The sequence below is a fragment of the Rhizobium sp. WYCCWR10014 genome, assembly GCF_001657485.1.
In the GTDB taxonomy this organism is placed as follows: domain Bacteria; phylum Pseudomonadota; class Alphaproteobacteria; order Rhizobiales; family Rhizobiaceae; genus Rhizobium.
The window spans coordinates 342,435-400,105 of record NZ_LXFU01000051.1 but is presented as its reverse complement, the minus strand read 5'-3'; the positions used below and the strand labels follow the sequence as shown (position 1 = coordinate 400,105).

Below are 57,671 nucleotides of genomic sequence, written 5' to 3'. Positions count from 1 at the left end.
GATGCAGGTCCCGTTCGCCTTCGCAAACAGTGCGTTCCATGCGCTGTCGCTGGAAGCGCTGGCGAACTGGGTAAGGGCCAGTAACGTTGTCGTCGCGATCAATGTGGTCTTCAGCATATCAAACTCCTCATTTCATGCAGAATCACGCCTCGGCGTGGCGGGTGTTGATCGCGAAAAAGGATGGCAGGATCACGACGGCGGCAGGTGGAACTGCGTCGGCGCCTGCGAGTTCCTTCTCCAGAAGGAGAACCAACATGACAACGAACTCAATCCCCAGTTCCGCCAAGCTTCCTCCTAAGTCGCTGAACGAGGACACACAGGACGACGAGCTTCCAGAGACCTCCGTCGACGAACAGCGCGCCCCGCCCGTGAACATGGGCAGCAGCAGGGAAGCGGGTGACGGCGTTGCCGACGCCGCTCCGGAGACAGGTCGGTCGGATGCGAAGACGCGCATCCCCGCGCCGCAGACGGCAAACCGCGAGTGACGGCGATGTCGAAGGTCAGCACCGGCCTAAACGACCGCCCGAAGGACCCACGATAGCGCAGAGCGGCCCCCGGCCTATCGATGAACGTTCCAGACCAAGCCGCAAGAGACATGCAAAATGAAAGAAGGCTGACTGTCAGAGCCCAGTCAGCTGTCGTCAGATATAGCCGGCCCCCCAAGCTTCGGAACTGGATTTTCGGCTCGACAGGGCGGCAATTGTTTTTTCAATCGCGCGCAACCATCTAATAGGCATGACTTACGGGAAAATGTCCCCCGCCCTCAGCAGCCTGTTTACCGAAAACCAACCATACCGGGTTGCTTTCCGAACAGAAAGCCGATTGCTTAGGAAAATCTACTTCTTCTTCCGCTAGCGGTTAGGAGAATGGAAGGGGGAACAGGCAAACCCGTGGAATTCTGCTGCTTCGCATCGGGCTAAACTATGACTACGATGGCGATGCGGGAAGGCCGGTTTGAAGAACGATGACGACAGAACTGTTTCAGGTAAAATTTTGGGGCGTCCGCGGCAGTATTCCCGTGTCAGGCCCCGAGTTCGATCGCTACGGCGGTAACACTTCCTGCATCGAAATTCGCTGCGGAAAACATCGGATGATCTTCGACGCGGGTTCGGGCCTGCGCGAGGCCGGGCTGTCGATGCTCGCCGACGGCGTCAGCGACGTCGACCTGTTCTTCAGCCACTGCCATTACGACCACATCATCGGCCTGCCCTTCTTCAAGGCGATCTATTATCCCTCGATCAACGTCAACATCTGGTCCGGCCATCTCGATGGCAAGATGAGCACGCGGGAAATGGTCGAGCAGTTCATCAGCCCGCCCTGGTTTCCCGTCAAGACCGACATCTGTCAGGCGACGATGAACTTCCGCGATTTCCACGCCGGTCAGGTGCTGACCCCGCACGCGGGGATCGAGATCAAGACCTTCATGCTGAACCATCCAGGCGGCGCCATCGGTTACCGCATCGAATGGCAGGGCCGTTCGGTCGCTCTCGTCTATGACATCGAGCATAATCCCGGGAGCTATGATCCGGTCTCGCTGGAGATGATGCGGGACGCCGATCTCGTCGTCTACGACTGCACCTACAATGAAGACGAGATGCAGCGTTTCAAGGGCTTCGGCCATTCGACCTGGCAGCATGGCACCGAGCTTGCGAAAATGGCGGGCAGCAAGCGCTTCGCGCTCTTCCACCACGCCCCCTCCCGCACGGACGAGCAGCTGGCGGAGATGGAAACACAGGCGCAGGCCGCCTTCCCCGAATCCTTTGCCGCCCGCGACAATCAGATCGTGGTGATCTAGCAGGCCGCCGAAGGCGGCCTTCATCTTGCCGGTCCGAACCTCTTTGACGGAGAGCCCATCCGTCGAACCGGCATGCGCGACGTCATGACGGAACAGATGCTGGGCCGGACCGTTTTCCCCGCAGCGCAAAATCAACGAAACAGGCATCCGTCATGACCGTGCTTTCCGGAAAGTGTCTCTGCGGGCAGGTGCATATTTCCGTTCGGGGCGAACCCTTACGCGTTGGAATCTGTCATTGCACGGACTGCAGGCAAGAAAGCGGTTCGGCCTTTACCTTCTACGGGATCTGGCCCGCCGGCCAATTCGAACATTCAGGCGAAACCGCCGCGTTTCAAGGTCGGCATTTCTGTACCGGGTGCGGTTCGCGGCTGTTTTCCGCCGATGACCAGGAGGCGGAAATCAAGCTTGGCATCCTCTCCGAGGCGCCGACGCCTTTGGTGCCGAGCTACGAACTCTGGGTCAAACGCCGCGAGCCGTGGCTTCGACCGGTGGAAGGCGCCGAGCAGTTTGAGAAAGACCGAAAGTGAACACCAGGCGCTGGGCGCCTCATTGAGCAACGAAGACAGTTCACAAGGAGGTTTCCGATGGTCACTCTCGTCCGACATCGCCGGATGACGGTTGCAGGCGTCGAGACTTTTTACCGCGAGGCCGGCCAACCGGATGCGCCGGTCTTGTTGCTGCCGCACGGATATCCCTGCTCATCCTATGAATTTCGCAATCTCATGCCGCGCCTTGCCGACTGTTGGCGTCTGATTGCGCCGGATTTCCCGGGTGCCGGCTACAGCGGCACGCCGGATGATTTCGACTACAGCTTCGATGGATACGCTGCCTGGCTGGAGGCCTTCATCAGTGCGATGAATGTCGACCGATTCGTCCTCTACCTCCACGACTTCGGCTCGCCGATCGGTGCCCGGTTGGCGATCAGAGCCCCTCAGCGCATCGTGGCGCTGATCATCCAGAATGGCGACATTCCCTATGAAGATGCCCTCGGACCGAAATATGCGGATATCGAGGCGACATGGACGCTTCCGAGATCGGAAATGAGGAAGGCGCTGGCGGAGGCGATCAACGAGGAGACTTTCAAGGAGGAATTCCTCAACGATCTGCCACCTCGCCTGGCCGATACGATCCCGCCCGATCTCTGGAAGCTGCATTGGTCGCTGATCACGCCGCAGCGCAAGGAAATCGCCATAGACCTGATCGCCGGATTGAAGGAGAACCGGGCCTGGTTCCCGGAACACCGCAAATATCTCCGCGAATACCGGCCGCCCACCTTGATCGTCTGGGGTCCGAACGACCACTACATGCCGGAAAAGTCGGCTCGGGCCTATCTGCGTGATCTGCCGGATGCCGAACTGCATCTGCTCGGCGGCGGTCACTGGCTGCTCGAGACGCATCTCGATGACGTTGTCGCGCTCATGCGAGAGTTCCTCGGGCGAGTGCACGCGTGACCGCTGCTTGACGACTGTTCTTAAGTCTGGAGAAGTGCTGACGCCGGCGACCAGCGGACGGCCGGATGCCGGCCCGTGGTCGCGAACAGGGCCGACAGGAAATCCCATGCGGCCGTATCATGCACCAGGTGGTGGGTGAGCACGCCGACGGGCTCGTCGCTGCCGGCAAACCGGTCGCGAAGCTCCGCCACCAGCTCGACCACCAATTCCGCCTCGCTCCGTCCGCCGCGCGTGCCGTGCCAGTCGATGATGTCGACATGGGTGTTGAGGAGCGGCATCGGGCCACCCTGCTTTGCCCGCCCATAGACCGAAAGTGCTGCAAATCCGAGACCGGGCAGCGCCGGGATGAGGGCCGGGTCAATCCGGTTCCAGGGCGGCACCAGCACCGGCACCAAGCGGGCCGGATGAAGCCGCTGCAGCAGCCGGAACCCTTCACCCAATTCGCCGAGCACGACCTCCGCCGGACGGTCGCCACCGAGTTCCTGCTTCTTCGCCTGCGGCCCCGCATGGTTCGTATGAGACCAGCCATGCACGGCGACAGTGACGGATGTTTCCTCCGCCAACCGCACGGCCAGCGCCTCGCCGGTCAGGCCGGGAATGACGGCGAGCGTCAGCGGAACCTCGCTTTGACGGGCGAGCGCTATCAGCGTCTCCAGCGCCTGCGTCGGCTCGACGGCATCGTCATCGCGCAGCCAGAAGCGCGCCACGCGACCGGCAGCCTGCCAGCGATCAAGCTCGCGGCGCAGGGGGTCCCAAGCTATTGCGTCGGTCATCACGTCACTCCTGTTGCTGCGCTGTCGCGCAAAATTCCGTTCAATAGCCGCGCCGCCGTCGCAAGCGAGCGCTCGCCGAGCACGAAGCGCCGCGCCGCCTGCCCCATGGCGTCACGTCTTTGCCTGTCTTCAAGCAGGGCGGCCACAGCCTCGGCATAGGCTGCGACATCGCCATCCGGCGTCAGCAGGCCGGTGACGCCAGCCTCGACCACCGCTGGCACGCCTGCCGTTTCCTGCGCAACGACAGGCAGTCCCGCGGCCTGGGCCTCCAGATAGGCAAGACCATAGGCCTCGCCGCAGCCGGGCCAGACATAGACGCCGCCGCGCCCAAGCAGTTCGGCGACCTCGACGGCATTGCGCTCGCCCAGCCATTCGATCCGGCCAGGAAAGTCGGCAAACAGCGCCTGCACCTCTTGCCGCATCGGACCATCGCCGATGACGGCAAGCGTCCAGGATCGGTCTTCGATCAGGCGCAACGCTTTTGCAAGCATCGCATAACTGTCCATCTTGTCGCCGGCCCGCATCATCGCGACCGCCATCAGCCGGCGCGGATCGGGCGCCGGGGACCCCTTCTCGAACAATGCCGTGTCGATGAAGGGTTTCAGCCGGGCAAGGCGCGCCTGCGGAAAGGCGGCTGTGATCCCGGCCTGGTCACGCTCGGTGAAGCTGATATTGACCGCCGCCCGCATGATCGCCTCGCCCACCAGTTTCTGGGATGCTGCCCAGCCGGTTCGGTCGCGTTTTTCCGCATAGGAGGCTTCGGCGGTGACATAGGAAATGGCAAATTCGGCAGAGATCGCCGGCCCGAAGGGATCGGGCGATTTGTAATAGGGGTGGTAGCAGAACCAGAGTTCCGGTCGTGGCCCGGATTTCCATGTCAGCCGCAGCCGCTCCAGCTCGGCGGAAATGGCGGGTTCGAGCGCCGCTGCCGCCTCCGGTGTCGAGGCATGGGTGCGGAATTCGGAGGCGACGTCGACCTGATGTCCGCCAAGCTCCAGCGCCTGGATCAACAGCTGCGCCATCAGCCGGTCGCCCGACGGCACCGGATGGTTCGGCGATTTCATCGGCGCGTAGAAAGCCACCCGCATTGGAACACCTCAGGTAAGACACACTGTTTACAACTTTCGCGCCCGTCGGGAAAATTCCGCTATTGTCCCTTTGCCGAAAACTTGCGCATAAGCATATGGAATGTGATCGCGATCGAAGCAATTCTGCCTCTTTCCCAATCTCTATGGGCCTGCGGTTACATCGACAAGAACGGGAATGAATGACGACTGTCTCGGCCACAGGGATTTTTTCGGAACGGACGATCAGAAGGGCGAGGCTCGGTTCCGGCCTCGTCATTTTCATCTTCGTCGTGCTGCATTTGTCGAACCATGCGATTGGCCTGATTTCCGTCGCCGCCGCCGATAAGGCCGCCCACCTCTTCCTGGCGATCTGGCGCAATCCTTTGGGGACCGCCATCTTCTATTCGTCGGTCCTCATCCATATCGCGCTGGTGCTTCGCGCCATCTACATGCGCCGCAGCCTGGTCATGCCGAAGGGGGAAATGGCGCAGATCGTGCTCGGCCTGATGATCCCGCTGCTGCTTATGGATCATGTCATCGGCACGCGCATCGCCCACGAGTTCTACGGCTACATCGATGATTACGAGACGGTCGTCAGTTCGCTGTGGATCCGGAATCCGGCAAACGGCGCGCGGCAGGCGCTCGCCGTCGTCGCCGTCTGGATCCACGGCTGCATCGGCATCCATTTCTGGCTGCGCTATCGGTCCTGGTACCCGGACTTCGCACCGCTGATGCTGGCGCTCGCCATCCTCGTGCCGGTGCTCGCGCTGCTCGGCTTCGTCGAAATGGGCCGGACGCTCGCCGACCCTTCCTACCAGCAGTCAATGACGGTCAGCGCTTACAAGGAGGGCGTCAACACCCGTTACGCCTCGAACCCGGAGGTTCACCGTCAGGTCGCCATGATCCGTGCCGGGCTCTACGGCGCCTTCTCGGCCTCGCTGCTCATCGTCGTCGTCGCCCGCGCCCGGCGCAAGCTGAAGGAGCGGCTTGACCAGGTCGCCGTGAATTATCCGGGCGGCGAGGTGATCCGTGTGCCACGCGGATTCTCGGTGCTGGAAGCAAGCCGGCTCGGCGGTCTGCCGCATTATGCCGTCTGCGGCGGCAAGGGCCAGTGCTCCACCTGCCGCGTCCAGATCCTCGGCGATTACGAAAGCCTGCCTGCCCCCGACAAGATGGAACAGACGACGCTGAAGCGCATCAATGCCGGCCCGGATGTCCGCCTCGCCTGCCAGCTTCGTCCGAACCGCGACGTTGCCGTCGCGCCGCTTCTCGTGCCGGCGATCGAGGCAGCACTTCCCGCCAACAGCCAGGAGACGAGCCCCGGGCGCGAGCGCGAGATCGCCGTGCTCTTCGTCGATATCCGCCATTTCACCACGCTGACGGAAACCCGCCTGCCCTTCGATGTCGTCTTCCTGCTGAACCGCTATTTCGCCATCATCGGCAAGGCCGTGGAGCAGTCGGGCGGGCGGCTCGACAAGTTCATCGGCGACGGCGCCATGGCGCTCTTCGGGCTCAACACCGCGCCGGAGGAAGCCTGCCGCCAGGCGCTCAACGCGGCAGCAGTGATCGTCGCCGAGATCGAGAAACTCGCCGCCGAGCTCGCCGACGAACTGGCGCTGCCGCTGCGCATCGCGATCGGCATTCACACCGGCCCGGCCGTCGTCGGCACGATGGGATACGGCCGGGTGCGCAGCATGACGGCGATCGGCGATACCGTGAACGTCGCGAGCCGGTTGGAAAGCGCTGCAAAGGAATTCGAGGCGGCGATCGTCATCTCCGAGCCGGTGGCCAACCTTTCCGGTGCTGATCTTTCCGGCATCGAAAGCCGCGAAATCAGTGTGCGCGGCCGGGCCCTGCCCTTGAAAGTCTACGTCATTCCGAGAGAGAAAGCGGCAGAGCCGCTCGAAGGAAAAGCCTGATGCCCGGCAAGCCCTGGCTGACCGCCAAATATTGGAGCCGCCGGCTGCGCAAGGCGCGCAATGCCGCCGCTTCGCGCTTCTTCGACACGCGCTTCGGCCGCCGTCTGCTGATCGAGAATATCGGCCCACGCGTCGTCTCGATGACGGTCGACGCCGGCGACCATCTGATGACGTTCTCGCCCGCCGACTATATCGGCCGCAAGGTCTTCCGGAAGGGCCATTTCGAGCGCGAGGCCGTCGACCGGCTGATCGTCATCCTGCGCGAGCGCGGTCTGCTCCGGAAGGACGCGACGCTGCTCGAGATCGGCGGCAATATCGGCACCCAGACGGTCTATTTCGCCCTCAGCGATACTTACGCCCAGATCGTCAGTGTCGAGCCCGATCCACGCAATTTCCCGCTGCTTCAACTTAACATCCGCCAGAACCGGCTGGAGGAAAAAGTCCGGCTCGTCCATTGCGCCGCCGGCGAGCACGAAGGCGAGATCGACTTTTTCCTCAACCTCAACAATCACGGCAAGAGCAGCGCCATCCGCCAGAGCCCGAGCGACAGGAAGATCAGCGTGCCGGTGAAGCCGGTCTCCGAGATCCTTGCCGGACTTTCGGTCGACCCGGCCGCAATCGGCCTCGTCTGGATGGATATCGAAGGCTACGAGCCGGTCGCCTGCCGATCGATGCAGCCGCTGCTTGCCCGCCGCGTACCGCTCCACATGGAGTTCACGCCGCTGTTCTACGGCCCGGAAGGAACGAAAGCCTTCATCTCCACGCTGTCCGGCTTCTACGACGACTGCCTCGTCCTCTTCGAGGACCGCGAGGTGGAGATGAAGGTCCGTGAGCTGCCAGGGGAGTTCGATCAGTACAATGTGCTGTTTTTGCCGTAGGGGGTGTCCTTGGGCCCTGTGGCCCGCTCATCCGCCTGCCGGCACCTTCTCCCCGCGGGGGAGAAGAGAATTGTGGCAACGCCCCGCTTCAACGTCTGCCGTGGAAAAAAGCGGCAGCGGTTTTACTCCCTCTTCTCCCCAACGGGGAGAAAGTGGCCCGCAGGGTCGGATGAGGGGGCCACACGGCACGCCTTTCAGAGCGACGCATTCCGGCGTCGGCGTTCATCACCAGCGCATGGCTGACGCCGGGGCGCCGACCACCTTGTTCGTCGCCGCCATCGATGCCACCCACGAAGTCGGCATCATTGCCACCACTTGGCCCTTTCAAGCAGGACTTTCCGCATCACTTTGTGGTTGTCGGGAACCCGAATCTCAATGGTTTTACTTTTGTTTCCTTTTATTTCCTCTTTACAAACTTCCAACATCGCCGGAAGCAATGGCTCCCGAAGATCCAGCATTCCAAGAGCGGTTGCAGCCCTCATTGCCGATGCTGGCGTCATGTTGAAACCGCATGCCGATTTGGTGATAGCCCGAAAGGAGTTTGCTGTTGCGGCTGTGCGATCGTCGGCCTGAGCGTGACCTGTGGCAGAAAGTATAAGCGCGACCGCGCCTAAGATAAGAAGCTTCATTATATCATCCCTGAATTACAATCTCTGGACACAATACAAATTCCCGAATTTCCGCAGTCAATGGGCTGCAGTTCAAAACCACGGTTCTTTCACAGTTCGATCGGTAGCCCCTCAAGCAAGCTTCTTCGCCTCCGTCCGCACATGCTCATGATACTTGTTCTCCCGCAGCGTGCCGAAAAGCTTCAAGCTTTCCAGATGCTCGCGCTGGGCGCGATAGAACTCGTTCAGGAAAACCAGCTCCCTGCCCGGCTTCACGGTGTCTTCGTACCGGATCCTCCGGGTAATGGTGCGCACGATCTGTTCGATCTCTTTGTGGTTGGGCGTCTTCGTCGAGCCGCGAAGCACGTCCTCCAGCGTCTGCAACTCATATTTGCCGTAGATATCGAGATGTTCGGCCAAGAATTCGAATTCCGCCTGCGTCGATGCGGCGGCAGGAGCAGACAGCGCGAGGTCGGCGAGCAGCACGGAGCGCGGAGTGTCGACCACCAAGGTGCCGGCGATGATGTCGCCAAGCCTTTGCCGGCGTCGGTTGGTGAAGGGGACGACGACCACCACCAGCAGCCAGAGGCTCGTCAGACCGTTTTCCCAGGCAGACTGCGTGCCGACCGAAGCCAAAAGGCCCATGGGGGCGAAAATCTCCACCTGTTTCATCAGGTTGCGCGCGGTCACCTGGTGCGGCGTCAGCCGCCGTCCGTCCACATTGATGACGCGGATGCCCGTTATTCTTTTTCCGAGCGTGCGTCCGTTCCAGATGAGTTCCGAGAGGATGTAATAGGGGATCTGCACCAAAAAGCCGAGCAGCACCATGAGCATCGCCTCCGCCGTCATGGGCAGAACGCCTGTGAAGATGATGGCGGTGGCACAGATGAATATGATGATTGTGGTGAAGACGATGTCGAGGAATTGCGCGCCGAAACGGGTTCCGAGCGAGGCAATGGCGAAGGTGATCGGGACGCCCTCCGGCGGGATGAACTGCTCGACGCGCTTGCCGTCCTTGTCTGTCCGGTTCATCGCACCGCCTCACGCGACGCTTTGCTTTCGCGACCTCCAAGCACCAGCCATCCCACCCAGCAGACGCCCATCCCCCAGCCGATGATGAGACGCCAGGTCGGATCCTGGATCAGTTGGCGCAGGAAGCCTTCGATGAAGGCTGCCGCGACAAGCATCAGCCCTGCGAGGATGGCGAGCTTGACGGCATCATGCGCCTGGTGGCGCAAAGCTTCCTTTCGTGTTCTGGCACCTGGAAGGAGAACGGCAAGTCCGAGCCTTGCCCCACCCGCGCAGGCAATGGCGATGGCCGCAAGCTCGGTCACGCCGTGGATCGAGAGCCAGGCGAAGACGTCGTAGCCCAGCCCTCTGCGATAAAACATCGCGAAGAACGCGCCGAGGATCAGACCATTGTAAAAGGTCAGGATGAAGCTCGGCACCGACACGAACACACCAAGGGTGAAGATCAGGATGACGATGGTCGTGTTGTGGGAAAAGAGAAAGGCGGAAAATGCGGCCAGCCGGTCGCTGTCATGCCCTTCATCGCCATAGATGGTCGAACGGAGGTAGTCGGTCGAGGCATCAGGCGTACGCTGGTCGGCCATCTCCGGCGGCACCAAGGTATAGAACCAGCTCGGATCGTTGGCGCAGAGCCTGTATCCGGCAGCCGCCCCCAGAATGAGCGCCAGGAAGCCGATGAACAAAGGTAGGGCCGAGCGACGCACGGCCTGGGGAATGCCGTGCGACAGCAGGCGCCTCATCAGGCCGCCCAGGCTTTCCTGCGGGGCGTAGACGACGAGATAGGCCCGGGCGCAGAGGCTTTCCAGATAGGCAATCAGGGCGCGATCGAGAGAAATATCGCGCGCCACGCTCAGCGAGTTCATCGCCTGCCTGTAGCCGCTGGCGAGATTGCGGACCTCATCATAGCCGAGCGCGGCTGCGCCCCCTTTCTCGGCACGCGTCACGAGTTTGTCCAGTTGACGCCAGTGTGCCTCGCGCTCCAGCCGGAAGCGGGCCGAACGAAGCGTATCGTTCTGGACGGTGCCGACATTGACTGTCGCGCCCTTATCCATCCTGCCGTCGATACCGATATCCATCATATCATGTCACGGGATTTGATTTCGATGTAACGCGCAATGAGATCCGAAGTCAGTGCCTCCGGCGTGCTATCGAGGCAAAGCACGCCGAGACGCGCCAGCTTTTCCATGACGGCGCGCCTTTCGTGAAGGATCTGGCGTGCCGCAACCGAGCGAGCGACGGCATCGAGCGTCGTTTCCTCGGGTTCGATGAGCTTTCCCAGCATCGGATCGCGCAAGGCGACATAGACGACGAAGTGATGCCGGGCGAGCACCTGTATGTTCTCGATCATCAGCTCCGCCGTGATGGTGTCGACGAAATCGGAGAATATCACAACCAGCGAACGTCGCTTCAGGCGTCCCGACAGGTGGGTCAGTCCCAGCGTATGGTTGGTCTCCTGGGTTTCGTAGCGCAGCCCGGCGCACACCGTCTGCAGCCGCGGAAAGGCCGCTCGGCCGGGCAAGGCCGGCACGAACAGACGCGGACGGCTGTCGAAGCTGTAGAAGCCGACGAGATCGCCGGCAAGGCCTGCACCCCAGCACATGGCGAGCGCCGCATTGATGGCGCGATCGAGCTTCGTGAAGCCGGCAAGCTGTTCGCCCATCAGCCGCCCGGAATCGACGCAGAGGATGATCTGGTGGTTTCGTTCGGCCCGCATCTCGCGCACGACGAGACTACGCATGCGCGCCGACCGCTTCCAATCGATGCTGCGCGGATCCATGCCGCTAGCAAATTCCCGCAGCTGGTGGAATTCCGATCCCTCGCCACGCAACCGCAAATCCTTCTGGCCGGCCTCCAACGGCAGGATCTGGGTCTTGATCGCTCCCGTCAGCACCGGCGATATGTCGGGCTGGACAGCGATCTCTTTGCCGACGGGCATCTTCGCGATGATCTCGAGCAGCTTCAATCGCGATGGCCACTTCAGCCACAGCTCGTTGACCGCGTACCGTCCCCGCCGGGTCAGACGAAGGTCCATAGAGGCCTTGACCTCTCCTTCTCCGGCACCCGATGCAGGGTTGAGCCATCTGATTTCGTCGACGATAAGCTCGGGAGCGAGATCGAGCCGGATTTCGATTTTCCGGGACAGCGCGCCCTTCTGCGGCCGGATACCGACCGCAAACGCGGGGGTGTGGCCGACAAAGCCCTGCGGCGGCAAATCGAAATCGACCGTCATCCTGCCCGCCAGGTTGGAGATGACCAGATCGGCGACGGTCAGGGCTGCAAGCGCAAGCCACATGAGGAGCAAGAAGTAGCTCATGTCGCGCCACCACACGCTGGTGAAGACCGTCACCGCGGCGGAAATCAGAACGAGCGCGATCAGAGTGGAGGATGGCCGCATCTAACGGGGCGCATCCACGCGGTTCATGATATTGCGCAGCACCTCGTCCGGCGTGCGCCCATCAATTTCCGCCGAGGGCGAAAGCACGATGCGATGGCGCAAGGCGGGCACCAGCAACGCCTGGACATCGTCCGGCAAGCCGTAATCCCTTCCCTCGAAAGCCGCGCGCACGCGCACTGCCGATGCAACAGCGTCGGCTGCGCGGGTCGACGCACCGTAGAGAATGTCGGGATCGGAGCGCGTGGCGCGCACCAGATCGACGATGTAGGTCAGGATCGTGTTGTCCAGATGGATCGCATCGATCAGCGCCCGCCCTTCGGCGAGTGCGGCACTCGTGACAAGCGGGCGGATGCCGGCATTGCGCAGGTCTGATTTCAGCGCCTGCGTCGCGTGTTTGGAGAGGATGGCAATTTCCGTATCGCGGCTGGGAAAATCGACGACAAGCTTGAACAGGAAGCGATCGAGCTGTGCTTCGGGCAAAGGATAGGTGCCCTGCTGCTCGATCGGGTTTTGCGTGGCAAGCACGAAGAAGTCCGGCCCCAGGGAATAATCGGTTCCATCAAGCGTGACCATTCGCTCGTTCATCGCCTGCAGCAAAGCCGATTGCGTCTTCGGGGGCGCGCGATTGATCTCATCGGCGAGAAGAATGTCGGTAAAGACCGGGCCCTTGGTCAGGTGGAACTGATTGGTCTGGAAATTGAAGAGATTGACGCCCAGAACGTCGCCGGGCATCAGGTCTGGCGTGAACTGGATGCGACGATATTGCAGCGCCATGGCGGCGGAGACCGACCGGGCAAGCAGGGTTTTGGCCGTGCCGGGCGGACCTTCGACCAGGCAATGCCCGCCGGCAAAGATCGAGATCAGGACGAGATCGATGATCGCATCCTGACCCTGCACCGCTTTGCCGATTTCGCCACGAACCGCAGCGATAAGATTGCGAAATTCACCTAGATCCAAGGTCAGTGCTCCCCAGCGATTTTCTAAAAATTTCGAGATTGCGGTGCAGATCCGCCCGCGTCATCCGATGTCCACGATCGATCAGCGCCTGCGCTGACGAATGCAATGCCTTCGCCGCCGCCTGATCGCGGCGCGCCAGGCGTTGAAACAGCCGCTCTATGCCCGCCTCGTTTCCGGCTCCGGGGCCGAAGACCAGTTGCGCCTTGTCCGCAAGCAGATGGAGCACGAACTGTCCGGTCATCCGGCCATCATTGCCCGAAAGGCGCAGCAGACGCGCCGTCGCATCGATCGCGGCGGTCTTCGACAGCTCGATGTTTCCGGATGTCTCGTTCAAGGCAGGCCCGAAGCGATAGGCGCCGCGCCAGAAACAAATCGCGGCGACGACAAACAGCACTCCCCAGATGACGGACAGCGGATAAGCGAAAAACCGCTTGAAATCCGAGGCAGAGCGCTCGTAGGTCCGGCCCTCATCCGCCGGTTTCTTGCTATCCAGGGGCAGGCCGGCCGTATCCAGATAGACTGGCCGCTTCTCGCCCGCGCCACGCAGCAGCGTGACGAGCGACACGGCAAAGGAGGCGTTATCGGCCAGAGCCAGTCCGTGATTGTTCAATAGGTCCGGATCCGATAGCAAATAGACGTTGGGGTCGTCCTCGCCGTGCAGGAGCAGCGCGCCCGACGGCGTGCCCACGAGTTCCTCCCAGCCGCTCGGGAGGCTCGACCGTTCGAAGGTTTGTGCCTGATAGAGGGCGATCTTGAACGGCTGGCCCGGTTTCAGCTGCGGTTGTGCCTCTTCAAAATCGGTGCTGCTGCGGGCGAAGCCAAAATCTGAATAACCGATCTTGTCGAGTTCGGCGCCGATATCGGCGAGATCGGCCAGTCCGGATTTGCCGGCAACACCATCCGTTGCCACGCTGCCGCGCCATTTCGGCAAAACGATCAGCGTCGGCAGCGCATAGCGGTTTGATTCCCGGATCGGGCTTTCCGGGCCTGCGTCATCCGCTTCCTCGTTTGCCTGAGGTGCGACAGCCTCGGCTTGGCGTATCGACAGGGGAATGATGCGCAGCGAGATTTCCGAACGCGCCCGAGCGACATGAGGGTCGGATCGGACGACAGGGATACCCTTGGCTTGCAGCCACGTTTCCAACCCCTTGTTGCCAAGCGGCGAGCGGTCGAAATCGCTGCCGCGCGAAAGCGCAAAGACTGCCAGCGCCGCCACCGCAAGCAGCAGCCCCAGCAACAGAAGAGGCCCCGAATTACGCATTGGCCACTCTGCCTGATGACAGTAAGCCGCGCGCCGTCGTCAGAAGGACGCCGAAATGGCTTTCCGCAAGCGTGCGGCCGCCGTAATGAACGAGTTCCACTGCCGTCAGAAAATTTTCAAGCCGGTCGCGTTCTGGCATATTGCTCGGTAGACGGGCGAAAACGGCCCGTTCCGTATCCGAGCGGAAAAGCCTTGTTCCCGTCACATCCGCCGCGTGAAGCAGGCAATGTCTGAGCAGCAGGACAAGCGCCTGCCTGCGATCCGCCATGGCGGCAATGCGTTGCAGGAAGTCGCTCGGCTTTTCCTCGGCCTCGGCTGCTGAGGTGCGCCAGCTTTCCGGCGCCTCCCCCTGCCGCTTGATGTCGCGTGGGGCCGATGAAAGCAAGACGCCACCGTTGCCGAAGCGTATCCACAAGCCGATGACCACGATGAGACCGACAAGCACGATAGCAACCGCGAGAGGACCGTTGACGACCGGCTCCCGTGGGCTCATCAACGGCTTGCGTTGTGGCGACGATTTTGTCGTATTCGATGCCGGTTCGACCTTTGCAGAGGGGTCGCCATAGACGAGCGTGCAGCGCAATCCGTTCTGCTGGCACTGCGCGGCATATTCGGCTCCGACGGCGCTCGTTTGATGATCACCGACCCCAATCTGCTGACTGTCATTTCCCTGCGCCTGCGCAGGTGAAAACTGAGCCGAGGCGGCGAGCGACAAAGCCGCCAGCAGGCCGAGGTTGCGGATGGCCATGCTCTAGGCGAAGACCTCTGCTCTCACTTCGGGGCGCAGAGGATCGGGCCCGAACTTGTTCGGACCCTCCATGCCCCTGAGCACGCAAATCACCAACATCGCAAGGCCTCCAATGAAACCGACGGCGGGAATCATGTTCAGGATGAACAGCGCGAGATACCACCAAGCGGAAATGTTGCGATCATGGAAGCGGCGAACCTGAAGAGATATCTGCGGCAAAAACATTGCAAGCGCGAACAATCCACCGACGGCCCCGAAAGCGAATAACACTGACGAAGGTCCATCATCCTGAATATCTGAAAAGGCACCGGCCAAACTGGCCACGATTAGAAGTGCGATCAGCACAAGCACATAGAACAGCTGAAACCACCAGAACTCCGAGCGGGAGGCCCTGCCGGAAAAGGTTGCATATTTCTGCGTTAGAACAGTCCGAACGGCTTCAGTAAACCCCATTTCAATGCCCCCATTTATGCTGATGCAAGCGCGGTGATCCCCGGTGTCACTATCCTCTTGCTCGCAGTCATTTCAGATGAAAAACAGCTACAATTCAAACGTAGAAATTGCAATAAGTCGGTTGCATCGGCTCATTATTTTAAAAGCAATGATTAACGCGTTGAGATTTTCACACGCGCCGCATTCACAACCAGCCTCTTGAGGCCATGAGATGAAGCGAACGCTTGAGCGTTCGACCACCCTTTTTACTGTCCATGTGATGCAGTCGTTGGAGGAGAATTGTATTTGCCAATTGGCAGCAATATGCTATCTTTATGCCAGAAAGAGAGCATACCATGCAGCTTCAACCCATTGCTTCGACTCCCTTTAACAGAACATCGGCTGAAATCACCGATACGGAAGCAGGGGCGCTCGCCCGCACGACGGTAAACCTCTTCAACGCCTGGAAGCTCACGGAGGCCCAGGCCTGCACCTTGCTCGGAGGTTTGTCGGCCCGCACATGGGCACGGTGGAAAGAAGGCAAGGTGGGACGTGTCGATCGGGACCTGAAAATGCGGATGGCTCATCTGATGGGTATCCACAAGGGGGTGCGACATCTGTTTAAGGACCCATCAAGGGGATATGAGTGGATCAAAGCACCCAATACGGCCTTTGGCGGCAAGTCGGCGCTGGACGTGATGCTTCAGGGCGAGCTTTCTGACCTTGCCGTGATGCGTGAATGGCTCGATGCGGAGCGGAGCGCTTGGTAAGCGGCCTTGCGGTCCGCTCCCACGTACAGTGGCCTAAAACCTACCGCATCATTAGATCGATCCATCCGCCAATCGATTTGTTCGAGGACATCGCCGACCCCCGCGACTGGGAGGCCCTTGTGGCCGTCGAGGCGAAAACGAATCCGCGCATTCGATTTGAGGTGGGCGATCTTGGAAAGGTGCCCGCCAACCGTCGCGTTTCGGGCACCGGCGCTAGTTATATAATGGCCCCATTCGTCCATTGCTCAACGGGGCGGCCGGGACGCTTCACGGACGGAAGCTATGGTATCTACTATGCAGGCGACAGTGAAGAAGTCGCTGTCGCCGAAACGATACATCATCATCAGAAATTCATGAGCTCAACGCCCCAGCGTCCGGGGTGGACATCGGACTTTCGTGTCCTGGTGGGCAGCGTGGACCGAGGACTAGACGACGTGAACGCGGTGCCTGGCGCCCTGCATCCGGACGATTGCACCGCTTCCCAGATTGAGGGACGCGAACTTCGTGCAGCGGGAAGCGACGGTCTCTTGTGGAACAGCGTTCGAATGCCCGGTCAACGTTGCATCGGCATTTTCTGGCCGGACGCCATAACCATTCCTGTCCAAGGGCGCCATTACTGCTATCACTGGAACGGCATGCGGGTGGATTTCGTGCGTCAGTACGACACCGGGGCCGTACTGGCGGTAACTTAACCGGTGGCCGTGGCGATTGCTCCATATTGCCGGATCTGTGTGTTTGAGCGGTAATCAAGGGGGTTCCGCGCCAGGCAATGCTTAAAGCGGTGAGATTTTCAGTTCGACGAAGCGATGGGACCTGACCTGCTGGGGGGAACTTTCACCCGCTTGACGTGCTGTTTCCGCCTTATGCGACCGACTGCAGGACAAGCGATTGATGGCAATGCACGCCGGCGAGCACGCCCGAGGCGGAGGCGAGCGTGGCATTGTGCATGGCACTTGCCGCATCGCCGGCGGCAAAGACACCCTTGACGGTGGTTTCCTTGTTATCGGCGATGCGGATGATTGGCCCGAAGGGGCCGTCGTCGAAGGCACAGCCGATCTGTTCGGCAACCGGGCTCGACATCGTTGTTTTCGGCGCGACGAAGACGGCATCGAGCGGCACAACGCGGCCATCGGCGAGGCGAACGGCCTCAAGCTTCGGACTGTCGCCCAGCAATTCCACGATAGGGCTGCGTTCGATCCGGACACCACGGGCAGCCAGCTTCGCCAACTGCTCTTCATCGGGCTCGAACAGCGCTTGAGTGAAAAAGGTCGTTGTTCCCCAGTCCGGGATCATCATGGCCGAATGGGCCGAATGCGGATGGTTTGCGAGAACGCCGAGATTGCCGCCACTGACCTCGAAACCGTGGCAATAGGGGCAGTGCAGCGCGGAGCGGCCCCATCGCTCCTGCAAGCCAGGGATTTCGGGCAGCGTGTCGCTGACGCCGGTTGCCAGCACGATGCGCGCGGCTCGTTCCTCGCCGCCGTCTTCGGTGCCGACGATGAACGCATCACCATCGCTGTGGGCCCGGACGACTTTCCCCTCGCGGATGGTGATGGTCGGATAAAGCGAAAGCTGCCGTTTTCCCTCCTCCATGATCGCCGCCGGCGTCTGGCCATCCTGGCCGAGGAAGCCATGCGAGTCTTCAGAAAAGCGATTGCGCGGCGCGCCGGCATCGACGAGCAGAACGCGACGCCGTGCCCTGGCCAGCTGCATGGCTGCCGAAAGGCCGGCAAAGTTTCCGCCGATGACAATGGCTTCGAACGACATGGAACTCTCCCTTGATATGAAACTCATGACTCAACATAAGTTACATGAGATGACGCCGTCAAGCATCATGTTACTTGTCTTGTTACGATCTGCTTGCGATAATGACCCGTCCGTTCGACAGGAAGAGAACCATGCGCAATGACAGCCGCCTTTCACGCATGCTGCACGTGCTGATCCACATGGATAAGCACCAGCATTCGGCGACCTCCGACATGATCGCGAAAATGCTGAACACCAATCCCGTCGTCGTCCGCCGCACCATGGCGGGTCTTCGCGAACAGGGCTACGTCCGCTCCGAAAAAGGCCATGGCGGCGGCTGGACGCTGGTACGTCCGCTGTCCGAGATCACCCTGCTCGACGTCTACAACGCCATCGGCGAACCGCATCTCTTCGCCATTGGCCCGGCCGACGACCAGCCGCAATGCCTCGTGGAACAGGCGGTGAATGTCGCTCTCGGCGACGCGATGAAGGAGGCCCAGGCCCTGCTCCTGCGGCGGCTGGACAGCGTGACGCTGGACAAAATCGCGGCCGACTTCGAGGCGAAACGGGCCACGCGCCCGGCCACATCCTATTCCTGCGCCTCCTGAGCGGCCGCAAGCTACAAGGTGTGTCGTTTCCGCATCACTTTCCGTTAGGTTGCAAATATCCGCTTGGCAATGGCGAAATGCTTCGGTACAAAACGCTCACCGCTTTAGTTCGAACATAAGGGAGGCGTTGCATGACACCAGCAATCATCGAAACCTTCCCGTGCGGAATGTCCCGACGCTAGGTCATTTCCATTCGCGGCCCGCCTTAAGCGCGCCCGACATGCGGTTTTCCCTTAATTCATAGCCCGATTGATCTGACGGGATCATTTCGTCTCCTGCTTGGGCTGTGCCATCCAACTCTCTATTGAGGACCGGTCGCCGACACGGCGCCGAGCGATTAAAATGACTCGCAAGAAGCTCGATTTCCGCGCCGATGCCTATCGCCATGTGCTCGGCTTTGTTTTCCATCATTGGCGACATCGGCCTGTATTGGTGGGCGGCATCATCGTGCTGGTCATTGCCAGCACACTGGCCGAAGTCATGGTGCCGGTGTTTTCCGGCCAGATCGTCGATGCCATTGCCGGCGGCAACGGGGCTGACCGGGCGCTGCGCGCCTTCGTCATCGTCGTGGCACTCGGCCTGACCAGCGTGGCGCTGCGCTGGTTCATCTTCAACGGCATCATCCGGCTGACGCTGCGCACCATGGCGGATGTGACGAATAACGGTTTCCACAAGGTGCAGCGGTTTTCGACCGACTGGCACGCCAACAGCTTTGCCGGTTCGACGGTGCGCAAGATCACCCGCGGCATGTGGGCGCTCGACCAGCTCAACGACTTGCTGCTGGTCGCCCTTTTGCCGTCCATCGTCATGCTGGTCGGCGCCAGCATCGTGCTCGGCAGCTACTGGCCGATCATGGGCCTGATCGTGGCTGCGGGCTCGCTGATCTATATCGGCGTGACGGTGGCGCTTTCCATGGGCTTCGTGTCGCCGGCGGCACGACTTGCCAATGCCTGGGACACCAAGCTTGGCGGCGCGCTGGCGGATGCCATCAGCTGCAATTCCGTGGTCAAGGCCTTCGGCGCCGAAGGCCGCGAAGAGGTGCGCCTGGGCCACGTGATGGCCAGATGGGACAGCCGCACGCGGCGGACATGGAAGCGCGGCACATTGAGCGGCACGATCCAGGGTTTCCTGATGGTTTCGATGCAGGCAGGCATTCTCGGAACGGGCCTGATCATGTGGCGGCAGGGGCTGGCGACGCCTGGCGACATCACCTTCGTGCTGGCCATGTTCTTCGTTCTGCAGGGCTATCTGCGCAATGTCGGCCAGGACATCCGCAATCTGCAGCGTGCCGTCAACGACATGGAAGAACTGGTGCTGCTCGACAAGATGCCGCTCGGCATCGAGGACAGGCCGAACGCCACGCCGATCGAGATTGGCGAGGGCGAGATCGTCTTCGATCGCATCACCTTCCAGTATGGCGCGCACCCCACTCCGCTTTATGAGGACTTTTCGGTCACCATCAAGCCGGGTGAGCGCGTCGGCCTGGTCGGACATTCGGGTTCCGGCAAGACGACCTTCGTCAAGCTCATCCAGCGCCTCTATGACGTCAACTCGGGCGAAATCCGCATCGACGGACAGGATATCGCAGCGGTCAAGCAATCAAGCCTGCGCGGCCAAATCGCCATCGTGCAGCAGGAGCCCATCCTGTTCCACCGCACACTGGCGGAAAACATCGCCTATAGCCGGCCGAACGCCTCGCGGCGCGAGATCGAGCAGGCGGCGAAACAGGCGAGTGCCCACGACTTCATCATGGACCTGCCCAAGGGCTATGAGACGATGGTGGGGGAGCGCGGCGTCAAGCTGTCGGGCGGCGAGCGGCAGCGTGTCGCCATTGCCCGTGCCTTCCTGGCGGATGCGCCGGTGCTGATCCTGGACGAGGCGACATCAAGCCTCGACAGCGAGAGCGAGGTGCAGATCCAGCAGGCCATGGAACGCCTGATGAACGGCCGCACGACGCTGGTGATCGCCCACCGGCTGTCCACGGTGCGGGCGCTGGACCGGTTGCTGGTTTTCGACAAGGGAAAGATCGTCGAGGAAGGCGATCACCAGGCGCTGATCAGGCTCAATAACGGTATCTATCGCCGACTGTTCGAACGGCAGGCGCTGGAACTGACCAAGGGTCTGGTGGCGTGACCGAAACACGACAGCGCCGCGCGTCTTTTCGAGAGCCGCGGCGCTGTCGCACTTTCAATTGCTGATGCTACGTCCTGCGATACAGGAAATAACGGCCTTCCTTGATGCCTTCTGGCAGAGGCAGCGCCATGAGCTCGGGATGCTCCAGCGGCAGCCCGCTGACGGCGATGCCGTTATGGGCGAGCACGCCGGCCATCAGCTGCGGCAGCCAGGTCAGCGTCACCGCGTCGATCTCGTCATGGCCGGTGCCGATATCGGCATGGGCAAGGGCCGCGCCGATGCCGACGAAGGCTTGGCCGGACTCGCGGATATTGCCGGTCACCATGTCTTGCGCCTCTGGTGTCGAGGCCGAATAGGAACGGACTTCCCAGTCGAAAGCGACGATGCGCCGCCCGGGAAAGTTCTCGCGCAGGTGATCATAGGTGCGGCCGTTGCCGAGGCCGAACTCCAGCACCGGGCCTGGCGTTTCCCCCACCAGGTCGATGATCGAGTTCAAAATGTCGCGTTGGGCCGTCAACCGGCGTATGAAGCTGTCGAGGCGGCTCATCTAATCTATATCCGTCATGAAATCGTCGGCGGTCCTGGAGCAATTCCAGCAAAACTGCGAGGGCGGTTTTGCGTCCGGAATTGCGTAAAAACAAAAAGATAGGGCGTTTCAGTGCATCCGAAAAAGCCCGAAATGCTCTAACACATGAAACCTTGCCTAGTCGATTGCCGTAAATGGGAATTGGCGTTGCAGTGGCGACATGGGTCTGTGCTAAGCTGGACGATATGAAAACCGTGACCGACGAAGATTTCTTTGCCGAAGTGCCGCTCTTCAGCGAATTCGAGGGCGTGACCGACGCCGCCAACTACCGGCCGCTGCCTGATGGTTGGGTGCTGGCGCTCGCCGACATCGTCGGCTCGACGCCAGCGATCGCCGCCGGCCGTTACAAGGACGTCAACATGGCGGGCGCCAGCGTCATATCGGCGGTGTTGAATTCCGTCGGCAAGGGCGATTATCCCTTCGTCTTCGGCGGCGACGGCGCGCTGATCGCGCTTCCGGGCTCGCTGGAAAAGACAGCGCGCGATGCCCTTGCCGCCGTGCAGATCTGGGTCGAGGAGGATTTGGGCCTGACGCTGCGGATCGCCATCGTGCCGGTCGCCGACACCCGCGCCGAGGGCCTCGACGTCCGCGTCGCACGTTACTCCGTAAGCCCTTATGTCACCTATGCGATGTTTTGGGGCGGCGGCACCAGCTGGGCCGAAAGACAGATGAAGCTCGGCCGGTACGGCATTGAGCGCGCAGCCCCGGGAACGCGCCCGGATCTCACCGGCCTCTCCTGCCGCTGGAGCCCGATCGAGGCCAGGCACGGCGAGATCGTCTCGATTATCGCGGTTCCCGGCGAAGGCCGGCCGGGGCAGGAATTCCGGGACCTCGTCAGCGGCATCGTTGCCATCACCACCGAGCAGAACCGGGACAGCCACCCGGTGCCGGCGGATGGTCCGAACCTTGCCTTCTCGCTGCATGGCATCAACCGTGAAGCCAAGGCCACCGCGCCGGCTGGCCGGCGATTGCGCCAGAAGCTCATCATCTTCCTGCAGCTCGCCATCACGGTCGTGTGCTACAAGGTTGGCATTCCACTCGGCCGCTTCGACGCCCGCCGCTACAAGCGCGACGTCGCCGGCAATTCCGATTTTCGCAAGTTCGATGACGGGCTGAAGATGACGATCGACGTCGACGCCGAGCATCTGAAACGGATCGAGACGCTACTGGAAGCGGCACGCGCCAGGGGCATTGTCCGCTACGGCCTGCATCGGCAGGCCTCGGCGCTGATGACCTGCTTCGTGCCGACGCCGATCTCACGCGACCACATGCATTTCATCGACGGCGCGGCCGGCGGTTATGCGGTGGCCGCAAGCCGGATGACCGGCAAGATGCTTGCGACAGCGCCGCATCAAACCTGATCGTCCGACGAAGAATAAACCCGTCGCTTTGACGGCGACGGGCTGATCTCGCATTGGTTCAAGCAAGGACTTTATCGGGAACGGCAGCGACCGGTCCGTGTGGTTTCCTTGTCGCCATCATCGTAGGCGATACCGATCTTCTCGCCGCCAAGCGAGGTGATCTTGCCTGCATACCAATCGCCAGCACCCTTGTAGTTGCACTCGACCTTCATGCCGATGACCCAGTCATAAGGACGCACCTCGCTCAAGGAAACAGTTTCCTTATCGCCGTCATCATATCGGATCGTCACCTTGCCGCCCGAGGCACTGTCGATAACGCCGGGGAACCAATAACCGGCCCCCTTGTAGTTTCCGAGAACCCAGTCGCCTTTCGTCTGCGCTGTTGCGACAGAAGCGCAGGAACACATGACACCGATTGCGATAGCCGCGGCAACAAAACTCTTCAAGATAGTCCTCCCTCGGAACTCACCGAATCCGCCCCCGAAATGGTTGTGGCAAGTTCGCCAGCTTAAAGCGCAGGAATGAAGCCTGCCTTAACAACAAAAAGCTGGGCAGATTAAGTATAAGATGCGCAAAGGACGCTGCAGCACTTTGAATTGCTGCAGAATGTGTTGAATCGATTCCGACTGTTGACAAAGTATGGCAGCCATATTTTGACGGCGGCCAGGGCGAGGAATATCGAGAAGGATTGTCCGTTCTTGTCGTATTGGGTCGCGACGCGACGGAACTGTTTGAGGCGGTTGAACATCCGTTTGATGCGGTTTCGACCCCTGCACGCTCGGAAAGTCGCAACAGGCACAGCGCTGCGATGAAAAAATGTCGCGCATTCGTATTTTCAATTTGACAATTAATAGACGACTGGTCATATATAAACCATCGAAACACGAAACACCCACCATAAGATCAAATCATGCCCAGACCAGCCAATCCAGAAACCAGATCGCGCCTCCTGGAAAAGGGGGGAGACCTCGTCAGCACCCTCGGCTTCAATGCCACCGGCGTTCAGGAGATTACGGCGTCGGCTGGTGTGCCCAAGGGATCGTTCTATAATTATTTCGAAAGCAAGGAGGCATTCGCTGTCGAGTTACTGAACGAGTATTGGGATTCGGTGTTTGCTACCTACGGGCCGATTTTGACCGATCATGGCATGGCGCCGCTAGCGCGTGTCGCGGGCCATTTCGCGGGCTTGGTAGAGTTTCACGAGCGACGCCGTTACGCGGTTGGTTGCCTGATCGGGAATATGGCGATCGAGGTCACGCCGTCGAGCGAGCGGGTACGCATTAAGCTGGCGGCGATTTACCGCCAATGGGTAGCCTCGCTCACCGAATGCCTGCGTGAAGCCCAAGCCCAGGGTGAATTGCCGGCTGGAAGGGATACGGGACAGGTTGCCGCCGCCTTGATCGACGCGTTCGAAGGCGCGGTCACGCGTGCCAAGGTCGAACGCAACCGCTTGCCGTTCGACACTTTTGAGGGTTTCGTTTTGCCCGCCCTCGTGACCTGAATATTTTTGGCCAGTAAATAGACGACTGGTCGTGTATTTCACAAGTTTCTTGCTGGAACGCCGCGCCAGTGAGTGATGACGTCCAATCCGCGGCTAACATAAGGAACTGAACAATGCCTGCGATCACAACGAAAGACGGCGTAAACATCTTCTACAAGGACTGGGGAACAGGTCAGCCGATCGTTTTCAGCCACGGTTGGCCGCTCACTGCGGACGACTGGGATGCCCAGATGACATTCTTCCTTCATCACGGGTATCGGGTAATCGCCCACGACCGACGCGGTCACGGCCGGTCCGACCAGCCCAGCAACGGCAATGACATGGACCACTGGGTTGCAGACCTTGCGGCCCTGACGGAACACCTCGACCTGCGCGACGCGATCCACATCGGCCACTCGACAGGTGGTGGTGAGGTGGCTCGCTATGTCGCTCGCCACCAGGAACGCGTCGCCAAGGCGGTGCTGGTCGCCTCACTAACGCCGAACATGTATCGGAGCGAGGAAAACCCGACCGGTCAGCCGCCGGAGTGGTTCGAAGCGATCCGGGCAGGCGTGTTGGGCAACCGGTCTGAATTTTACCGTTTCGTCCCTGAGAATCCGTTCTACGGCTACAACCTCGATGGGGCCAAGCCCTCTGAAGCAGTCATTGCGAACTGGTGGCGCCAGGGGATGGCTGGTGGCGCTCTCGCTCACTACGCGACCGTCAACTCCTGGCTCGAAGACTACACCGAGGATCTCAAGAAGATCACCGTGCCGGTGCTGGTGATGCATGGCGAGGCCGATCAAGTCGTCCCGTTCGCAAGTTCCGTGCCGCGTGCGGTCGACTTGCTCAAGAATGGGTCGCTGAAAACTTATCCCGGCTACCCCCATGGCATGCTGACCACGCATGCGGATGTCCTCAACCCCGACTTGCTCTCGTTCATAAGGTCTTGATGTCACCTCTCATCCATCATCGCTTATAGAGAGACCGCCCAACGGTGGTCTCTCTTGCTGCTGCAGAATCCCAAGTGTCTTCATAAACGCACGCAATTACCTGACATAATTTCCGTACAGGATTCGATGTCAGGTTTCCGGTCGTTTTATGGACATTAAAGAGGGCGTCGTTGACGACAGGCCGTAAGGCGTTTCCGTCATGCCTTGATGACGTGATCAGCCGAAAGGCCGAGCCGGTTGAAGACGTTGCGCGTATCGATGATCAGCGGGGCACTATTTGCGAGCGTTGCATAATCCACCCTGTCGTGATCGGTCGCGACCAGCACCGCATCGTAGCCGGTAATGGCCTCCGGCGTCAGCACTACCGATTTGCGGCCCTTCAGCGCCTGGTATTCGCGCGTCGGCGGGATCTCGGCGACGAAGGGATCATGATAATCTGCGTGTCCGCCGCGCTCCTCGATGATCTCGATCAGCCGCAGCGACGGGCTCTCGCGGATATCGGCGACGTTCTTCTTATAGGCAAGCCCAAGCACCAGCACCCTGCTGCGGCTCAGCGCCTTGCCGGCGCGGATGTCGAGTGCTTCGGCAAGCTTGCCGACGACATAACGGGGCATTGCCGAATTGATCTCACCGGCGAGCTCGATGAAGCGGGTCGGCAGCTCGTATTCGCGCGATTTCCAGGTGAGGTAGAAGGGATCGATCGGGATGCAATGACCGCCAAGACCCGGGCCGGGATAGAAGGGCATGTAGCCGAAGGGCTTGGTCTTGGCCGCGTCGATCACTTCCCAAACGTCGATGCCCATGGCCGCATAGACGGTCTTCAGCTCGTTGACGAGGGCGATGTTGACCGAGCGGAAGATGTTTTCGGTGAGCTTCACGGCCTCGGCCGTCGCATTCGAAGAGACCGGAACGACGGACGATACCGCCGCACCATAGAAGGCCTTCATCAGCGCCAGCGCCTCGGGCCCATCGCCGGCGACGACCTTGGGAATCGTGGCTGTATGATAATGCTGGTTGCCGGGATCCTCGCGCTCCGGCGAGAAGCCGACGAAGAAGTCCAAGCCTGATTTCAGCCCGGTGCCTTCGAGAATGACCTTCACCACATCGTCGGTCGTGCCGGGATAGGTGGTCGATTCCAGCACGACGAGCTGACCGGGACGCAAATGCGCAGCGATCGAACGCGACGTCGCCTCGACGAAGGAAAGATCGGGATCGCGATGTTTGGTGAGCGGCGTCGGCACGCAGATGATGATGACGTCGCACTCGGCAAGGCCGGCGAAATCAGTCGTCGCCTTGAAGCGGCCCGCATCGATCTCGGCCGAAAGTGCCTTATCGCTCACCGCGTCGATATAGGAGCGGCGGGCATCGAGAGCCACCATCTTGCCCGGATCGATGTCGAAGCCGGTGACCGCAAAGCCGCTGCGCGCCACCGCCATCGCCAGCGGTAGGCCGACATAGCCGAGGCCGATGATGCCGGCGCGCGCCGTGCGGATTTCGATCTTCTGCAAAAGCGTATCGAAGGAGGAGCTGGCCAAGGCGGGATCTTTCAAACGGGAACAGAAGGCTGATCTAATGCATGATCCAGGCAAATTAAACCCGGGCTCCATCTCTGCGCTGTCGAGAGGAGCAAAAAACAGGACCGAGACCCCTTGCGATGCTTATCCGGGTGTGGCGGAAATGACTCAGGCCACGCCGTTTGCTGCAACTCCAGCGCACAAAAAAATGCTGATCCCATTGTTTCGCATTTGCAGCATCCCTATTTTGACTTTTGATAATGAACCACCGCGAAAGGACTACCCGTCCGATCCCGCCATGGGGAGCTGAGGGGCGCCGCTGCCGGGCTTTTGGCAGATCGTTGACACAATAATACCGCTCGTACATCCTGATTTCCTTGTGACCTGCACATCACAAATGTGCCGGCCGAGGGACGTTTGGCTCTTGGGGATGGCGTGCCTTATGAGGATCATACCGAGAATGAGCACGATCGAATCCAGCGTGTCCTCCATCCTGTTGGACAGGGTCGCTGAATGGCTGACGAACTCTTCGCTGGCCGGAGACGAGCTTGAAAACATCGTGCGCGGTTTCTGCGAAAGGCTCACTGCGGCGGGCCTGCCACTTGCGCGCGTTCATCTTTCCTTTTCGATGCTTCATCCGCTCTATGACGCGCTCAGCTTCACCTGGCGGCGCGCCAGTGGCGTCACCATCGAGGGCTTCCGCATGCCCGCCGGGCAGAAGCCGGACCGCTTCCTGCAAAGCCCCTATTATTACCTGCTCGACAATAATCTGCAGCACATCCGCCGCCGGCTGATACAGGAAGGGCCGAACGAATTTCCGATCTTCGAAGACCTGCGCAAGGACAGCATCACCGATTACCTGGCCTTCGTGCAGCCCTTCGGCGACGGCTCGGTGCAGGGCATGATGGGTTCCTGGTCGACGGACCATAATACCGGCTTTTCCGACGACATGATCGATGCGCTGCTCAGGATGCAGAACCATCTGGCGGTCGCCGCCAAGATGGCCGTGCTCGGCAAGCTCGCCAACAACATGCTGACCACCTATCTCGGCGGCGACGCCGGCAAGCGGGTGCTGAACGGCCAGATCCGCCGCGGCGACGGTGAGACGATCCGCGCGGCCCTCGTCATGGGCGACATGCGCGAATCCACCATGTATGCCGAAAAGGAAGGCCGGCAGGCCTATATCGACACGCTGAACCAGTTCTTCGACGCGATCGCCGCCCCGTTCAACCGCAATGGCGGCGAGATCCTGAGCTTCCTCGGCGACGGCTTCCTTGCAGTCTATCCTTGCGGACGCCACAAGGACCCATCGAAAATTGCCTGCGAGGCGGCTCTTTCGGCCGTCCATCAGGCACAGGCACGGGTGGCCGAACTCAACAGGGACCGCGAGCAGAAGGGCCTGAGCAGGATCGGCTACGGCATCGGCCTGCATGTCGGCAACGTCATGTTCGGCAATGTCGGCCTCAAGGACCGGCTGACCTTCTCCGCCTTCGGCTCGGCGGTCAACGAGGTGCAGCGTCTGCAGATCCTGACCAAGAAATACGGCCGCGAGGTCGTCGCCAGCCAGGCCTTCGCCGGCTATTGCGGCGGCGAATGGACGACGCTGGGCGAAGAGAAGCTGCGGGGCATCCGCCAGAAGGTGACCGTGCTGCAGCCGCGCGCGCCGGCACCGGCAATCAACGTCGACGAGAGCTTCCGCGAGGCCGTGCAGAACGGACTTTCAGAGGCCGAGCAGGTCATTCTCCTGCATCGCGACGCCAAGAATCAGGTCAAGCGCACCAGCATGGAGAAATTCATCCAGTAAGAGCTTACAACCCCTGTTATAATCTGCGCGTCTCGCCCGGGGAACTTCGGCGGGACATGCTGGTTTATCTATGATTGTCATCAGCTAGACACCCTGTTTGCGGTACGATAGTGTGCCTTAACGGGAACATAGAAGACTGGGGAATTTCATTGGTATGGCGTCTGCAGCGGATCTGTTGCGTATTGAAAATCTCGACGTCTCCTTTTCGGTTTTCGGTGACCGGCTACGCGTCGTAAAACAAGCCAATCTTCGCATTCTTCCAGGCAAGGTCACCGCTCTCGTCGGTGAATCCGGCTCGGGAAAATCGGTGATCAGCCAGTCGATCATGGGCATTCTGCCCAATCCGGCCAAGGCCTCGGGCAGCATCCTTTTCACCGATCCGCTCGACAACAGCACGACCGATATCCTGTCCTATCCGCGTGATAGCGAGGAAATGCGCGACCTGCGCGGCCGGCGCATGGCGACGATCTTCCAGGAGCCGATGACCTCGCTCTCGCCGCTGCATACGATCGGCAATCAGATCAGCGAAGTGCTGCTGATCCATACCAAAGCCGACAAGCAGGAGGCGCGCGAAAAGACCGAGGAGATGCTTGGCCTGGTCGGCTTCTCCAATCCACATCGCACCTACGACATGTATCCGTTCGAACTGTCGGGCGGCATGCGCCAGCGCGCGATGATCGCCATGGCGCTGATCTGCAAGCCGGCGCTGTTGATCGCCGATGAACCGACGACAGCGCTCGACGTGACGATCCAGGCGCAGATCCTGGAGCTGCTTCGCGAGCTGCAGGCCAAGCTCGGCATGGCGATGCTGCTCATCACCCACGATCTCGGCATCGTCGCCAACATGGCCGACGAGGTGGTCGTCATCTATCACGGCGAGATCATGGAAGCAGGACCGGTCGAGGATATCTTCCGCAATCCGCAGCATCCCTATCTCAAGGGCCTGATGGCCGCCGTTCCGCATTTCGACATGAAACCCGGCGAGCGGCTGAAAGCGTTGCGCGAGGTAACGGTCAATCTCGAGTCCCTGGTCGGCAAGAAGAAGCCGCTCCAGGCAGAGGCGCCGGGCATCCTGCTTTCCGTCGCCAATCTCTCGAAGACCTACAAGACGCGCAAGCGCAGTTTCTTCGGCAAGCACGAAGCCACCGTCCTGCGCGCCGTCGACGACGTCAGCTTCGACATCCGCCGCGGCGAATGTCTCGGCCTGGTGGGCGAGTCCGGTTGCGGCAAGACCACGCTCAGCAAGATCCTGATGCGCGCCATCACGCCGGACAGCGGCGCGGTGGTGTTCAACGACGGCAAGGAAGTCGTCGACGTGCTTGCCGTCAAAGGCTCGGAGCTGCAGGACATGCGGACCAAGATCCAGATGGTGTTCCAGGACCCGGTCTCCTCGCTCTCGCCGCGCATGACGGTGCGCAACATCCTGAGTGAACCGCTCGAGATCCATGACCGCGGCGACAGCGACGAGCGCAAGCGCAAGGTCGAAGGATTGATGGCGGCAATCGGCCTCGACAAGCGTTATCTCAGCCGCTATCCGCACAGTTTTTCCGGCGGCCAGCGCCAGCGCATCGGGATTGCCCGCGCACTTGCGCTCGGCCCCAAGCTCGTCATCCTCGACGAGCCGGTCTCGGCGCTCGACGTCTCCGTGCAGGCACAGATCCTAAACCTGTTGAAGGACCTGCAGAAGGAACTGGGGCTTACCTATCTGTTCATTTCGCACAATCTCGCCGTCGTCGATTACATGGCCGACCGGATCGCGGTGATGTGCAAGGGCCGCATCGTCGAGATTGCGCCGCGCGAAATCATCCTGCGTGATCCGGTGCACCCCTATACGAAATCGCTGCTCGCCGCCGTCCCCTTCCCCGATCTCGACCGGCCGCTCGATTTCAAGGCGCTCAGGGAAAACGGCGCCGCCGACAAGCAGAACTGGGGGGTGACCTTCACCGCCGAACATGACGACGCGTCCGAACTTGCCTATGCCGACCTCGGCGACGGTCATCTGGTGCGCGCCCGCAAAGGCGCCAATGCCAAGGAGTTGCGCTGATGGTGACGCGTCGCACGTTTCTCGGCGGCCTCGTCGGCGCAGCGATCGCGCCCGCGGTGCTTCGCGCCGGACAGGTCGGCGAGCCGGAATTTCTGAAGGAACGGCTGACATCGGGCAGCCTGCCGCCGATGGCCGATCGCATTCCCGTGCGCCCGCGCATCGTCAACCTGAAGGAGATGGGGCTCGAACCCGGTGCCTACGGCGGCACGGTGCGCACTATCATAGGCAGCCAGCGCGACATCCGCTTCATGACGATCTACGGCTATGCCCGCCTGATCGGCTACAACAAGCACCTGCAGTTCCAGCCGGACATCCTGGCCGGTTTCCAGTCCGAGGACGACACGGTCTTTACCTTCACGCTGCGCGAGGGCCATAAATGGTCCGATGGCCAGCCGTTCACGGCCGACGATTTCCGCTACTGGTGGGAAGACGTCATCCTGAACGACAAGCTGACGCCCGGCGGCGGCGCGCTGGAGCTTCGTCCGCACGGCAGCCTGCCGCGCTTCGAGGTGCTCGATCCGCTGACCGTGCGCTACACCTGGGAAAAACCCAACCCGATGTTCCTGCCGACATTGGCAGGCCCGCAGCCGCTCGTTATCTTCGGTCCCGGTCATTACCTCAAGCAGTTCCACAAGGAATTTCAGCCGGACCAGGCGAAGATGGACGAGCTGATGAAGACCTACCGCGTCAAGAAATGGCAGGATCTGCACATCAAGATGGCGCGCTCCTACCGTCCGGAAAATCCGAACCTGCCGACGCTCGATCCCTGGCGCAATACGACGCCGCTGCCGTCGGAGCAGTTCGTCTTCGAGCGCAACCCGTTCTTCCACCGCATCGACGAGACCGGCAGGCAGCTTCCCTATCTCGACCGTTTCATCCTCAACGTCTCCTCCTCCTCGATCATCGCCGCCAAGGCGGGTGCAGGTGAGGCCGACCTGCAGGTGACCGGCATCGATTTCAACGACTACACCTTCCTGAAGGAGGCAGAAAAGCGCTTCCCGGTGAAGGTCAATCTCTGGAAGCTCGCGCGCGGCTCGCGCATTACGCTGCTGCCGAACCTCAACTGCGCCGACGAGGTGTGGCGCGGCCTTTTCCGCGACGTGCGCCTGCGCCGGGCGCTGTCGCTGGCGATCGACCGGCACGAGATCAACATGGTCGCCTTCTACGGCCTCGGCACGCCAAGCGCCGATACGGTCCTGCCCGACAGCCCGCTCTTCAAGCAGGAATATGCCGACGCCTTCGTGAAGTTCGATCCCGACGAGGCCAACCGCCTGCTCGACGAACTCGGCTTGACCAAACGCGGCGACGACGGCATCCGGCTCCTGCCGGACGGGCGTCGCGCCGAGATCACCGTCGAGACCGCCGGCGAGAGCAATCTCGATACCGACGTGCTGGAACTGGTGCACGATCACTGGGCCAATATCGGCCTGGCGCTCTATACCCGCACCTCGCAGCGCGACGTGTTCCGCAACCGCGCCATGAGCGGTTCGATCATGATGTCGATCTGGTACGGCCTCGACAATGGCGTGCCGACGGCCGACATGTCGCCGGCCGGCCTTGCGCCGACGCTCGACGATCAGCTGCAATGGCCGCTCTGGGGCATGCATTACCTCTCCGCCGGCCAGGAGGGCGTCGCACCGGATCTGCCTGAGGCTGCGGAAATGGTCGAGCTGCTCAGCCAATGGGGCTCGACGGCGAAATTCGAGGAGCGCCAGGTGATCTGGCACAAGATGCTGGCGCTCTATACGCAGCAGGTCTTCTCGATCGGCCTCATCAACAGCACGCTGCAGCCGATCCTTCGCGCCGCCAAGCTGCAGAACCTGCCGGAGAAAGCGCTCTACGGCTTCGATCCAACCTCCTATCTCGGCGTCTACATGCCGGATGCATTCTGGTACAAGGAGGCCTGAGGCGTGCTCAGATACATTCTCTGGCGCATCGCCGCCATGGTGCCGACGCTCTTCGTCATTTCAGCGCTGGTTTTCACCATCATCGAGCTGCCGCCCGGCGACTTCTTCGAGAGCCAGATCGCCGAGCTGCGTGCCTCCGGCGAGACCGCCAACCTCCAGGAAATCGAGGAGATGCGCCAGCAATACGGCTTCGACAAGCCGGAAATCGTGCGCTATTTCTATTGGGTCGGCGGCATGCTGCACGGCGATTTCGGCTATTCCTTCGAATACCAGCTGCCGGTCTCCGACGTGGTCGGCGATCGTCTGTGGCTGACGATGCTCGTCTCCTTCACGACGATCCTGCTCACCTGGCTGATCGCCTTTCCGATCGGCATCTATTCGGCCACGCACCAGTACAGCTGGGGTGATTACGGGCTGACGTTCCTCGGCCTGATGGGCATCGCCATTCCGAACTTCATGCTTGCTCTGATCCTGATGTATTTCGCCAATATCTGGTTCGGCATCTCGATCGGCCATCTGATGGACCAGCAATATATTTCGGCGCCGATGAGCTGGGAGAAGGCGCGGTCGATCCTCTCTCACCTGTGGATCCCGGTCATCATCGTCGGCACGGCCGGCACGGCCGGCATGATCCGGCGGCTGCGCGCCAACCTCCTCGACGAGATGCAGAAGCAATATGTCGTCACCGCCCGCGCCAAGGGCCTGCCGCCGCTGAAGGCGCTGGTCAAATATCCGCTGCGCATGGCGCTCAACTTCTTCGTCGCCGATATCGGCTCGATCCTGCCGTCGATCATCTCGGGCGCCGAGATCGTCGCGATCGTGCTGTCGCTGGAGACGACGGGGCCGATGCTCATCAAGGCGTTGCAGAGCCAGGACATGTATCTCGCCGGCTCCTTCCTGATGTTCCTGGCCTTCCTCAATGTCATCGGCGTGCTGATCTCCGACATCGCGCTCGGCTTCCTTGATCCCCGCATCCGTCTGCAAGGCAGGAGCACCAAATAATGTCGCCCCTTCCCGCACCCGGAGCGCCGCTTCCGCACTACGTCTCGACCGCGCCTTTCGATCCGCTTGCGACCGAAAGCATGACGTCGGCGCAATCGCGCATCCATCTCGCTTCGCAGAAGCAGCTGATGTGGTGGAAGTTCAAGCAGCACAAGCTGGCCTTGATCTCCGGCATCTTTCTCGCCGCCGTCTACCTGATGATCCTGATCGTCGAGTTCCTGGCGCCCTACGGCCTGCACACGCGCAATGTCGATTTCATCCATGCGCCGCCGCAACCCATCCACTTCTTCGACAAGGGCAGCTTCGTCGGTCCCTTCGTCTACGGCCGGAGCATGACGCTCGATCTAGACACGCTACACCGTGTCTATAGCGACAGGCCGAACGACGTGCAGCCGATCCGCTTCTTCTGCCGCGGCGATGGCTACAAATTCTGGGGCGTTGTTGCCTCGAATTATCATCTCGTCTGCCCGGCGATCGGCGGCCAGATGTTCCTGCTTGGCACCGACCGGCTCGGCCGCGACGTGCTGTCGCGCATCCTCTACGGCGCGCGCATATCGCTGACGATCGGTCTGATCGGCATTTCGATCAGCTTCGTGCTCGGCATCGTCATCGGTGGCCTTGCCGGCTATCGCGGCGGCATTTTCGATCTCATCGTCCAGCGCCTGATCGAAGTGCTGCAATCGCTGCCGAGCCTGCCGCTGTGGATGGCGCTGGCCGCCATCATGCCGGTGACGTGGAGCCCGATCGTCATCTATTTCGGCATCACCGTCATCCTCGGCATCATCGACTGGACGGGGCTCGCGCGTGCCGTGCGCTCCAAACTCCTGGCGCTGCGCGAGGAGGATTATGTCCAGGCCGCACAGCTGATGGGCGCCAGCACGCCGCGCATCATCGGCCGGCATCTGGTGCCGGGCTTCATGTCGCATCTCATTGCGTCGGCGACGATTTCCATCCCCGGGATGATCCTTGGGGAGACCGCGCTCTCCTTCCTCGGCCTCGGCCTTCGTCCGCCGATCACCAGCTGGGGCATTCTGCTGACCGAGGCAAAAAGCGTCAGCGTCATCGCCTTCTATCCGTGGCTGCTCTATCCGATCATTCCTGTTGTTCTTGTCATTTTGGCGTTCAACTTTCTGGGAGACGGCTTGCGTGATGCGGCAGATCCCTACAAATAGCAGGAAACGCGGCGGCGCATCATGGCACCGCCCCCACCTCTTGGCCTCCGGACGGTGGGGTTACTAACTATGTTGCTGACCCCAGAAGGGATGCCCATGTCCAGACGTCTCGAAGATGCGCGCATCCTCATGTACAGCCACGACACTTTCGGTCTCGGCCATCTGCGCCGCTGTCGCGCCATCGCCCATGCGCTGGTCGAGGATTATCGCGGCCTCAATATTCTGATCATTTCGGGTGCCACGATCGCCGGCGCCTTCGACTACCGCGCCCGTGTCGACTTCGTGAAGATCCCGAGCGTCATCAAGCTCCGCAACGGTGAATATACCTCGCTCGCCAGCCATATCGACCTGCACGAGACGCTGAAGATGCGAGAGTCGAGCATTCGCCACACGGCCGAGACCTTCCAGCCCGATATCTTCATCGTCGACAAGGAACCGATGGGACTGAAGGGCGAGGTCGAGGATACGCTGGCCTATCTCAAGGCCCGCGGCACCGTCCTGGTGCTCGGCCTGCGCGAGATCATGGATGCGCCGCATCTGCTCGAGGCCGAGTGGAAGAAGAACAGCATCATGCAGAAGATCGACCAGTATTACGACAGCGTCTGGGTGTACGGTCCGCCGGAATTCTACGATCCGCTGATCGGCCTCGACGTGCCGCAAAGCCTGCGCCGGAAGATGGATTTCGTCGGCTTCCTGCAACGCAGCGTCTCCAGGGGCAAGACCTCGATCAACGCCCGCAAGGATAATTACATCCTCGTCACGACAGGCGGCGGCGGCGACGGCTCCGATCTCGTCCACGACGTCATGAACGCCTATGAGGCCGACCCGACGCTGACGCAGAAGGCGCTCGTCGTGCTCGGTCCCTATATGCCGGCCGCCGAGCGGGCCAAGCTGGTTCAGAAGGGAGAAGCGATCCCCTATATCGAGGTGATCGAGTTCGATAACCACATGGAAGAGCTGATCGACGGCGCCACCGGCGTCGTCGCCATGGGCGGCTACAACACCTATTGCGAGATCCTCTCCTTCGACAAGCCAGCCCTCATCGTGCCGCGCGTCAAGCCGCGCGAGGAGCAGCTGCTGCGCGCCCAGCGGGCAAGCGAGCTCGGCCTCGTCGACATGCTGCTGCCGGACCAGTCGGTCGACCCCACAATCATGGCCGAAGCGCTGAAGCGCCTGCCCTTGCGCCAGCCACCGTCGAAGAGCGGCGGCAATATGCGTCTCGAAGGACTGGACCATATCTCGCAGACCGTCGGCCGCTGGATCGACGGCCGCGGCAGCCACCTTTCCCTCGTCGGCGCGGAATAGGGCACAGCCTTGCCGCCACGCCGCAAGATCCTCGTCGTGCTGAAAGGCTATCCCCGCCTTTCCGAAACCTTCATCGCCCAAGAGCTGCTCGGCCTCGAAAAGGCCGGCTTCGACCTCACCCTGATTTCGATGCGCCGGCCGACCGACAAGAAGCGCCATCCCGTCCATGACGAGATCCGGGCGCGCGTCGTCTATCTGCCGGAATATCTGCACGAGGAGCCGATCCGCGTGCTGAAAGGCCTCATCGCCGGTTTCTCCAAACCAGGCTTCAAGGCGCTGATGAAGCGCTTCCTCGCCGACCTCAAGCGCGACATCTCCCGCAATCGCCTCCGCCGGCTCGGCCAGGCGCTGGTGCTCGCGCGCGAATGGCCGGACGAGGGCGAATGGCTGCATGCCCATTTCATTCACACGCCGGCTTCGGTGACGGAATATGCGAGCATCCTGACCGGCACCCCCTGGACCTGTTCGGCGCATGCCAAGGACATATGGACATCGCCAGACTGGGAGCTGAACGAGAAACTCGGCAGCGCCCGCTGGACCGTCACCTGCACCAGGACGGGCTACGACCATATGCGCACCCTGACATCGCGCAGGGAGGCCGTGCACTTGAGTTACCACGGTCTCGATCTCGCCCGTTTCGGCCATTTTGCCGGCGAGCGCTCGGACCGCACCGGCGGCGACCCCGACGATCCGGCCTTCATCCTCAGCGTCGGCCGCGCCGTCGAGAAGAAGGGTTACGACGTGCTGCTGCGCGCGCTGGCGTTGCTGCCCGCCGACCTTCACTGGCGCATGGACCATATCGGCGGCGGCGAGGAGCTTGCCAAATTGAAGGCGCTCGCCACCGAACTCGGCATCTCCGGCCGCATCGTCTGGAAGGGCGCCTTGGCTCAGGAAGACGTGCTCGATCATTACCGCCGCGCCGACCTCTTCGCGCTTGCCTGCCGTATCGCCGCCAACGGCGACCGCGACGGCCTGCCGAACGTCCTGGTCGAGGCCTCGAGCCAGCGGCTCGTCTGCCTCTCGACCGAAGTATCGGGGGTGCCCGAGCTCCTGAAGAACGGTGAAAACGGCCTCGTCGTGCCGCCGGAGGATCCGGCGCTGCTGGCCAGAGCGCTGGAAGCAGCGATCCGCGATCCTGAACTGCGCAAGCGCCTCGGCGACGCCGCCGAAAGCCAGGTGCGCGAATATTTCGATTATCACTCCAGCATCAGACAGCTCACCGGCCTGTTCGAGGCCGAATGGCAGAAGGCGTCATGACGGCACCGCGTATTTTCTTCTACGTCCAGCATCTGCTCGGCATCGGCCATATAGCCCGCGCCAGCCGCATCGCCAATGCTCTGGTCAAGGACGGTTTTGATGTGACTGTCGTGACCGGCGGCCTGCCGGTGCCGGGCTTTCCGGGCGAAGGCGTGAAGACCGTGGCCCTGCCGGCGGTCGTCGCCAGCAATGCTGGTTTTTCCGGCCTCGCCGATGCCGAGGGCCGGCCGGCCGGCGAGGATTTCCTCAAGACACGCCGCCAGCTGCTGCTTGACGCCTTCAACGCCGCAAGGCCGGATGTCGTCATCATCGAAGCCTTCCCCTTCGGCCGAAGACAGATGCGCTTCGAACTGCTGCCCTTGCTCGAGGCGATCGACAAGGCCGAACCCAGGCCGAAACTCGTAAGCTCGGTGCGCGACATCCTGCAGGAAAACCGCAAGCCCGGCCGCGACGCGGAAACCGTCACGCTGGTCAAGGATCATTTCGATGCCGTGCTCGTCCACGGCGATCCCGGTTTCGTCAGGCTCGAGGACACCTTTCCGCTGACATCCGAGATCGCCGACAGGCTGCGTTATACCGGCCTCGTCGCAGCTCCGCCGGCGCCGGAACCGACCGAGACATTCGACATCATCGCCTCGGCGGGCGGCGGTGCGGTCGGCGCCGCACTGATCGGCGCGGCCAAAGAGGCGGCAGCGCTGCTGCCGGGCAATCTTCGCTGGCTGCTGGTATCAGGCCCGAACCTGCCGGAGGCCGATTTCGCCGCGCTGTCTGAGGACGTGGGCCCGAATGTGACGCTGGTGCGCTTCCGCAAGGATTTTCCCTCGCTGCTGCGCGGTGCCAAGGTGTCGATCTCGCAGGCAGGCTACAACACCGTCGGCGACCTGCTTCGCACCGAATGCCGGGCGATCCTCATCCCCTTCGTCGCCGGCGGCGAGACCGAGCAGACGGTGCGCGCCGAACGGCTGCAGGCGCTCGGCCTCGCCGATATCCTGCCGGAAGACGGACTGACGTCGGGCCATGTGAAAGAGGCGGTCGAAAAGGCGCTCGCCGCACCGCGCCGGGGGCCGGTCTTGCTCGACCTCGACGGGGCGGAGAAAACCGCCGGCATCATTCGCTCCATGATTGCCGAATCCCTCGCCTAATCCAAAATTCCTGTGATATAAGCAAAGTTCCGGCGAGAATCGGCATTTTTGCAGCCGGTCGCTTCGCCTTGTTTTCATTGCGATATCGGCGGTCCGGCTGCATGATCCTGTTCTCAAAATTCCTTCCCGTCCCGGCGCCCGGATCGCGCCCCCGGAATTTCCCAGCAAGCTGACGGTTAGCCATGGAAAAAAGCCTCGCCCGCTACATCTGGAAGAACACGCGGCTGCAGCAGCTGTGGATTCTGGCTGTCGTCGCCGCCTCGATGGTGCCCTATTTCCTGTCCTTCGACCTGCCGAAGCAGATCGTCAACGGACCGATCCAGGGTGACGGCTTCGAAGGTCCGGGCGCAACGCAGACCTTCATGCACATTGCCTACGACCTGCCGCTGATCGGCCATGTCGAATTCTTTCAAGGGTTGCAGCTCAACCGCTTCCAGATGCTGATGGCTCTCAGCCTGGTATTTCTGGCGCTGGTGGTGCTGAACGGCCTCTTCAAGTTCTACATCAACACCTATAAGGGCCGGCTCGGCGAGCGCATGCTGCGCCGTATCCGCTTCGAGCTGATCGACCGGGTGCTGCGCTTTCCGCCCATTCACTTCAAGCGGGTGAAATCGGCCGAAATCGCCACGATGATCAAGGACGAGGTGGAGCCGATGGGCGGCTTCACCGGCGATGCCTTCGTCTCCCCTGCCCTTCTCGGCGGCCAGGCGATCACGGCGCTCGCCTTCATCATCGTCCAGAATTTCTGGCTCGGCATGATCGCCGCCGGCATCGTCGGCGTCCAGGCGATCGTCATTCCCCGCATGCGCAAGCGCCTGCTGGATCTCGGCCGCCAGCGGCAGCTGACGGCGCGCGAGCTCTCCGGCCGCGTCGGCGAAATCGTCGACGGCATCGGCACGATCCACGGCAACGACACATCGAACCTCGAACGCGCCGACATCGCCTCACGGCTCGGCCGGATCTTCTCGATCCGCTACGACCTTTACCAGTGGAAGTTCCTGGTGAAGTTCATCAACAATTTCCTCGCCCAGGTCACGCCGTTCCTGTTTTACGCGATCGGCGGCTACCTGGCGCTGCAGGGCCGGCTCGACATCGGTCAGCTCGTCGCCGTCATATCCGCCTACAAGGACCTGCCCGGCCCGCTGAAGGAACTGATCGACTGGGACCAGATGCGCCAGGACGTGCAGGTGAAGTACCAGCAGGTCTACGAGCAGTTCAATGTCGAGCCGCTGATCGACAGCCGCATCCAGGAACTCGCGACCGCCCCGGTCGGGGCGCTGACGGGCGCGTTCGTCGTCACCAACCTGACGCTTTCCGACGACAGCGGCGCCCGCCTCGTCGACCATGTCTCCGTCGAGATCAAGCCGAACGAGACGGTGGCAATCGTCGGGCCGAACGGCAGCGGCGCGGAAGCCTTCGCCGAAGCGCTCGGCCGCATGGTCTGGCCGGACTCCGGCCGCATCACCATCGACGGCCGCGATCTCCTCGACATGCCGGAATCGATCACCGGCCGGCGGATCTCCTATGCCTCGTCCGACACCTTCTTCTTCCACGGCACGCTCGCCAGCAATCTGCTCTACGGCCTGAAACATGCGCCGATGACCGATCCGGTTTACGACGAGCGGGAAGCGCTGGAGTATAAATGGCATTCTGCCGAGGCGGAGAAGGCCGGCAATCCGACGCTCGACCTCAATAGCGACTGGGTGGACTACAAGGCCGCCGGCGCCAGCGGGCCCGAGGACATTCTGAAAGCGATCCGCCCGGTGCTCGACGCCGTCCTGATCTCGCAGGACATCCTCGATCTGGCGCTGCGCTCGACCGTCAACACCGACGTGCATGTGGCGCTCGGCGACCACGTCGTGGCGCTGCGCGCCTCGCTGCGCGACCGGCTGCGCGACGAGGGGCTCGACACGATCGTCGTGCCTTTCGATTTTGACGCCTATAACGGCCAGGCGACGGTCGGCGAGAACCTGCTCTTCGGCACGATGAAGCGGCCTTTGATGACCAACCGCAGGCTTGCCGCGCATCCCTATTTCCAGCAGCTCTTCCGTGAGACCGGGCTTAGCACCGACCTCTACGCCATGGGCCTCGAGATCGCCGAAAACGCGGTGGAACTCTTCCACGACCTGCCGCCGGACCATCCTTTCTTCCAGCAGCTGACCTTCATGACGGCGGACGACATTCCGACCTACCAGGCGCTGCTGCAGAAGCTGCAAAGCCGCCGCTTCGAGGATGCCACGCCGGAAGAACGTTCGGCCATCATCCGGCTGAGTTTTGCCTATATCGAGCCGCGCCATCGCTTCGGCTTGCTGACGAACGAACTCATGGAGAAGATCGTCAGCGCCCGCAAGCAGTTCCACGAGCATATTCCGGCCGATCTCGCCGAGCTGATCGAGCGCTACGACGCCGAGCGTTTCACCCCGTCGGCAAGCCTGATGGACAATGTGCTCTTCGGCCGCATCGCCTATCAGCAGGCCGACGCCTCCGAGCGCATCCGCGGCATCATGGGCGAACTCTTCGATGCGCTCGACCTTTATGACGACGTGCTGTCGATCGGCCTCGAATTCGACGTCGGCTCCGGCGGCAAGCGCCTGACCATGGTGCAGCGTCAGAAGCTGAACCTTGCCCGCGCACTGTTGAAGCGCTCGGACTATTTCATCTTCAACCGGCCGCTGTCGGCGCTCGACCAGCGCGTTCAAGATCAGATCACCCGCAACATCATCGAAGGCCTGCATGAAGAAGGCCATCGGCCGGCGATCATCTGGGTGCTTTCCAACGCCCGGCTGGCCGAGATGTTCGACCGGATCCTGCTCTTCGACCGCGGCGGATTGGCGGAAGCCGGAAACTATCCCGAACTTTCCGAGAAAAACGGGATGTTCAAGGAACTGTTATCGTAATATTCTATAGGGGCGGCGATAGTGGGTGTTCCCGTGGGGGAACGCCTTGGAGTTTTGAAGACGCACGGTCCCGCGGACCCTGCGTCAGGGGATTGAAACGCTCATGCTGTTGAGAGACGAAGTCGAAATGCTGCGAAGGGTGCCGATCTTTTCAAGGATTGCGCCAGCAAAGCTCAAGCTTTTGGCCTTTACTTCTGATCGCATGACCTACAACGCCGGGCAGAACCTCTTTCATCAAGGCGATGTCGGTGATGCCGCTTACGTCATCCTCTCGGGTACCGCCGATATCGTCGTCTCCTCGCCGGCCGGCGAGATCAAGGTCGCCGATGTCGAACCCAATTCCATCGTCGGCGAAATCGCCATCCTCTGCGACGTCTCGCGCACGGCAACGGTGCGCGCCACCTCGCCGCTCGAGGTGCTGCGCATCAGCAAGGAGCACTTTTTGAAGCTGCTCAGCGATTTCCCGGAAATGGCCGTGGAAATCATGCGCGTGCTGGCCGACCGCCTGAACCACACCACGGCGGAGCTAACCGCGGCCCGGGCGGCAAAACAGCCGCAGATGGCGCAGTAAAAGCGCATTCAGCCTTTCGGCGGCCATTGCTGGGCACCATGCAGGAAATGCAGTATCTCGATCGTCTCGCTCTTCGGCAGATAACGATAGACGACAAGGAACGGCGTTCGAGAGATGATGAATTCGCGCGTTCCCTGCCTTCGCCCTTTTCGTCCCATTTCCGGATGATCCCGCAGCAGGATCGTTTGTCGCGAATTTCGTCCAGACCATTAAGGGCAGCCGCACGGTCTTGCGCTGCAATATATGCGGTCGCCTGCTGCCTGGCTCTACGGGCCGTCTCAGTCGAGATGATCCTCACTTGCCCTCATTCTTAAGCAAGCCAAGCAACTCGCTACGCTCGCGCGCCATCTCTTCCTCAACGACCTCGTGAGGAACCCAGACGGTATTGGGATCGTCGGCTTCCCGGATCGCTTCCTCGACCTGTTCGCGGAACCACTTGTCGTATTCCGCCGCCTCATGGGTAAGACGCAGAGCGGCGTCCCGATCCGGCCGCAGGGCCGTCTCCGGAGCGTAACCGGCCGCATCGACGTCGAACCGCGAGATGCCGACGTTCGTGAGGTAAGAAACCAAGGCATCCATGCGCTTGAAGACGCGCACCTGCCTGCTGCGTTGGGCCGCAAGCGGGCGCTCGACCTTGCCGTAGCGGATGACGACGGACCAGCCACCGGTCTTGCCGACGACGTGGACTGCGTGTAGGGCGCCCGCCTCGACCAGACGCGAGAGCGTCGCGTGATCGATGGTTCCTGCTGTCATGGCATATCCTCGCTCAGGCCGACAAGATATGCATTTCATTCCGGATTGCTACGCGTTCAACAATTGGACCTGCGCTGTTACAACCGAAAGCCTGCATGGTTTCCCATGCAGATCTTTTGTTCGACAGCGTCTATTCGCGCTGTTCCAGCGCCCTGCTGAAGGCAAGTGCTGCAAGCGTGCAGATGGCGCCGGAAAGCAGGTAATAGCCGACGAAGGTCAGGCCGAAGCGGCTGGATAGGCTGAGCGCCACCAGTGGCGCAAAACCCGCGCCGATCAACCAGGCCAGATCCGAGGTGAAGGCGGCACCCGTATAGCGGTAGCCGCGGCCGAAGCGGGACGAGATCGAGCCGGTCGCCTGGCCGAAGGAAAGACCGAGCACGCCGAAGCCGATGATAACGAAAGCGTCATGGCCGCTGTTGCCGGATGCGATCAGGCTCGGCCCGATAAAGCTGAAGACGGCGATGATGACGGCGCAGATGGCAAGCTGGGCGCGCCGGCCGATACGGTCAGCGATCAGGCCAGACGCGATGATCGTGAGGATGCCGACCGCGGCGCCGATCACCTGCACCACCATAAAGGCGCCGATCGGCTGGTTGCCGTAAAGGCTCATCCACCCGAGCGGGAAGATGGTGACGAGGTGGAACATGGCAAAACTCGCGAGCGGCACGAAGGCGCCGATCAGGATGTCGCGGCCGTGGACCCGCAGCACGTCGAGGATCGGTGCTGCTTCCAGCTCATGCTGCTCCAGCAGCGTCCCGAACTCCTTGGTCATGACCAGCCGCAAACGCGCAAACAGCGCCACGACGTTGATCGCGAAGGCGACGAAGAAGGGATAACGCCAGCCCCAGGAGAGGAAATCCTCACTGGAAAGATTGGCGACGAAATAACCAAACAGCGTGCTTGCCAGCGCAAAGCCGATCGGCGCGCCGAGCTGCGGGATCATCGCATACCAGCCACGGTGCTTGGCCGGTGCGTTGAGCGCCAGCAGCGAGGCAAGGCCGTCCCAGGCGCCGCCGAGCGCGAAGCCCTGGCCGAGACGGAAGAGCGCAAGCAACGCGATCGACCAGACGCCGATCTCCTCGTAACCCGGCAGGAAGGCGATCGATGCTGTGGAGCCGCCGAGCAGGAAGAGCGCGATGGTCAGCTTGGTGCCACGGCCATACAGCCGGTCGATCGTCATGAAGACGACGGAGCCGACGGGGCGGGCCAGGAAGGCCAGCGAGAAGATGGCGAAGGAATAGAGCGTTCCCGTCAGCCTGTCCGGCGCGAAGGGGAAAATCAGCTGTGGAAAGACCAGGACCGAGGCGAGGCCGTAGACGAAGAAATCGAAGAATTCCGACATGCGGCCGATCACCACGCCGATGGCGATGCTGCCCGGCGAAACCGGCTTGTCGTCGTGAATGCGCCGCGCGTCGCGTTCCAGCGACGATGATGACGGCCCGTAATTCGATGTTGTAGCCATGAAACGCCTCCCTCGTTGAAGCGCTTTCGCCAAGGCGCCTCAGCCTGATCTTGATCAAACCTGCAGGCTTATCAAGTCCGTAAGACGTAAATAGTTCGTCATGGCGGCTCAAAATGAGGCGTGGGCAGGAAAAATAGCGTGATCCGGGCAGCGATTTTCCCATGGGAACGCTGGCATGGCCGGTTCTTACGGATATATTGATTGGAACATGCGCTCGCGAAAAATCCTTCTTGATTTCATCAGGATTTCAAAGCTGTAGTGCAACATGATTTGTGCCGCAGTGCGGCATGATTGCTGCACTGCGACCAAACACCTCATGTCGCTATCAGGTCCAGTGCGTTAGTCGCGGAACAAACGAAACAACAAGAGCTTAGAGACGTGCCAAAACTCATGAAGTTTTCCCGCCTTCTATCCGTCTTGCCGCTGCTTTTCCTGGCAGGATGCAACATGGTGGTCATGGCGCCCTCCGGCGACATCGCCGTGCAACAGCGCGATCTCATCGTCATCTCGACGGTGCTGATGCTGTTGATCATCATACCGGTGATCTTCCTGACGCTATTCTTCGCCTGGCGCTACCGCCGCTCCAATACGGCCGCCACCTACGCGCCGGAATGGCACCATTCGACCCGTCTCGAAATCGTGATCTGGGCGGCACCGCTGGCGATCATCATCGCGCTCGGCGCCGTCACCTGGATTTCCACCCATAAGCTCGATCCCTACCGCCCGCTCGACCGCCTCGATGCGGAGCGCGCCATTCCGGCCGATACCAAGCCGTTGAACGTCGAGGTCGTGGCGCTCGACTGGAAGTGGCTGTTCTTCTATCCCGAACTCGGCATCGCTACCGTCAACGAACTTGCTGCCCCGGTCGACAAGCCGATCAATTTCAAGATCACCGCCTCCTCGGTGATGAACTCCTTCTACATCCCTGCCCTTGCCGGCCAGATCTATGCGATGCCCGGCATGGAGACGAAGCTGCATGCCGTCATCAACAAGCAAGGCGAATATGAAGGCTTCTCCGCCAATTACAGCGGAAGCGGCTTCTCGCACATGCGCTTCAAGTTCCACGGCCTCGACCAGGCGGGCTTTGACGCCTGGGTGGCGCAGGTCAAGCAGCAGGGCACGATGCTCAACCGCGACGCCTATCTGAAGCTCGAGAAGCCGAGCGAGAAGGAACCGGTGCGTTATTATGCCGGAGCCGATGCCGACCTTTACAATGCCATCCTCAACATGTGCGCCACACCTGGCAAGATGTGCATGAACGAGATGATGCACATCGACATGATGGGCGGCGGCGGCAAGGAAAGTGCCGAGAACCGCGAAAAGCTGCGATATGACGACCGTCATGCCGACGAAGGCATCGTGGCGCCCGCCGCCACCGTGCCGGCGACCGGGGCTCCGGCACGCAGCGAGCCTGCCGAGCGGACCGACGGCAACAGCATGCAGCACGACATGCCCGGCATGGACATGCAGCATGAGGGTCATTCCATGCCCGGCATGAGCAATGGCGCCGATCCGGCGCCGGCGCAGCTCAACAACAACAATTAACCTGGCGCTTTGCGTCGCAAGACATAATGAACGGGTTGTTCCATGTTTTCCAATCCTGACCTCCTGAAGTTCGTCTTCGGCCGGTTGACCCTCGATGCCATCCCCTACCACGAGCCGATCCTGGTGGTGACCTTCATCGGCGTCGTCATCGGCGCCCTCGCGGTGCTCGGCATCATCACCTATTTCAAGTTCTGGGGTCCGCTCTGGCGCGACTGGATCTGCAGCGTCGATCACAAGAAGATCGGCATCATGTATGTGATCCTGGCCGTCATCATGCTGCTGCGCGGCTTCTCCGACGCGATCCTGATGCGCATCCAGCAGGCGATCGCCTTCAACGGTTCGGAAGGCTATCTGCCGCCGCACCATTACGACCAGGTCTTCACCGCCCACGGCGTCATCATGATCTTCTTCGTGGCGATGCCCTTCGTCACCGGTCTGATGAACTTCGTGGTGCCGCTGCAGATCGGCGCGCGCGACGTCTCCTTCCCCTTCCTCAACAACTTCTCCTTCTGGATGACCACCGCCGGCGCGATCATCATCATGCTGTCGCTGTTCATCGGCGAATTTGCCCAGACCGGCTGGCTCGCCTACCCGCCGCTGTCTGGCGCTGCCTACAGTCCGGGCGTCGGTGTCGATTACTATATCTGGGGCCTGCAGGTGGCCGGTGTGGGAACGACGCTTTCGGGCATCAACCTGATCGCCACCATCGTCAAGATGCGTGCGCCGGGCATGACCTTCATGAAGATGCCGGTCTTCACCTGGACGGCGCTTTGCACCAACGTGTTGATCGTCGCCTCCTTCCCGATCCTGACGGCAACGCTCGCCCTGCTGTCGCTCGACCGTTATGCCGGCACGAACTTCTTTACCAACGACCTCGGCGGCAATCCGATGATGTACATCAACCTCATCTGGATCTGGGGTCATCCGGAGGTCTACATCCTCGTACTGCCGGCCTTCGGCATCTTCTCGGAAGTCGTCGCCACCTTCTCCGGCAAACGCCTGTTCGGCTACGCCTCGATGGTCTACGCGACCTGCGTGATCATGATTCTCTCCTACATCGTCTGGCTGCACCACTTCTTCACCATGGGCTCGGGCGCCAGCGTCAACTCCTTCTTCGGCATCACCACGATGATCATCTCGATCCCGACGGGGGCGAAGATGTTCAACTGGCTCTTCACCATGTATCGCGGCCGCATCCGCTATGAGGTGCCGATGCTGTGGACGGTCGGCTTCATGGTGACCTTCGTCATCGGCGGCATGACCGGCGTCATGCTTGCCGTGCCGCCTGCCGACTTCGTGCTGCACAATTCGCTGTTCCTCATCGCCCACTTCCACAACGTCATCATCGGCGGCGTTCTTTTCGGCATGTTTGCCGGCGTCAACTACTGGTTCCCCAAGGCCTTCGGCTTCAAGCTCGATCCCTTCTGGGGCAAGATGAGCTTCTGGTTCTGGCAGATCGGCTTCTGGTTCGCCTTCATGCCGCTCTATGTCCTCGGCCTGATGGGCGTCACCCGCCGCATGAGCCAGTTCGAGGACCCGTCGATACAGATCTGGTTCATCATCGCCGCCTTCGGCGTCGGTCTGATCGCGCTTGGCATTGCCGCCTTCCTGATCCAGATCGTCGTCAGCTTCATGAGGCGCGAGGAATTGCGCGACGACAGCGGCGATCCCTGGGATGGCCGTACGCTGGAATGGTCGACCTCCTCGCCGCCGCCGGAATACAACTTCGCCTTGACGCCTGTCGTGCACGATCATGACAGCTGGTACGACATGAAGAACCGCGGTTATGCGCGTCCGCTGGAAGGCTTCCGGCCGATCCACATGCCGAAGAATACCGGCACCGGCGCGATCCTGTCGGGCATCAGCGTCGCGCTTGCCTTCGGCCTGATCTGGTACATGTGGTGGCTGGTCGTCGTCTCCTTCGTCGCCATGCTCGTCGTCGCGATCGGCCATACTTTCAATTACAGACGCGACTTCTACATCCCCGCCGAAGAGGTAACCGAAACGGAAGGCAAGCGCACCGCGCTGCTTGCCGAGCAGGTGTGATGACCATGAGCGATCAGACCATCGACACGGCCGAAAAGCCGGAATTCTACCTGACGGAAGACCATCATCCGGAAAACAGCACCAATCTCGGCTTCTGGCTCTACCTGATGAGCGACTGCCTGATCTTCGCGGTGCTGTTTGCAACGCATGCCGTCCTCGGCCGCAATTATGCCGCCGGTCCGTCGCCGGCCGATCTCTTCGATCTGCCGATCGTTGCCCTCAACACCTCGATGCTGCTCTTCTCCTCGATCACCTACGGCTTCGCGATGCTGCAGATGGAGCGGAACGCAAAGGCCGAAACGCTGTTCTGGCTTGGTGTGACCGGCCTGTTCGGCGCAGCCTTCATCGGGCTCGAACTCTACGAGTTCATCCACCTGATCCATGAAGGCGCCGGGCCGACGCGCAGCGCATTCCTCTCCTCCTTCTTCACCCTGGTCGGCACGCACGGACTGCACGTCACCTTCGGCATCATCTGGCTGGTCACGCTGATGGTGCAGGTGTCGACGCATGGGCTGATCGAGGCCAACCGCCGCCGCCTGATGTGCCTTTCGATGTTCTGGCACTTCCTCGATGTCGTCTGGATCGGCGTCTTTTCCTTCGTCTACCTGTTGGGAGTTCTCGGATGAGTTCGCAAGCACCTGCACATGAGGACGCCCACGAGGCTCATCACGGCCACAGCCACGGCCATCAGGCCGGCCACGGCACGTTCCGCAGCTATATGACGGGCTTCGTGCTTTCCGTCATCCTGACCGCCATTCCCTTCTGGCTGGTCATGGCAGGCGTGTTTGAAAGCCCGGCCGTTACGGCGGTGCTGGTGATGGGCCTCGGCGCGATCCAGATCGTCGTCCACATGGTCTTCTTCCTGCACATGAATACAAGGAGCGAGGGCGGCTGGACGATCATGGCGCTGATCTTCACCCTCATCATCGTCGCCATCGCTCTCTCCGGCTCGCTCTGGGTCATGCATCATCTCAATACCAACATGATGCCGATGAGCCCCGAGATGATGAAGAACATGCCGTGACGGTCACCAAGGGTCGGCGGCAGCGTCACCCGCAGGCTCCCTCGGAAAAATCGGATAGACGGCGGGCAAAACGTGCCATCTTCGCCGTCTGTCTGGTGCTGCTTGCCGCGGCACTCGCCGCGCTCGGCACCTGGCAGGTTGAGCGCCTTGCCTGGAAACGCGACCTCATTGCCCGCGTCGATCAGCGTGTGCATGCAGCACCCGTGCCGGCCCCCGCACAGGCCGGCTGGAGCAAGGTCAACGCCACTGATGACGAATATCGGCGGGTGACGGCAGCCGGGACGCTGGCCAACGACAAGGAAACGCTGGTCTATGCCTCGACCGCGCTCGGTCCGGGATATTGGGTGATGACGCCGCTGGCGCTTGCCGACGGCACATCAATCCTCGTCAATCGCGGCTTCGTGCCGACCGACAGGCGCGACCCGGCCTCGCGCCGCGAGGGCGAGCTGTCAGGCCCGGTCGAGATTACCGGGTTGATGCGGATGACGGAGCCGAAGGGATCGCTGCTGCAATCGAATGACGTCGTAGCCGACCGATGGTATTCGCGCGATGTCGCAGCGATCGCTGAAAAGCGCGGCGTCGGTGCGGTCGCACCCTATTTCATCGACGCCGATGCCACCCCCAATCCGGGCGGCCTGCCTGTCGGCGGCCTGACCGTCATCGCCTTCCCCAACAACCATCTCATCTACGCGATCACCTGGTACGGGCTGGCGGCGATGGTGCTGGCATTGCTGGTGTTCATTCTTCGCGGTGAGAGGGGTAGCCGTCGCCGCTTATGAGGCGATCCGGCCGATCGCCTCGGCGAGCTGCGCCTGCGAGAAGGGTTTGCCGAGGCGGGGCAGGTCGACGATGCCGGCCCCTTCGGGGATTTCGGCGTAACCGGTTGCGAGGATGATCGGCATATCAGGCCATTCGTTGCGGATCGCCTGTGCGAGCTGCGCACCCGTCATGCGCGGCATGGCATGGTCGCAAATCACCAGGTCGACCTCCTGTTTGCGCAGGATGTCGAGCGCCTCGGAGCCCGCCATCGCCTCGAACACGGTATGGCCTAGATCCTCCAGCATCAGCGCCGTATTCATCAGGACCAGTCCATCGTCATCGACGGCGACGATGCGCAGCCGGCGCGGCGCATTTTCCTCCTGCTGCGGCCGATCGGCGGCCGCCTCGGTCACCGGCTCGACAATTGCGACCGGGAACCATAATTCGGCCGTCGTGCCTTCGCCCGGGCTGCTCTTCATCATGAGGCGGCCGCCGGACTGGGACGCAAGGCCCTGCACCATAGAAAGGCCGAGGCCCGTGCCCTTGCCGACGCCCTTGGTGGTGAAGAACGGCGTGATGGCCTGCTCCAGCGTCTTTGCATCCATGCCCTCGCCTTCGTCGATCACCGCGATGCGGACATAGCGGCCAGGCGGCAGCTGGCTCTTGCCTGATGGCAGCGACTCTTCGGAAGCCCGAAGCACGATCCGGCCGCCAGACGGCATGGCGTCGCGGGCGTTGACGACGAGATTCAGGATCGCCATCTCCAGCTGGTTCGGATCGGTGAGGATCGTCGGCAGCCTGACAGGGAAAGAGGTCTCGATCACGGTAAGGGGGCCGAGCGAACGGCTGAGCATATCCATCATGCCGCGGATCAGGCCCGAGACGTCGATCGGCTCCAACTGCAGTTCCTGCCGGCGGGAAAAGGCCAGCATGCGCTGCGTCAGCGCAGCACCCCGCTGGGCACCCTGCATGGCATTGTCGACCAGCGATGTCAGCGAGAGATCCTGCGGCATGCGTTTCTTCAGGATTTCGAGACTGCCGAGGACAGCCATCAGCAGATTGTTGAAATCATGGGCGATACCACCGGTCAATTGACCGATCGCCTCCATTTTCTGCGACTGAAAGAGCTCTTCGCGCGCCTGCTCCAATGCCCGCTGGGTCTCCATCTTCTCGGTGATATCGCGGGTGATCTTCGCGAAACCGAGCACATCGCCTTCGTCGTCCCGGATGGCGTCGATGACGACGCTGGCCCAAAAACGGCTGCCGTCCTTGCGGACGCGCCAGCCTTCGCGCTCGAACCGGCCCTCGGCGCGGGCAATGCCCAGCGCTTTTTCCGGCACGCCGGCTTCACGGTCCTCCGGGGTGTAGAAGGTCGAGAAATGCCGGCCGATAATTTCTTGCGGCCGATAGCCCTTGATGCGCTCGGCGCCGAAATTCCAGCTGCTGACATTGCCGCCGGGATCGAGCATGTAGATCGCATAGTCCGAGACGCCCTGGACCAGCCGGCGGAACTGTTCCTCGCTCTGGCGGATCGCCTGTTCAGCTGCCCTGCGTTCGGTCAGGTCGCGGGTGATCTTGGCATAGCCGATGAGCTCGCCGGACGGATGACGGATCGGATCGATGATAACATGGGCCCAGAAGCGGCTGCCATCCTTGCGCTGGCGCCACCCTTCTCCCTCGAAGCGGCCGTGGTCGGCCGCCGTGGCCAGCGCGCGCGCCGGTAGTCCCGCGGCGCGGTCCTCTTCCAGATAGAAACGGGAAAAATGCTCGCCGAGAATTTCGGAAGGCTTGTAACCTTTGAAGCGCTGAGCGCCGCTATTCCAGCTGGTGATGATGCCGTCGGGGCTCAGCATATAGATGGCGTAGTCGGTGATGGCATCGACCAGAAGGCGAAAGCGTCCTTCTTCGTCAAGAGACGTGTCATGTCGATTCAGCACTTCCATAGGCCCCTCGGAGTCACCAGCGCATTATAACGCGGCAGGGAGCGGATGGTTCCTAAACAGCCTCAAATTTTCAGACGGCCTTGACCTGCGGGTAGAACCCCTCACTGATCCGCTCGGCTGCGGCATAGGCCTGCGAGACGATCTCCGGCACGAGATCGATATCGGGCAGGCTACCGAGACCAAGGGGACCGACGGCAAAGAGTCCGGCGACGGTCGAACCGTCTTCGAGGAAGGGCTCGCCGCGCGCGTTGACCGCGAGCCCCAGCGAGAGCTCGTCCGGCATGGCGAGGCCAGCCGAAAGCAGGCTCTGCATCAAGGGCGCTGAAAGATCCGGCGCCTGGCAGCGGCAATCGATGATGCGCTCGGCATGGATGACCTCCTCGGCGGCGGAACCGGCCGGCGTGAAGAACAGGCCGCTCAGGCCCCGGCGGCCGACCCGGCCGCGGCGCAGAACCGTGCGGCCTTCGGCGAGTTCGCGTCTCAGTCGCAGGTGCATGGCTTCCGGCAGGCGGTTACGATGGCTGTCGTAGATCGCCCTGAGGTGGCGGTTGAACTGATGCTTGTCGCGCGCCGGCAGCGAGCGCCAGAGCGAGCGGGCATGTTTCCTCAAGCCGTTCATCACCGATTGCCAGCTTCGTCCTGCTTCCTCCGCTTCGCGACAGGCTTGACGGATGAAGTGGACGATCTCCGGCAGGCTCTGCGGCAGCGCTTCGGCGGGGAAGACCGGATCGGCGGAATTCGGTGTATGGCTCTGGGGCAGGAAACCGCGCCGGGAAACGATCGTCACCTGGCCGGTGTAACCGGAATCGCGCAGCTGCAGCAGCTGGTCGACGACGCGGATACCGCTGCCGAGCAACACCGCATGTGGCCGCGCGACGAGGCGCTGGGCCCTGATAGGCGAAACGTCCTCACCGCCGGCATCCGGCGCCGTCAGGCCGTAGCCGGTGGCGAGGATCACGGTATCGAACAGCGGATTGGCGGGATTGGCGCTTTCCAGCAGGAAGCGATTGCCGTGGCTCCTGCGGATCGCCACGACCGGATCGTTGCAGACCTGGACGGTGATGTCCCGGCGGGCGGCCAGCGCTTCCGAAAAGCGTTGGTAGACATAATCGCTGAAGATTTCCTTCGGCACGAAGATCTGCCGGAATCCAGGGATGGCGGCCGGCACGGCGGCGCGGAAGGCGGCATTGCCGCAGAGCCAGTCGTTGAAATCGTCGTTGTCGCCGACCGAAACCGAGAGATCACGGACGCGGGTGTTGAGGATCGTCGAGGAACGGACCGAGGCCAGCGCCTGCCCACCGCTGACCGACGAATTCGGATCGAACAGCTGCAGATGGAAGGGGGCGCGCACCGTCTTCATCAATGCGATTGCCGTCATCATGCCGGAAAAACCGCGGCCGACGATCGCAATGCGCGGCACGGCTGATATCTGCGCCGCCGCATTGGCTCTCGCCGAAAAAAGTCCCTGAACCGTCATCGCAACTCCTTTGCGGCTTCATCCGCACCCTGGGTCGATCGAGGTTTCAACGCATAAAACAGCGGTTCACGCGTTGATGAGGTTCATGCGGCCATTCACAACACCTGCCGCGGCATCGGGGTCCGAACCAGCGGCCCCGCAAGAGATCTAGGGGAGCAATTACGCTCGTCCATAGTCTATCAAACTGGTAGTGTATGAAAGCGCTAAATGGCGCAGGTGGCAAGAGCTTTGTTGCTCATTTTTCAAGTAATTGAAATATCACATAATTTAGAAGCATCCGGTGGAAATCTCGCCGAGTTTTGCACCGTAAACTGCGAATTGAGGGCTGAAACCTTGAAGCAACAGCGGCCTCAGCTGCCCTCGCCCGGATATTGTTTTGCCTTCAGCAGGCCAGCCAGATGGACCGTGTTGCGCGCCAGCATATCGACGGCTTTGGTCACGACCTTCGGCACCTTGTCGAGATCGACGAAATTGGTGGAACCCATTGCCTCGCCGACCCAATAAGCCACCGCGTTGGCCGGAATGGTGAAGCCGACGTCGTTCAGCGCCTGGTAGAGCTCGGCCGACACATGATGGGCGCCGTCCTCGTTGCCGACGACGGCAACAGCCGCGACCTTGCCATAGGAGACCATGCGGCCTTGGTCGTCGGTCTCCTCGAGGAAGGCGTCCATTCGCTCCAGTGCCCGCTTGCAGACACTGGATGGCTGGCCGAGCCAGATCGGCGTCGCCATCAGCAGGATATCGGCGGAGAGCACCTTCGCGCGGATATCGGGCCAGTCGTCGCCGGCACCTTCGTCGGAAGTGACGCCCGGCTTGACGTTGAAATCGGCGAGGCGGAGCACTTCAGTCTCAACGCCATATGCCGACATCGCCTTGTCGATGAGGCCGATCATCCGGTCGGTGGAGGACGCGTCCTTGGCGTCGCTGGTCTTCAGCGTGGCGTTGAGGGCGAGAGCTTTCAGCGGCATGGGTCTCTCCGGTAGCGGTGGGCGGTTGCCATTCGCCTGCTGCAACCCGTCCGCGCACAGATTGTTCCAGCCGGGAAGCGAGGAGACCTCACGTAAAAATAACCAACTGGTGAATTCTTTACTTGAACCCCCAAATGGAATCGGCAAAAGTGAGGGTGCTATCAATCCCTTCATGGATTTGCCGTCTTTTCGGACCAGCGTCCGACCACACATCTATTGGAAAAAATACCGTGAGCAGCGATGCGTTAATACGCGCGACGAAGCCTTCGGCTTCGATGGCGCTTGCAACTGCGGCAGGCTGGGGCCGAGGCCTCTTCACCTTGGTGCGCATCACCATGATGGCCTTCCGCCACCCCTGGCAATCCGGCTTTGCGATCGGGGCCACGCTTGTGGCCTCCACCTTCCAGCTGATGATCCCGCGCCTTCTCGGCCAGGCCGTCGACCACACGCAGATGGCGATGAGCGGCGGTGCGGCGGGTCTGGTGGCGCAGGACGCGCTTTTGACCACGGCATTGCTGCTGCTCGGCGCCAGCGTGCTGCGCGGCCTCTTCACCATGGTCCAGAACTACTACAGCGAAGCCGTCGGCCATCACATCGGCTACGAGTTGCGGCTGGCCTGCTATGAGAAGATCCAGCGGCTCTCCTTCAGCTTTCATGACACCGTCCATTCCGGCGATCTGATCACCGTCGGCCTGCTCGATCTCGAAGGCGTGCGCATGTATTTTTCCACCGCGCTCGTCCGGATGATCCTGCTGTCGATCCTAATCGGCATCGGCGCCTATATGCTGCTGTCGACCGATGTCGTGCTCGGCCTCCTGGCGCTGAGTTTCGTGCCCTTCGTCGGCTGGCGCTCGTCGGCGACGCAGCTCAGGCTACGCGCCACCTGGCTCGACCTGCAGGAGCGGCTTTCGGTGCTGACCCGCATCATGGAGGAAAATCTCGGCGGCATCCGCGTCGTGCGTGCCTTTGCCGCCCACGAACACGAGATTTCGAAATTCGAGGCGGCGTCGAAGAGCGCGCTGGCGCTCGCCCATCAGCGCGTCGGCATCCGCGTCACCAATACCAGCGCCATGACCTTCTCCTTCTTTGCGGCGATGGGCCTGGTGCTCTGGGTCGGCGGCGGCAAGGTGATGTCGGGCGAGATCACCGTCGGTACGCTGGCATCGTTCCTGACCTTCATGACCATCCTGCAGATGCCGGTGCGCCAGCTCGGCCTGATGGTCAACGCCTTTGCCCGCGCCTCCACCTGCGGCTCACGCCTGTTTGCCCTTCTCGACCTCGACATCGCGATCAAGGATGCGCCGGATGCGAAAGAGCTGAAACTCACGGACGGCGTGCTGCGCTTCGAGAATGTCAGTTTCGCCTATCCCGGTTCCGAAAAGCGCACAGTGCTCGACGATATCTCCTTCGAAGCCAGGCGCGGCCAGACGATCGGCATCGTCGGCCCCCCCGGTAGCGGCAAGTCGACGATCGCCCATCTCATTCCCCGCTTCTACGACGTCAGCGGCGGCAAGATCACGATCGACGGCCAGGACATCCGCAAGGCGACGCTGCAATCGCTGCGCCGGGCGGTTGCCGTCGTGCAACAGGATTCCTTCCTGTTCACCACGACGATCGAAAACAACATCGCCTATGGCGACCCGTGGGCGAAGGAAGGCCGCATCGAACGCGCCAGTGAGAGCGCCCAGCTGCACAATTACGTGCTCGGCCTTCCCATAGGTTATGGCACCGTCGTCGGTGAGCGCGGCGTTTCGCTGTCCGGCGGCCAGCGGCAGCGTCTTTCGATCGCCCGCGCGCTGATGCTGAAACCGGCGGTAATGGTGTTCGACGATTCGACGGCGGCAATCGATGCGGCCACCGAGCAGCGCATCCGCGGCGCCATGCGCCGCTATGCTGCCGACCGCGTGACGATCATCGTCGCCCACCGCCTGAGCTCGCTGATGCATGCCGACCAGATCCTGTTCGTCGAAGACGGCCGGATCGTCGAGCGCGGAACGCATGAAGCGCTGCTTTCGCTCGGCGGCCGCTACAAGGCGCTCTACGACTTGCAGGTGCGGCCGGGCGACGAGGTCTTGAGCGCCTAGCAATGAATTCCCTTCTTCTGCCCATCGGGGAAAAGAGGGACAAGCAATAACTATGCAGGCCACCGGACGTGATGGCCGCGGGAGGAATGGCATGGCCGAGGAACTGGAAACCGAGCGTCCCGACGTTCGCGAGGATGGACGCCGCCCGCCGCGGGCGGTGGTCGGTTCGCATCGCGTCGAGGAGGAGATGTTCGGCAAGGCCTTCGACGGCAACATCGTCAAGCGCATCTGGGTTTTCGTTCACCCCTATCGCCGCCAGGTCCTTTGGTCCGTCGTCGCCGTTTTGACCTTCACGATGATGCAGCTCACCATCCCGCTGATCATCCGTTATGCCATCGACCACGGCATGTCGCCAGGCGGCAACCATTCGGCCCTGGCCTGGTCGATCGTCGCCTTCACCATCGCCATATCAATCAATTATGCGGCAAGCTACGCGCAGGAAACGCTGGTCGGTGGCGTGGCCGAAGATGTGCTCTTCGATATCCGCAAGGCGATGTTTTCGCATCTCCAGCACGTCTCGCTCTCCTTCATGGACAAGACGGAAGTCGGCCGGCTGATGTCGCGCCTGCAGGGCGACGTCAACTCGATGCAGGAATTCCTCGAAACATCGGTACTGTCCGTCGGCGACATCGTGCTGCTTTTCGGCATCATTTTCGTGATGCTCTATCTCGACTTCAAATTGGGGCTGCTGACGCTTTCGGTGCTGCCGGTGCTCTTCATCGTGCGGCTCTTCTGGCTGCCGCTGGCGCGCAAATCCTTCATGGCCGCGCACGAGACCAATTCGGTTGCGAATGGTGCGCTTGCAGAAGCGATCCATGGCGTGCGCGCCGTCCAGAGCATGGACAGGCAGGGCGTCAACTTCACGCTTTACGACGACAAGGCGCATGCCAACCTCAAGACGCATCTGACGGCGGCACGCTATGCGCAGGTGATGGTGCCGATCGTCGACAGCCTGACCGGCGTGGCGATGGCGCTCGTCATCGTCGTCGGCGGCGCCCGCGTTCTCAATCAGGCGCTCGATGTCGGCGTGCTCGTCGCCTTCCTGTTCTACATCCAGCGCTTCTTCGACCCGATCCGTTCGCTGACCCTGCAATATTCGGTGATGCAGCGCGCCATGGCGTCCGGCCAGCGGCTGACCGAAGTGCTCGACGTGCCTGTCGACATCAAGGATGCGCCCGATGCCAAAGCCTTGTCGCGCGACATGGACGGATCGGTGGAATTCAAGGACGTCGTCTTCGGCTACAATCCGAAACATCCGGTGCTGAAGCATGTCAGCTTCAAGGTCAATCCCGGCGAGACGGTGGCGCTGGTCGGCCCGACGGGGTCCGGCAAATCGAGCTGCATGTCGCTGATCCATCGCTTCTACGACGTGCAGCAGGGCCAGGTGCTGGTCGGCGGCGACGATGTGCGTGATCTGACGCAGGATTCGCTTGGAGCGCAGATCGCCATGGTGCTGCAGGAACCCTTCCTCTTTACCGGCACCGTTTTCGAGAACATCCGCTACCACAAGCTGGAGGCGACGCGCGAACAGGTGATCGAGGCGGCGAAGGCCGTCGGCGCGCATGACTTCGTCATGCGCCTGCCCGATGGTTACGATAGTGTCCTTGGCGAGCGCGGCGGCAATCTCTCGCTCGGCCAGCGCCAGCTTTTGAGCTTTGCCCGCGCATTGGTGGCGGACGCGAAGATCCTCGTGCTCGACGAAGCGACCGCCAATATCGACAGCTATACCGAGATGCTGATCCAGAAAGCGCTGGTAAAGCTGCTCGAAAACCGCACCGGCCTTGTCATCGCCCACCGGCTTGCGACGATCCGTGAGGCGGACCGCATCATCGTGCTGCAGAACGGCGAAATCATCGAAAGCGGCAACCACCGCCAGCTGATGAAGAACGGCAAGCTCTATTCCAAGCTCTACAATCTGAACTACTCTTCCTTTGACGACATTCCCGAAGACGTGCTGGAAGAGACGACGGCAGCGGATTCGGCGACCTAGCGCATCGTGCTGGCGAAAATCGGAATCGATTTTCAAATAGCACGATGCGAGGATC

The 57,671-nt window shown here is 61.5% G+C and carries 50 protein-coding genes and 2 pseudogenes (1 of these 52 only partly in view); 30 read left to right on the top strand and 22 right to left on the bottom strand.

The window, feature by feature from the left end:
* Positions 1–117, bottom strand: the 5' portion of a protein-coding gene (locus A6U98_RS31850) for a hypothetical protein (RefSeq protein WP_064655203.1). The gene continues 186 nt to the left of window position 1, outside the view; only the first 117 of its 303 coding nucleotides appear in the window; its start codon is at positions 115–117; its stop codon lies beyond the left edge, outside the window.
* A gap of 137 nt (positions 118–254) precedes the next feature.
* Here A6U98_RS31850 and A6U98_RS31845 point away from each other — a divergent pair, with 137 nt between their 5' ends.
* The 4 genes from A6U98_RS31845 to A6U98_RS31830 all read left to right on the top strand — a co-directional run bounded on the left by A6U98_RS31845 (position 255) and on the right by A6U98_RS31830 (position 3,246).
* A complete protein-coding gene (locus A6U98_RS31845) occupies positions 255–485 on the top strand; it encodes a hypothetical protein (RefSeq protein ID WP_064655201.1) in 231 nt (76 codons plus the stop codon).
* A gap of 479 nt (positions 486–964) precedes the next feature.
* On the top strand, positions 965–1,795 hold the full coding sequence (locus A6U98_RS31840) for an MBL fold metallo-hydrolase (RefSeq protein ID WP_064655199.1): 831 nt from the start codon (positions 965–967) through the stop codon (positions 1,793–1,795).
* Between the two features lie 152 nt (positions 1,796–1,947).
* On the top strand, positions 1,948–2,322 hold the full coding sequence (locus A6U98_RS31835) for a GFA family protein (RefSeq protein WP_064655197.1): 375 nt from the start codon (positions 1,948–1,950) through the stop codon (positions 2,320–2,322).
* Between the two features lie 57 nt (positions 2,323–2,379).
* A complete protein-coding gene (locus A6U98_RS31830) occupies positions 2,380–3,246 on the top strand; it encodes an alpha/beta hydrolase (RefSeq protein WP_064655195.1) in 867 nt (288 codons plus the stop codon).
* 20 nt (positions 3,247–3,266) lie between these two features.
* On the opposite strand, the gene A6U98_RS31825 is transcribed toward A6U98_RS31830, so the two are convergent.
* Positions 3,267–4,019 (bottom strand): polysaccharide deacetylase family protein, encoded by a 753-nt coding sequence (locus tag A6U98_RS31825; protein ID WP_064655193.1) that lies wholly within the window; start codon positions 4,017–4,019, stop codon positions 3,267–3,269.
* Positions 4,019–5,107 carry a glycosyltransferase family 4 protein gene (locus A6U98_RS31820; RefSeq protein WP_064655191.1) on the bottom strand — a complete coding sequence of 363 codons (1,089 nt, stop codon included), beginning with the start codon at positions 5,105–5,107 and terminating at the stop codon, positions 4,019–4,021. Before A6U98_RS31820 ends, A6U98_RS31825 begins: the two co-directional genes overlap by 1 nt.
* Before the next feature lie 179 nt (positions 5,108–5,286).
* Here A6U98_RS31820 and A6U98_RS31815 point away from each other — a divergent pair, with 179 nt between their 5' ends.
* Complete coding sequence (locus A6U98_RS31815) at positions 5,287–7,005, top strand: adenylate/guanylate cyclase domain-containing protein (RefSeq protein ID WP_064655184.1); 1,719 nt, start codon at positions 5,287–5,289, stop codon at positions 7,003–7,005.
* Complete coding sequence (locus A6U98_RS31810) at positions 7,005–7,883, top strand: FkbM family methyltransferase (protein ID WP_064655183.1); 879 nt, start codon at positions 7,005–7,007, stop codon at positions 7,881–7,883. The genes A6U98_RS31815 and A6U98_RS31810 overlap by 1 nt, the downstream gene beginning before the upstream one ends.
* Positions 7,884–8,185: 302 nt before the next feature.
* On the opposite strand, the gene A6U98_RS31805 is transcribed toward A6U98_RS31810, so the two are convergent.
* The 8 genes from A6U98_RS31805 to A6U98_RS31770 form a co-directional block, all read right to left on the bottom strand.
* Positions 8,186–8,512, bottom strand: a complete 327-nt coding sequence (locus A6U98_RS31805) for a hypothetical protein (RefSeq protein ID WP_064655181.1) — start codon at positions 8,510–8,512, stop codon at positions 8,186–8,188.
* Positions 8,513–8,623: 111 nt separating this feature from the next.
* Entirely contained in the window at positions 8,624–9,523 is a 900-nt protein-coding gene (locus A6U98_RS31800; RefSeq protein WP_064655179.1) for an RDD family protein, read from the bottom strand.
* Positions 9,520–10,596 carry a stage II sporulation protein M gene (locus A6U98_RS31795; protein WP_064655177.1) on the bottom strand — a complete coding sequence of 359 codons (1,077 nt, stop codon included), beginning with the start codon at positions 10,594–10,596 and terminating at the stop codon, positions 9,520–9,522. Before A6U98_RS31795 ends, A6U98_RS31800 begins: the two co-directional genes overlap by 4 nt.
* Complete coding sequence (locus A6U98_RS31790) at positions 10,596–11,915, bottom strand: DUF58 domain-containing protein (protein WP_064655174.1); 1,320 nt, start codon at positions 11,913–11,915, stop codon at positions 10,596–10,598. Before A6U98_RS31790 ends, A6U98_RS31795 begins: the two co-directional genes overlap by 1 nt.
* Positions 11,916–12,872, bottom strand: coding sequence for a MoxR family ATPase (locus A6U98_RS31785; RefSeq protein ID WP_064655171.1), 957 nt, complete (start codon positions 12,870–12,872; stop codon positions 11,916–11,918).
* Positions 12,859–14,133, bottom strand: coding sequence for a hypothetical protein (locus A6U98_RS31780; protein ID WP_064655169.1), 1,275 nt, complete (start codon positions 14,131–14,133; stop codon positions 12,859–12,861). Before A6U98_RS31780 ends, A6U98_RS31785 begins: the two co-directional genes overlap by 14 nt.
* The gene (locus tag A6U98_RS31775; RefSeq protein ID WP_064655167.1) at positions 14,126–14,881 is read right to left on the bottom strand and encodes a hypothetical protein; all 756 of its coding nucleotides are present in this window, start codon (positions 14,879–14,881) and stop codon (positions 14,126–14,128) included. Before A6U98_RS31775 ends, A6U98_RS31780 begins: the two co-directional genes overlap by 8 nt.
* Before the next feature lie 3 nt (positions 14,882–14,884).
* Positions 14,885–15,334: a DUF805 domain-containing protein gene (locus tag A6U98_RS31770; RefSeq protein WP_017991897.1), complete on the bottom strand. Its 450-nt coding sequence runs from the start codon at positions 15,332–15,334 to the stop codon at positions 14,885–14,887.
* A 335-nt stretch (positions 15,335–15,669) separates the two neighbouring features.
* Here A6U98_RS31770 and A6U98_RS31765 point away from each other — a divergent pair, with 335 nt between their 5' ends.
* Positions 15,670–16,083 carry an MbcA/ParS/Xre antitoxin family protein gene (locus A6U98_RS31765; RefSeq protein ID WP_064655165.1) on the top strand — a complete coding sequence of 138 codons (414 nt, stop codon included), beginning with the start codon at positions 15,670–15,672 and terminating at the stop codon, positions 16,081–16,083.
* Positions 16,077–16,775, top strand: a complete 699-nt coding sequence (locus A6U98_RS31760) for an RES family NAD+ phosphorylase (RefSeq protein ID WP_064655163.1) — start codon at positions 16,077–16,079, stop codon at positions 16,773–16,775. Before A6U98_RS31765 ends, A6U98_RS31760 begins: the two co-directional genes overlap by 7 nt.
* 169 nt (positions 16,776–16,944) lie before the next feature.
* On the opposite strand, the gene A6U98_RS31755 is transcribed toward A6U98_RS31760, so the two are convergent.
* A complete protein-coding gene (locus A6U98_RS31755) occupies positions 16,945–17,850 on the bottom strand; it encodes an NAD(P)/FAD-dependent oxidoreductase (protein WP_064655162.1) in 906 nt (301 codons plus the stop codon).
* A gap of 131 nt (positions 17,851–17,981) precedes the next feature.
* Between A6U98_RS31755 and A6U98_RS31750 the strand changes: the two genes are divergently transcribed.
* Both A6U98_RS31750 and A6U98_RS31745 read left to right on the top strand, forming a co-directional pair.
* Positions 17,982–18,437, top strand: a complete 456-nt coding sequence (locus A6U98_RS31750; protein WP_064655160.1) for an Rrf2 family transcriptional regulator — start codon at positions 17,982–17,984, stop codon at positions 18,435–18,437.
* A 342-nt stretch (positions 18,438–18,779) separates the two neighbouring features.
* Positions 18,780–20,570, top strand: a complete 1,791-nt coding sequence (locus tag A6U98_RS31745; RefSeq protein ID WP_064655158.1) for an ABC transporter ATP-binding protein — start codon at positions 18,780–18,782, stop codon at positions 20,568–20,570.
* Between the two features lie 67 nt (positions 20,571–20,637).
* Here A6U98_RS31745 and A6U98_RS31740 read toward each other — a convergent pair whose 3' ends face one another.
* Positions 20,638–21,117 carry a class I SAM-dependent methyltransferase gene (locus A6U98_RS31740; RefSeq protein WP_064655156.1) on the bottom strand — a complete coding sequence of 160 codons (480 nt, stop codon included), beginning with the start codon at positions 21,115–21,117 and terminating at the stop codon, positions 20,638–20,640.
* A gap of 173 nt (positions 21,118–21,290) precedes the next feature.
* Between A6U98_RS31740 and A6U98_RS31735 the strand changes: the two genes are divergently transcribed.
* Positions 21,291–22,517, top strand: a complete 1,227-nt coding sequence (locus A6U98_RS31735; protein WP_064655154.1) for a DUF3095 domain-containing protein — start codon at positions 21,291–21,293, stop codon at positions 22,515–22,517.
* A gap of 71 nt (positions 22,518–22,588) precedes the next feature.
* Here A6U98_RS31735 and A6U98_RS31730 read toward each other — a convergent pair whose 3' ends face one another.
* Both A6U98_RS31730 and A6U98_RS36455 read right to left on the bottom strand, forming a co-directional pair.
* Positions 22,589–22,963 (bottom strand): tudor domain-containing protein, encoded by a 375-nt coding sequence (locus tag A6U98_RS31730; protein WP_064655152.1) that lies wholly within the window; start codon positions 22,961–22,963, stop codon positions 22,589–22,591.
* Positions 22,964–23,160: 197 nt separating this feature from the next.
* Positions 23,161–23,289: pseudogene (locus tag A6U98_RS36455) on the bottom strand (IS5/IS1182 family transposase); the annotation flags it as partial.
* A 138-nt stretch (positions 23,290–23,427) separates the two neighbouring features.
* On the opposite strand from A6U98_RS36455, the gene A6U98_RS31725 reads away from it, so the two are divergent.
* Positions 23,428–24,018: a TetR/AcrR family transcriptional regulator gene (locus A6U98_RS31725; protein ID WP_064655150.1), complete on the top strand. Its 591-nt coding sequence runs from the start codon at positions 23,428–23,430 to the stop codon at positions 24,016–24,018.
* 113 nt (positions 24,019–24,131) lie between these two features.
* Positions 24,132–24,950, top strand: a complete 819-nt coding sequence (locus A6U98_RS31720) for an alpha/beta hydrolase (RefSeq protein ID WP_064655148.1) — start codon at positions 24,132–24,134, stop codon at positions 24,948–24,950.
* 197 nt (positions 24,951–25,147) lie between these two features.
* Here the strand turns inward: A6U98_RS31720 and A6U98_RS31715 are convergent, their stop codons facing one another.
* Positions 25,148–26,485 carry a nucleotide sugar dehydrogenase gene (locus A6U98_RS31715; RefSeq protein WP_064655146.1) on the bottom strand — a complete coding sequence of 446 codons (1,338 nt, stop codon included), beginning with the start codon at positions 26,483–26,485 and terminating at the stop codon, positions 25,148–25,150.
* A gap of 439 nt (positions 26,486–26,924) precedes the next feature.
* Here A6U98_RS31715 and A6U98_RS31710 point away from each other — a divergent pair, with 439 nt between their 5' ends.
* The 10 genes from A6U98_RS31710 to A6U98_RS31665 all read left to right on the top strand — a co-directional run bounded on the left by A6U98_RS31710 (position 26,925) and on the right by A6U98_RS31665 (position 41,565).
* Complete coding sequence (locus A6U98_RS31710; RefSeq protein WP_064655144.1) at positions 26,925–28,268, top strand: adenylate/guanylate cyclase domain-containing protein; 1,344 nt, start codon at positions 26,925–26,927, stop codon at positions 28,266–28,268.
* A gap of 154 nt (positions 28,269–28,422) precedes the next feature.
* Positions 28,423–30,312, top strand: a complete 1,890-nt coding sequence (locus A6U98_RS31705) for an ABC transporter ATP-binding protein (RefSeq protein ID WP_064655142.1) — start codon at positions 28,423–28,425, stop codon at positions 30,310–30,312.
* Positions 30,312–32,219, top strand: coding sequence for an ABC transporter substrate-binding protein (locus A6U98_RS31700; protein ID WP_064655139.1), 1,908 nt, complete (start codon positions 30,312–30,314; stop codon positions 32,217–32,219). The genes A6U98_RS31705 and A6U98_RS31700 overlap by 1 nt, the downstream gene beginning before the upstream one ends.
* Before the next feature lie 3 nt (positions 32,220–32,222).
* A complete protein-coding gene (locus A6U98_RS31695) occupies positions 32,223–33,221 on the top strand; it encodes an ABC transporter permease (RefSeq protein WP_018448785.1) in 999 nt (332 codons plus the stop codon).
* Positions 33,221–34,393, top strand: coding sequence for an ABC transporter permease (locus tag A6U98_RS31690; RefSeq protein ID WP_064655138.1), 1,173 nt, complete (start codon positions 33,221–33,223; stop codon positions 34,391–34,393). The genes A6U98_RS31695 and A6U98_RS31690 overlap by 1 nt, the downstream gene beginning before the upstream one ends.
* A 96-nt stretch (positions 34,394–34,489) precedes the next feature.
* Positions 34,490–35,698 (top strand): glycosyltransferase family protein, encoded by a 1,209-nt coding sequence (locus A6U98_RS31685; RefSeq protein WP_064655136.1) that lies wholly within the window; start codon positions 34,490–34,492, stop codon positions 35,696–35,698.
* Between the two features lie 9 nt (positions 35,699–35,707).
* Complete coding sequence (locus A6U98_RS31680) at positions 35,708–36,955, top strand: glycosyltransferase (protein ID WP_064655134.1); 1,248 nt, start codon at positions 35,708–35,710, stop codon at positions 36,953–36,955.
* Complete coding sequence (locus tag A6U98_RS31675) at positions 36,952–38,097, top strand: glycosyltransferase (protein WP_064655355.1); 1,146 nt, start codon at positions 36,952–36,954, stop codon at positions 38,095–38,097. Before A6U98_RS31680 ends, A6U98_RS31675 begins: the two co-directional genes overlap by 4 nt.
* Positions 38,098–38,279: 182 nt before the next feature.
* On the top strand, positions 38,280–40,994 hold the full coding sequence (locus tag A6U98_RS31670; protein WP_064655132.1) for an ABC transporter transmembrane domain-containing protein: 2,715 nt from the start codon (positions 38,280–38,282) through the stop codon (positions 40,992–40,994).
* A gap of 103 nt (positions 40,995–41,097) precedes the next feature.
* Entirely contained in the window at positions 41,098–41,565 is a 468-nt protein-coding gene (locus A6U98_RS31665) for a cyclic nucleotide-binding domain-containing protein (protein WP_024321680.1), read from the top strand.
* Between the two features lie 8 nt (positions 41,566–41,573).
* Here the strand turns inward: A6U98_RS31665 and A6U98_RS31660 are convergent.
* From A6U98_RS31660 to A6U98_RS31650, 3 genes and pseudogenes are all read right to left on the bottom strand, one after another.
* Positions 41,574–41,863 (bottom strand): annotated as a pseudogene (locus tag A6U98_RS31660) (type II toxin-antitoxin system RelE/ParE family toxin).
* Positions 41,860–42,318 (bottom strand): hypothetical protein, encoded by a 459-nt coding sequence (locus A6U98_RS31655; RefSeq protein ID WP_064655129.1) that lies wholly within the window; start codon positions 42,316–42,318, stop codon positions 41,860–41,862. Before A6U98_RS31655 ends, A6U98_RS31660 begins: the two are co-directional and overlap by 4 nt.
* 130 nt (positions 42,319–42,448) lie before the next feature.
* Entirely contained in the window at positions 42,449–43,780 is a 1,332-nt protein-coding gene (locus A6U98_RS31650; protein ID WP_064655127.1) for an MFS transporter, read from the bottom strand.
* 378 nt (positions 43,781–44,158) lie between these two features.
* On the opposite strand from A6U98_RS31650, the gene cyoA reads away from it, so the two are divergent.
* From cyoA to A6U98_RS31625, 5 genes are read left to right on the top strand one after another with little or no spacing between them, the layout of a single operon-like run.
* Positions 44,159–45,325 (top strand): ubiquinol oxidase subunit II, encoded by a 1,167-nt coding sequence (cyoA, locus tag A6U98_RS31645; RefSeq protein ID WP_156667911.1) that lies wholly within the window; start codon positions 44,159–44,161, stop codon positions 45,323–45,325.
* A gap of 42 nt (positions 45,326–45,367) precedes the next feature.
* Complete coding sequence (cyoB, locus tag A6U98_RS31640; RefSeq protein ID WP_064655125.1) at positions 45,368–47,371, top strand: cytochrome o ubiquinol oxidase subunit I; 2,004 nt, start codon at positions 45,368–45,370, stop codon at positions 47,369–47,371.
* A gap of 5 nt (positions 47,372–47,376) precedes the next feature.
* Positions 47,377–47,997, top strand: coding sequence for a cytochrome o ubiquinol oxidase subunit III (gene cyoC, locus A6U98_RS31635; protein WP_064655353.1), 621 nt, complete (start codon positions 47,377–47,379; stop codon positions 47,995–47,997).
* Positions 47,994–48,395 (top strand): cytochrome o ubiquinol oxidase subunit IV, encoded by a 402-nt coding sequence (gene cyoD / locus A6U98_RS31630; RefSeq protein WP_064655123.1) that lies wholly within the window; start codon positions 47,994–47,996, stop codon positions 48,393–48,395. The genes cyoC and cyoD overlap by 4 nt, the downstream gene beginning before the upstream one ends.
* Positions 48,392–49,174 carry an SURF1 family protein gene (locus A6U98_RS31625; RefSeq protein WP_064655121.1) on the top strand — a complete coding sequence of 261 codons (783 nt, stop codon included), beginning with the start codon at positions 48,392–48,394 and terminating at the stop codon, positions 49,172–49,174. The genes cyoD and A6U98_RS31625 overlap by 4 nt, the downstream gene beginning before the upstream one ends.
* On the opposite strand, the gene A6U98_RS31620 is transcribed toward A6U98_RS31625, so the two are convergent.
* The 3 genes from A6U98_RS31620 to A6U98_RS31610 form a co-directional block, all read right to left on the bottom strand.
* Positions 49,169–51,097 carry a PAS domain-containing sensor histidine kinase gene (locus tag A6U98_RS31620; protein ID WP_064655119.1) on the bottom strand — a complete coding sequence of 643 codons (1,929 nt, stop codon included), beginning with the start codon at positions 51,095–51,097 and terminating at the stop codon, positions 49,169–49,171. The genes A6U98_RS31625 and A6U98_RS31620 overlap by 6 nt on opposite strands.
* A 70-nt stretch (positions 51,098–51,167) precedes the next feature.
* Positions 51,168–52,574, bottom strand: a complete 1,407-nt coding sequence (locus A6U98_RS31615) for an FAD/NAD(P)-binding protein (protein ID WP_064655118.1) — start codon at positions 52,572–52,574, stop codon at positions 51,168–51,170.
* Positions 52,575–52,924: 350 nt separating this feature from the next.
* A complete protein-coding gene (locus A6U98_RS31610) occupies positions 52,925–53,542 on the bottom strand; it encodes an NAD(P)H-dependent oxidoreductase (protein ID WP_064655116.1) in 618 nt (205 codons plus the stop codon).
* A 122-nt stretch (positions 53,543–53,664) separates the two neighbouring features.
* Between A6U98_RS31610 and A6U98_RS31605 the strand changes: the two genes are divergently transcribed.
* Positions 53,665–55,626 (top strand): ABC transporter ATP-binding protein, encoded by a 1,962-nt coding sequence (locus A6U98_RS31605; RefSeq protein WP_184500448.1) that lies wholly within the window; start codon positions 53,665–53,667, stop codon positions 55,624–55,626.
* Positions 55,627–55,717: 91 nt separating this feature from the next.
* Positions 55,718–57,616 (top strand): ABC transporter ATP-binding protein, encoded by a 1,899-nt coding sequence (locus A6U98_RS31600; protein ID WP_064655111.1) that lies wholly within the window; start codon positions 55,718–55,720, stop codon positions 57,614–57,616.
* The last annotated feature ends 55 nt before the right edge of the window (positions 57,617–57,671 follow it).

Bases quoted from the DNA above. Each gene is read 5' to 3' on its own strand.
- A6U98_RS31845 (WP_064655201.1), top strand. From the start codon at position 255: ATGACAACGAACTCAATCCCCAGTTCCGCCAAGCTTCCTCCTAAGTCG.
- A6U98_RS31840 (WP_064655199.1), top strand. From the start codon at position 965: ATGACGACAGAACTGTTTCAGGTAAAATTTTGGGGCGTCCGCGGCAGT.
- A6U98_RS31835 (WP_064655197.1), top strand. From the start codon at position 1,948: ATGACCGTGCTTTCCGGAAAGTGTCTCTGCGGGCAGGTGCATATTTCC.
- A6U98_RS31830 (WP_064655195.1), top strand. From the start codon at position 2,380: ATGGTCACTCTCGTCCGACATCGCCGGATGACGGTTGCAGGCGTCGAG.
- A6U98_RS31825 (WP_064655193.1), bottom strand. From the start codon at position 4,019: ATGACCGACGCAATAGCTTGGGACCCCCTGCGCCGCGAGCTTGATCGC.
- A6U98_RS31820 (WP_064655191.1), bottom strand. From the start codon at position 5,107: ATGCGGGTGGCTTTCTACGCGCCGATGAAATCGCCGAACCATCCGGTG.
- A6U98_RS31815 (WP_064655184.1), top strand. From the start codon at position 5,287: ATGACGACTGTCTCGGCCACAGGGATTTTTTCGGAACGGACGATCAGA.
- A6U98_RS31810 (WP_064655183.1), top strand. From the start codon at position 7,005: ATGCCCGGCAAGCCCTGGCTGACCGCCAAATATTGGAGCCGCCGGCTG.
- A6U98_RS31805 (WP_064655181.1), bottom strand. From the start codon at position 8,512: ATGAAGCTTCTTATCTTAGGCGCGGTCGCGCTTATACTTTCTGCCACA.
- A6U98_RS31800 (WP_064655179.1), bottom strand. From the start codon at position 9,523: ATGAACCGGACAGACAAGGACGGCAAGCGCGTCGAGCAGTTCATCCCG.
- A6U98_RS31795 (WP_064655177.1), bottom strand. From the start codon at position 10,596: ATGGATATCGGTATCGACGGCAGGATGGATAAGGGCGCGACAGTCAAT.
- A6U98_RS31790 (WP_064655174.1), bottom strand. From the start codon at position 11,915: ATGCGGCCATCCTCCACTCTGATCGCGCTCGTTCTGATTTCCGCCGCG.
- A6U98_RS31780 (WP_064655169.1), bottom strand. From the start codon at position 14,133: ATGCGTAATTCGGGGCCTCTTCTGTTGCTGGGGCTGCTGCTTGCGGTG.
- A6U98_RS31775 (WP_064655167.1), bottom strand. From the start codon at position 14,881: ATGGCCATCCGCAACCTCGGCCTGCTGGCGGCTTTGTCGCTCGCCGCC.
- A6U98_RS31770 (WP_017991897.1), bottom strand. From the start codon at position 15,334: ATGGGGTTTACTGAAGCCGTTCGGACTGTTCTAACGCAGAAATATGCA.
- A6U98_RS31765 (WP_064655165.1), top strand. From the start codon at position 15,670: ATGCAGCTTCAACCCATTGCTTCGACTCCCTTTAACAGAACATCGGCT.
- A6U98_RS31755 (WP_064655162.1), bottom strand. From the start codon at position 17,850: ATGTCGTTCGAAGCCATTGTCATCGGCGGAAACTTTGCCGGCCTTTCG.
- A6U98_RS31750 (WP_064655160.1), top strand. From the start codon at position 17,982: ATGCGCAATGACAGCCGCCTTTCACGCATGCTGCACGTGCTGATCCAC.
- A6U98_RS31745 (WP_064655158.1), top strand. From the start codon at position 18,780: ATGACTCGCAAGAAGCTCGATTTCCGCGCCGATGCCTATCGCCATGTG.
- A6U98_RS31740 (WP_064655156.1), bottom strand. From the start codon at position 21,117: ATGAGCCGCCTCGACAGCTTCATACGCCGGTTGACGGCCCAACGCGAC.
- A6U98_RS31735 (WP_064655154.1), top strand. From the start codon at position 21,291: ATGGGAATTGGCGTTGCAGTGGCGACATGGGTCTGTGCTAAGCTGGAC.
- A6U98_RS31725 (WP_064655150.1), top strand. From the start codon at position 23,428: ATGCCCAGACCAGCCAATCCAGAAACCAGATCGCGCCTCCTGGAAAAG.
- A6U98_RS31720 (WP_064655148.1), top strand. From the start codon at position 24,132: ATGCCTGCGATCACAACGAAAGACGGCGTAAACATCTTCTACAAGGAC.
- A6U98_RS31710 (WP_064655144.1), top strand. From the start codon at position 26,925: ATGAGCACGATCGAATCCAGCGTGTCCTCCATCCTGTTGGACAGGGTC.
- A6U98_RS31705 (WP_064655142.1), top strand. From the start codon at position 28,423: ATGGCGTCTGCAGCGGATCTGTTGCGTATTGAAAATCTCGACGTCTCC.
- A6U98_RS31700 (WP_064655139.1), top strand. From the start codon at position 30,312: ATGGTGACGCGTCGCACGTTTCTCGGCGGCCTCGTCGGCGCAGCGATC.
- A6U98_RS31690 (WP_064655138.1), top strand. From the start codon at position 33,221: ATGTCGCCCCTTCCCGCACCCGGAGCGCCGCTTCCGCACTACGTCTCG.
- A6U98_RS31685 (WP_064655136.1), top strand. From the start codon at position 34,490: ATGTCCAGACGTCTCGAAGATGCGCGCATCCTCATGTACAGCCACGAC.
- A6U98_RS31675 (WP_064655355.1), top strand. From the start codon at position 36,952: ATGACGGCACCGCGTATTTTCTTCTACGTCCAGCATCTGCTCGGCATC.
- A6U98_RS31670 (WP_064655132.1), top strand. From the start codon at position 38,280: ATGGAAAAAAGCCTCGCCCGCTACATCTGGAAGAACACGCGGCTGCAG.
- A6U98_RS31665 (WP_024321680.1), top strand. From the start codon at position 41,098: ATGCTGTTGAGAGACGAAGTCGAAATGCTGCGAAGGGTGCCGATCTTT.
- A6U98_RS31655 (WP_064655129.1), bottom strand. From the start codon at position 42,318: ATGACAGCAGGAACCATCGATCACGCGACGCTCTCGCGTCTGGTCGAG.
- A6U98_RS31650 (WP_064655127.1), bottom strand. From the start codon at position 43,780: ATGGCTACAACATCGAATTACGGGCCGTCATCATCGTCGCTGGAACGC.
- cyoB (WP_064655125.1), top strand. From the start codon at position 45,368: ATGTTTTCCAATCCTGACCTCCTGAAGTTCGTCTTCGGCCGGTTGACC.
- cyoC (WP_064655353.1), top strand. From the start codon at position 47,377: ATGAGCGATCAGACCATCGACACGGCCGAAAAGCCGGAATTCTACCTG.
- cyoD (WP_064655123.1), top strand. From the start codon at position 47,994: ATGAGTTCGCAAGCACCTGCACATGAGGACGCCCACGAGGCTCATCAC.
- A6U98_RS31620 (WP_064655119.1), bottom strand. From the start codon at position 51,097: ATGGAAGTGCTGAATCGACATGACACGTCTCTTGACGAAGAAGGACGC.
- A6U98_RS31615 (WP_064655118.1), bottom strand. From the start codon at position 52,574: ATGACGGTTCAGGGACTTTTTTCGGCGAGAGCCAATGCGGCGGCGCAG.
- A6U98_RS31610 (WP_064655116.1), bottom strand. From the start codon at position 53,542: ATGCCGCTGAAAGCTCTCGCCCTCAACGCCACGCTGAAGACCAGCGAC.
- A6U98_RS31600 (WP_064655111.1), top strand. From the start codon at position 55,718: ATGGCCGAGGAACTGGAAACCGAGCGTCCCGACGTTCGCGAGGATGGA.